This is a genomic window from Niallia sp. Sow4_A1 (genome assembly GCF_052116745.1).
GTDB classification, from domain to species: Bacteria; Bacillota; Bacilli; order Bacillales; family Cytobacillaceae; genus Niallia; species Niallia hominis.
In genome coordinates this window covers 1-42254 of sequence record NZ_JBQKKM010000044.1, presented here as the reverse complement: position 1 = coordinate 42254, position 42254 = coordinate 1, and the positions used below count along the sequence as shown (strand labels likewise).

The following is a 42254-nucleotide window of genomic DNA, read 5'->3' as shown; positions in this document are numbered from 1 at the left end:
GGATTAAAAGGTTTTTAAAAAAAGAAAAAAACGAAATTTTGATGAAAGAAAATGTTTAGAAAGCGGATACAAAATTAAAAGTTTTATTTTATAAAAAGGGAGCTAAAAAAAACTCCCACAAAAACTTGACTCAATCGGCGATTTAGCTGTCAATTTTGTATGGGCATCGATGGGAATGTTTATTGTTTTTTTCTATACAGACGTAGTGGGTATTTCAGCTGCTGTTGTAGGTACGATAATGCTTGTTTCCCGTTTTTTAGATGGGATTTCAGATGTTGCAATGGGAATAGTAGTGGATCGAACCAAATCCAAACATGGTAAAGCACGACCATGGATTCTGTGGATGTGTGTACCATTTGCCGCTTTGACTGTTTTGTTATTTACGGTGCCGGATGTTAGTGATACAGGGAAAATTATTTATGCGTTTATCACATATAATATACTGACATTAGCCTTTACGGCAGTAGTTATTCCGTATGGAACACTAAATTCATTGATAACCCAAGATCAGCATCAGCGTTCTCTCTTAAATATTTTTAGAATGTTCCTTGCTCAAATAGGGGTTATTCTTGTTAGTAGTTTGACACTTCCATTGGTTGACCTCTTTGGTGGGACACAAACTGGATGGATTATGACATATATTGTGTATGGGATAGTCGCTATTTGTTTGTTTTTATATACCTTTAAAGCAACTAAAGAACGAGTACAAATCACACAAGAAAAAACAGAGGCAAAGATACCATTAAAAGTTAGTTTGAAAGCGTTATTAAAAAATAAATATTGGGCGATGATATTCGGTTTCTTTATTATTTACAGCATGGGAACTGCGCTATGGCAAGGAAGTACCATTTATTACGCCCAATATTTACTTGATAATCAAACTTTAACAGGTATATTAACAATGGCCATTACTATTCCGGTTATTGTTGGCTTCTTCTTTATGCCACCTCTATTTAAGCGATTTGGGAAAAGAAATGTAGTATTAGCTGGTTCAGTTATTTCCATAATTGGTACATTGATTATCATGATTGATATTACCAATATCTATTTCGTAATAATTGGGCAAATCATAAGAGGATTAGGAAAATCGCCGTTTACAGGTGCTTTATGGGCGTTTTTGCCTGACACGATTGAATATGGGGAATATAAAACGGGGGTTAGAAATGAAGGCTTGGTCTATAGCGCCGGCAGTATGGGACAGAAAATAGGTGTTGGCTTCGGAGCAGCTTTAGTAGGATGGGTATTAGGATGGACGGGATATATTGGTGGAGCAGCAGTTCAGCCAGATGAAGCGTTACTTGGGATTAATGCTCTTTTCCTTTACCTGCCACTGGCAACCTATGTTTTACAATCCATCTTACTATTATTCTATAAATTAGATAAAATCTATCCACAAGTCGAAAGAGAGCTTTTAGCAAGAAGAAGTAAATAGTAATTTAAACTGTTTATATGTTAGTAAAGGAAAGGGAAATCCTAATTTAGAGATTTCCCTTTCCTTTATTTAAATATTAATTCCAAGTACTTTAAAAGTGAAGGGAGAAATACATATTGTTATTTGTTTTTTATTTTTTCATACAAATACTGAAATCCGTATAATACATACGGTTTATAGTGTATGTAGATAAAAAATTGCAAATAATTTAAGCGATAGAGTCGAATAATTTTCATTTTTTTTAGAATAGGCATACCGATAAAAGTAAATATCCCATTGGCAATAGCATTCATAAGAGCATATTTTTTTAGATTCCCGTATGAATATTTTAGTATCCACAAAGACATAGGCATATAAGGGCCAATATCAAAGGGAAGCTCATCCCTTACAAAGGATCTACGTTTGTCGTAAAATTTCCACCATTTTTTCTTATGTCCATAGAGGTGATTAATAATTTCAAACAATACAATAAAAGCACCGGCAATGGAGTAGCGATTCATACTGCGCTTTCCTATAAACAATAAAGATAACCACGGCATCAAAATGATAAAGAAATTAAAAAGCTTATGCCTATTTGTTGCCATTACGAAATTCACCTCAACTAGAATTGTTTTGTATCCTTATTAAAATATCCAAACATCATCAAAAAATACTTAATATTGTTTTTCACTTGTCAAGAATTCATAACATGTAGAAAAGAAAGCGAATAGGTGATTACTAAATGGGGAGATATCCCGAATGGATACGAGATTAATTGCTGTTAATTTCATAAATAGTAATAGAGAATAACATTTCAAGATTCTATATAAATAAATGAAATTTGGTTGAGTATTGTAGTTGGAATTTTAAAAAAATAAAAAAATAACATTTACAAGCAGTAAATAGAGGGATATTATAACCCATATAAAGTTATGGTTTGTATAAAAAAACAACCAAGAATTAAATACCTTATAAATTAACATCTTGGATAAAACAGATAACAGAATATTTTAGGTAATCGTTACATTGGTCAGAACCTAGTATCTTTCCAGTTAATATGAAAAGGAATGTAACCAATAGTGAGGCTCATCAATAGAGTAATAGTTTTTAGACTATCTGTTTAAAACCATCAAATCAATAGCTAAATTTAAAACCGTATGGAGGAACTTATCAGGTCTGTAGCTAACCGTTTAACCAATATTCCTTTTTCAAGTATTAGAGAAATTTTTGATGAAGCAAATGCGATGCAAAAAAGTGGGATAAATATTACACATATGGAAATAGGAAGACCAGATTTTGATCCCCCAATACATATTAAAGAAGCTGCCAAATGCCGCATTGCAAGAGGGATTTGTTCATTATACAGCAAATAACGGTATTCAAGAATTGAGAGAAGCAATTGCAGTCAAGCTAAAAAGGGAAAATAAGATACATGTTGATCCTAATAAAGAAATAGTTGTTTCGGTTGGGTGTAAAGAAGCCATTGTCAGCATGATTCTTGCATTTATTAATCCTGGTGATGAAGTGTTGATTCCTGATCCTGCCTGGCTTGAATATCAATATATCGTCGAGCTTGCTGGAGGGGTATCCGTGTCGATTCCTTTACGGGAAGAGGAGGACTTTATACTTAATCCAGAGGATGTAAGAGCTAGGATAACAAGTAAAACGAAAATGATTCTTTTAAATTCTCCTCATAATCCAACAGGGGCAGTATTGCCAGAGGCTTATTTAAAAGAATTGGCTGACATTGCGATTAATCATAATCTATTAGTCTTATCCGATGAAATCTATGAAAAATTAATTTATGAAGATGCAGAACATATAAGCATTGCTACATTGCCAGGTATGTTTGAGCGGACAATTACGATAAACGGCTTTTCCAAGGCATATGCGATGGATGGCTGGAGATTAGGCTATGCAGCTGGTCCTGAAAAGCTGATGAAACCAATTATGAAAGTGCATCAATATAATACTTCTAGCGCTACTTCGTTTGCACAATATGGCGCGGTTGCTGCCTATTTGGGGACTCAGGAACCTGTTTTTAAAATGGTTCAAGAGTTTGATAAACGACGTCAATTATTAGTTAATAGATTACAGGAATTAGATTATGTTAGTTGTGTTGTTCCTAAAGGAGCCTTTTATGTTTTCCCTTCTTTCAAGGGGATTGGCATGACGTCAAAGGAATTGGCGACCTTTCTTTTAAGAGAAGCACAGATTGCTTGTGTTCCTGGATCTGCGTTTGGAAACTATGGAGAGGGTTATCTCCGCATGGCCTATTCAACGGAGTATAAGCAAATCGATGAGGCAATGGATCGACTAGGAGAAGCGCTGAAAAAATTAACAGTAAAAGGCTAGTTATGTAGATCATTAGATTTCGAAATGTGAAATTCAAATCATAATACAATCGCAATAACTACTAGGAGATACTAAATGTTTATCTGGAGGTCAAAAACTTGAAGCTTTTAATCATGTTAAGAGATGCTTTCTATGAAGCAAATCCTAAATTTATAGAAGATGCAAAGCAACTAGGTGAAGTGAAACTATTATATACCGATCATGGAATTGGGAAAGAGGAATTGAAAAAGGAAGTTAAAGATGTAGATATTATTATTGTTGCAGTAGTAAAAATTGATAGCGAAGTAATAGAAGCTGCCCCGAATTTAAAATACATTATAAAATATGGAGCTGGCTATGACAATATTGATGTCGATTATGCCTATGAAAAAGGAATTTTAGTAACAAATGCTCCTGGTGTAAATGCCCAATCAGTCGCTGATCTTGCGTTCGGTTTGATGTTATCAGCTGCAAGAAATATTCCTAAAAAAGATCAAGAGATAAAATCAGGAAACTGGGAATTGTCAATGGGCAATGAAATTTATCAGAAGAAGCTAGGTATCATAGGCTTTGGGTCCATTGCGAAGGCAATCGCAAAACGTGCAATCGGGTTTGATATGGAAACAATAGTATACACGAACTATCCAAATCAAACGATAGCTGACCCATTAAATATAACATTTGTAGATAAAGAAGAATTGTTTAAAACGGCTGACTATCTTATTATTGCCACTTCTTTAAACGATAAAAATAGGCATTTGATTAATAGTGAAACATTAAGTTTAATGAAAGCAACTGCTTACATCATCAATATATCTCGGGGTCCATTAGTGAACGAAATAGATTTAGTCAAGGCGCTTGAGGAGAAAAGAATTAAAGGTGCAGCATTAGACGTATTTGAGGTAGAGCCACCTATTAATGATTTACCGGGAAGAAAGGAGATTGTTGCGACCCCGCATATTGGAGGAGCCACCTTTGAATCTATAAAAAGAGTAGGTGACTTATCTATAGCTAATATAAAGAAATTTGTTCTTAAGGAAGAGCTTGAATTTGTTGTGGTTCCGAAGCAAAAAACGTAACTTTCTTTTATATGATTTTAAATCAGCCCCTCCATCTTAAGACGGAGGGCTATTTGTTATTTTTTTATAGAGTTTTATAAGCAAAGACGTAATGCAATTATGTTTGTGGTAGCTGCAAATCTTTCTCTAATGTTGTTAGAGAACAAAGCAATAACTATTATGATATATACATATTCTTCTGTCTATCCCTAGAGGATTTGATATATTCGGCTAATCTTTCTATTGGTAAATTAGTACTTCTATTTTTAGCATAAACAATATGTATATATCTTGGTGGTGAATATTTTCCTAGATTGGTAATTTTGAAAGGAAGCATGTCATAAGAATCTGTTTTGTTGAAATTTCTTAATTGAACAAAATCTAAGATGAAGGATAAAGGGAGAAAACTATAACCTAGACCACTTGAAATCATGCTGATAAGTGCATAGGTATCATTTACTTCTTGAATATTTTCAGGAATTTCACCTAACATATTTAGTAGGATTTCATTTGCATCGTGTCTGAGTGGTAAAGATTTATTAAAAAGAATAAAAGGTTTATTTACTAATTTTTTTTTATCTAATGGATTTGAATCACTTTTGGGACCAATTAAGACAATATCATCCTTATAAATAGGAATAAATTCAAGCTCTTCTTGTGGCTTACAATAACAAACAATTCCAAAATGTAATTCGCCAAATAAGACTAGATCCAATACTAAATCTGTTAATTCTGAAGTGATATTGCATTTTAGGTTTGGGTCAAATTCATTAATACTAGATAATATATCAGGCAAAAGGGAAGTAGCAAGTGGTCTCGTTATACCTATTTTTAGATTTTTATTTAAAGTCGTAGAATGAAAAAAATCACCGTCTTGATCGAGTATATTTCCTGAATCAAACTCCCGAACCATCTTGAGAGCTTTTACTAAAAAGGAGGTTCCAGGTATGGTAAGCTCCACTCCTTTTTTACTTCTCTCAACTAGTTGGACCCCTACCTCAGTTTCTAATTTTTTTAATTTTGAAGTTAAAGCTGGCTGGGTGATATGAAGCATATGAGATGCTTTTGTAATGCTTTTTTCTCTAACAATAGTTATAAAAGAATCTAGCGAATTTAAATCCAATCCATTTCACCTCTCATTAATATTAAATTGTATTTTTGTATATTTATGCATACTTATCATATAACTTATCAGAAAATTTAGTATTTTTCAATATTGTTATCCATAGTTTTTTTCTATTACCACTATTACCATAAAATTTATTATAGTAATTACAAGAAACAGAATATTCTAAAAACGGAGGGAATGTAATGAAAGAAAATCTAATGAAAAAAACAATTCAGGAGTTAGCCCCTTTAATTAGGAATAAGGAGGTATCGCCAGTTGAGTTAGTCAATCAATGCATCGAGAGAATTGAGATAACAGAGCCTAATATTAATGCTTTTATTACCGTTTTAGAGGATAGTGCAAAAGAAAAAGCCAAAATTGCAGAAAAGGAAATATTAAAAGGAAATTATAAAGGAGTACTGCATGGTATACCATATTCAGCCAAAGATTTGTATACAACCAAAGGAGTTAAAACAACAGCTGGCTCTAAAATCCTTTCAAATTATGTACCAGATTTTGATGCGACCTCTGTATCAAAATTGAATAACGCAGGAGCTATCTTGGTAGGTAAAAATAATTTACATGAGTTTGCTTACGGAGGAACGAATGAAAATGAACATTTTGGGCCAACTGGTAACCCGTGGAATCCGGCCATGATTCCTGGTGGATCTAGTGGTGGGTCAGGAGCAACTGTAGCAGCATCAAGTTCTATTTTCTCATTAGGTACAGATACAGGTGGTTCCATTAGGATACCAGCAGCGTTATGTGGAGTAGTTGGAATCAAAGCAACTTATGGGAGAGTAAGTAGGAATGGAGTATTACCGTTAAGTTCGTCTCTCGATCATGCAGGTCCTTTGGCAAAAACAACATGGGATACTGCTGCCGTTCTTTCTGTAATGGCTGGTTATGATTCAAAGGATGCTAGTTCATCAAAAAAAGAAGTTCCAAATTACTTTGAAGCATTTACAGAAGATAACCTTTCCTTAGAAGGTGTAACAATTGGAATTTGCGAAGAATATTATTTTGAAAATTTAGATCCAGAAGTAGATAAGAATGTTCGTGAATCCATAGCATTATTTAAAAAAATGGGGGCAACCATTGTAAAAGTAGAACTTCCGTTTTTATCTGAGTCAGTTCAACTTCAAAGTATCCTTACTACAGCTGAAGCATATAGTTATCATTCTAGTTTCTTAAAGGAACGATATGAAGAATATGGTACAAATATACGTACTAGATTAGAAATGGGACAATACACTCCAGCGTGGGCTTACATACAGGCACAAAGATTAAGACAAAAAACGAAAGAGAATTGGAATGAAGTATATAAAACTATTGATTTACTACTCGCACCAACTACTGCTATTCCAGCATTTCCAATTAATTGTGAAACGATTACTTTTGGAAACAAAGAAATAAATCCAAGAGATTTAGGAGTACTTGCTAGAACTTCTCCAAGTAACTTTAATGGTTACCCATCAATCTCTGTTCCGTGTGGTTTTACAGAATCAGGATTACCAATAGGATTACAATTACAAGGTCGACCATTTGAAGAGTTATTGGTGTTCAGAGCAGCCAATTCATTTGAGAAAGCATATGAAGTTGCTAAATCTGATAGAGGAGTAGTCGTTTAAAAATTGGAAGGAGCGATTTTATAATGGAAAAGGTGTTAGAAATGGAGCAGTTAGTTACTAATTTTGCTACCAAGGAGGGTCTAGTACCTGCCGTTAGAGGAGTCAACCTCTCTGTTGAGAGAGGGAAGACTCTGGTAATACTTGGTGAATCTGGTTCCGGTAAAAGTGTAACATTGCGTTCCATCTTACGCTTAACTCCTCCTGGAGCAGTTATAGAAGGTTCCATTAAATATCAGGGGGAAGATTTGTTAAAAAAGACTAGAAAAGACATTCAATCTATAAGAGGAAATAGAATAGCAATGATCTTTCAAGATTCTCTGTCAGCGTTTGATCCGCTTTACAAAGTAGGAAAGCAAATAGAAGAAACTATTCTATCTCACCAAAAAATAAAGCGAAGTGAAGCGAAAGCACAAGTTATAGAGCTTTTCCGAAAAGTAGGAATTCCTTCTCCAGAACAACGAGTAAAAGCATATCCACATGAAATGAGTGGAGGTATGAGACAACGTGCTGTTATTTCGATGGCTCTATCTTGTCAGCCAGAAATATTACTAGCAGATGAGCCAACTACTGCTTTGGATGTAACGATTCAAGCACAAATCCTTAACCTTTTTAAACAAATACAAGCTGAATATGGGATGTCAATTGTATTAGTAACACATGATATCGGTGTAGCTGCAGAGATGGCTGATGATATAGCAGTTATGTATGCTGGCAAAATCGTAGAGTATGGAAAAGCGAAACAAGTGATTTCTAGACCCAACCATCCGTACACGAAAGGATTAATTGCAGCAACTCCTAGGCAAGGTCAGAAAGGTACACTAACAGCTATTCATGGAAAGCCACCATTAATAACAAATATGCCTAAGGGATGTGCTTTTGCTGATAGATGCCCTAATGTAATGGATTTCTGTAGAACATTAAATCCAAACTTGAAAAAATTGCCGAATGATAGTGAAGTCGCTTGTTTATTATATGAAAATACTGGGTTACCGAAAGAAATCGTACATGTTTAACTGATTCAAACAATAAAGGGGAAATCATATGAGGCCTAATAATACTAAATCATACTTTAGATGTATCTTACTGGTAATGATTGCAGTAGTAATTTTAACAGCATGTAATGGGAATAAATCAACAAGTTCTAATGAAACTCAAAGCTTAGTAATTGCAATGTCTGCTTCTAATATACCAAGCCCTGATACTACACCTACGGAAGGGTATGAAGGTTATCGTTTTGTTGGTCACCAACTATATGATGGTTTAGTAGGTTGGGATTTAACACAAGGTGAACAACCAGCAGACATAACTGCAGGATTAGCAGAGTCATGGGAAACATCTGAAGAGGATCCTACTATTTGGACTTTTCATTTACGTGAGAATGTAACATTCCATGATGGAAGCCCGTTTAATGCTGATTCTGTTGTGTTTGCCTTTGATAGAATAAGTAATCCAGATTCAGAGTTTTATAATTCAAGTGTTGCTGGTGGAGTTTTATCTTATTTAAAGTATGTAGAAAGTTACGAAAAAATTGATGATTATACTTTTCAAATTAAAACAACGGAACCCTACAGTTTTTTACCCTATGATTTAACGTTTATTTTAATTCCTAGCACGGAAGCAGTAAAAGAATATGGGGAAGATTATGTAAGTCACCCATCTGGGACTGGTCCATTTAAATTCGTAAGCATGAGTCAAGGGGAAGAGTTGGTGATGGAAAAAAATGAATCCTATTGGGGTGAGATACCGAAAGTAGATCAAGTTATCTTAAAGCCGATGCCAGATGCTTCTTCTAGATTAGCAGGATTACAATCAGGCCAAGTAAACTGGGCAGAAATACCTCCAACAGAATCTATAGACCAATTAAAGTCATCGGGATTCCAAGTTTTATTAAATGACTATCCACACATTTGGCCATATTTGTTAAATCTGAAAGAAGAACCATGGAATGATGTAAGGGTGAGACAAGCAGCAAATTATGCTATTGATCGCGATGCTTTAGCAAACTCTTTATTAAATGGTGTTGCTAAACCTGCTACCCAAGTTTTATACGAGGGGCATCCTTGGTATAACGAAGAAGCTACACAATATACTTATGATCCAGAAAAAGCAAAAGAACTGCTAAAAGAAGCAGGATATCCTAATGGTTTTGATACAACTTTTGTTGTACCAACTAGTGGTTCTGGTAATATGTGGCCATTAGAAATGAATGAATTTGTTCAAAAAAATCTTAAAGAAGTAGGAATTAATGTGGAAATTGAAGCGATTGAGTGGCAGACATTAATTACAGAGTATCGTGCTGGATTCCCAGATGATAGAGAAGTAGGGGCTTATAATATTTCCTTAGCACCAATTGCTCCTTGGGTATTTGACCGCTATTTTGCAACAAGTTCATTTATACCAAATGGATCAAATATTATGGAATATTCGAATGAAGAATTAGATGAAGTTATTCAGAAAGCTCGTGAAACCTTTGATACAGTTGAAAGGGATCAATACTTAAAAGAAGCTGGAAAGATAGTCGCTGATGATGCACCTTGGATATTTGTTGTACATGATCTAAATTTAAGAGTGTTATCAGAAAATGTAAAAGGATTTGTGCAACCACAATCATGGTTTGCAGATTTAAAAACTATTTCTATTGAATAACTGAAGATACATTTATAAAGATAATAAAAAGAAGGTGAATAGATGGCTGGTTTTATTCTGAAAAGATGCTTGCTCATGATTCCTACTTTATTAGGTGTTACTGTTATTGTATTTCTAATGCTACAAATAGTTCCAGGAGATCCTGTAAACTCGTTACTTTCACCTGATGCAACTGAAGAGGACCGTCAGAGAATTGAACAAGAACTAGGGTTAGATAAGTCTTTGGTCGTTCAGTATTTTAGTTGGATAGGTAATACCCTACAAGGAGATTTCGGGAGGTCTATTATTAAACAGTTAGCGGTTAATGATTTATTATTTGATGCATTGGGGAATACCTTTATATTAGCCTTTGGAGCAGCAGTTTTTGCTTTCAGTTTGAGTTTGATAATTGGAGTTTATAGTGCTTATCATCCTAAATCATGGATAGCTTCTCTCGGAAATATTATTGGTCTTACAGGTGTAAGTATTCCAAACTTTTGGGCAGCACTTATTTTAATAGGAATTTTTTCTGTTATGTTGGGTTGGCTCCCTTCAGCAGGAATGAAAGGTATTGGAGGGGGAGGCATAAGTGATACAATCACTCATTTAATACTACCTGCCATAGCAGTAGGAATGACTACTTTAGGAGTAATGACAAGAATGATTAGAAGTTCAGTAGTAGATCTCTTGCAAAAGGATTTTATCATTACTTTACAAGCAAAAGGAGCAGGTTCTTTTATTATCTTAATGCATGTATTGAAAAATTGTACGCCAACGATTTTAACTGTAGCAGGATTACAAGTAGGGTATTTGATAGGTGGGTCTGTATTGGTTGAAACAGTATTTTCCTGGCCAGGAGTAGGACAGTTAATCTATCAAGGGATAAGTCAAAGGGATTTTCCTATTATTCAGGCAGGAGTACTAGTAATAAGTATTTTATTTGTATTAATCAATCTTATCGTTGATATTTTACATGCTGTTGTTGATCCAAGAATACGCCAAGCATAAGGAGGGAGAAAAATGATAACAGAAAATACTGAACGTATTAATACTGCTACAACAATTTTAACGAGAAAAGAAAAAGAGGATTCTACAACAAAAAAAGTAATAAGGGTTTTTTGTAAGAATCGTATTGCTTTTGTTTCATTTATAGTTTTACTGATTATAATTTTTTCCTGCCTTTTAGCTCCATTAATAGCACAATATGATCCTCTTGAAGGAGAGATTACGGATAGATTGCTAGTGATAGGTTCAGAAGGTCATATTTTAGGAACAGATGAACAAGGAAGAGATATGTTAACGAGAATCCTATATGGAGGAAGGCTTAGTTTGCTAGCTGGTATTGTTCCTGTACTAATTGCTGGTTTCATTGGTAGTTTTCTCGGTATTGTAGCAGGATACTTTGGGGGCGTTTTAAATACCATCATTATGCGAACACTCGATATATTTTATGCTTTTCCGGCTATATTGCTAGCAATTGGTATTTCTGCCGCACTAGGACAAGGAATAAATAATATAATTATTGCTATTTCTATCGTTTTTATTCCCCCAGTAGCTAGAATAGCAGAATCAGCAGTAAAGGGGGTGAGGGAAGAAGAATTTATAGAAGCTGCAAAATCAAGTGGAGCAAGAAATTTCTCCATAATCCGTTATCACATCATTATGAATGTATTCAGTAGATTATTTGTGTATTGTACAACACAGATTAGTATAAGTCTTGTTCTTGCGTCCGGTCTAAGTTTCTTAGGTTTGGGTGTATCTCCACCAAATCCTGAATGGGGAATTATGTTAAATAATTTGAAACAACAAATATTTATAAATCCCCTACTAACTATCATCCCAGGGTTATTTATTTTTATTACGGCCTTAGCAATTAATTTAGTGTCAGATGGATTGAGGGATGCATTAGAAATCAAAGAATAATAGAGGTGAGAATATTGGGAGTAATACTTGAAGCAGTGGAACTTAAGAAAACATTTCCAATTAAGGGGTGGTTAGGTAAGACTAAGGGAGCTGTATCAGCAGTACATGATGTATCGTTTTCCTTAAAAGAACAATCAACAATTGGAATAGTAGGAGAATCGGGTTGTGGAAAATCAACATTGGCTAGATTAATAATGCGGCTTATAGAACCAGATCAAGGCAAAGTCCTTTTTAGAGGAAAAGATATCCTGACTTTATCTGGAGCGGAGTTACAAAGTGTTCGAAAAAAAATACAAATGGTGTTTCAAAATCCTTATTCCTCCATAAATCCGAAGTTAACAATAATAGATAATGTTGCATTTAGTTTATGGGAAAATGGAGTCTCTAAGCAGGAAGCGAGAAAAAAAGCAAATTATTATCTAGAGGCAGTTGGATTACCGAGATCATACGCAACGCGATATCCGAGTAGTTTAAGTGGTGGGCAAAGGCAACGTGTAGCTATTGCAAGAGCTCTGGTTTTAGAGCCAGAAATTATTATTGCAGATGAGGCGGTTTCGGCTTTAGATAAGTCTGTACAAGCACAAGTACTGAATTTGTTGCAAGAATTAAAGACTGAATTTTCTTTATCTTTAGTGTTTATTTCACATGATTTAAATGTAGTGGAATATATAAGTGATGAAGTAATGGTCATGTATTTAGGGAAAGTAGTAGAAAAAGGTATTGCTAATCAAATATATGAAACACCAAATCATCCTTATACAAGAGCATTATTAAATTCTGTTCCATCTATGGAAGTAGGAGTGTCTACATTAAATAATTCACCTATTACAGGAGAGTTACCAAGTCCGATGAATCCACCATCGGGTTGCAGATTTAGAACAAGATGTCCTCATGCGATTGAACAATGTTCAAACATGTACCCACCAGAAATAGAAATAAGAACAGGACAAAAAGTATCATGTATTTTATATGAAAGCAGCTCGAGAGAAAAAGTACTACTTTAAGTAGAAATAAAGATAATAAGGAGGATTAATTATGAAGCAATATCTAAATCCAAATGAAACGGTGCTAATTTTAGTAGATATTCAAAATGATTTTTGTCATGAAGAAGGTGCCTGTTCTAAAATGGGGCGTGATGTAACGGGAGCTCAAGAAATTATTCCACAGGTAGAATTATTAATGGAGAATGCGAGAGAAATAAATATCCCCATTGTTTTTATTCAAATGACACAAGATGAACATACGATATCAGATGCATGGACTAATCGTCCAAGACCAGCAGGATATACGGACCCATTAGATATTTGCAAAAAGGGATCCTGGGGAACAGAATTTTATAAAGTCTCTCCAAGAGAAGAGGATATCATTGTAGAAAAGCATCGGTATAGTGGATTCATAGGGACAGATTTAGATATGATTTTACGAAATTTAAATTGCAAATCTATTATCTTAACTGGGGTTGCTACTAATGTTTGTGTGGAATCTACAGCAAGAGACGGATTTATGCTCGATTACCATGTAACAGTAGTTAAGGATGCTAGTGCTGGGTATATTCCGGCATTACATGAAGCTACATTTGCTAATATTCAAAATAATTTTGGAATGGCATTGGAGACAACTGAAATAATTAATTACTGGTCTAAGTTAAAATCAATGGTTTAATAGTCTATTTAAAAATAGGGAGCGTGTTATAAATGAATCTAGAATTATTAAAGAATATCAGTGTTGAAATAAATGGTAGAACGTTTGATCCAGCCTTAGAAAAACAATTAGAAGTTTACGCAATAGGATTACAACCTGTACTTGATGGTCTTAGAGAAGTTTCAAAAGAATTTCCATTAGCCTTAGAGCCAGCACCTGTGTATTCTCCAGAGTAAGAAGAAAATGCTTTCCATTAGTATGTAATGGAAAGCATAGTTTTTTAATAGAATCCATTTAGAAAGAGGGAATTAGAAAATGGAAACCGTTCAATTAATGACTATTGCAAGTATTGGTGAGCAGTTAAAAAGTAAAGAATTATCACCTGTAGAATTATTAAAAAATATGCTTAAAAGAATTAATAAATATGAAAGTAAACTAAATACTTTTATTACCTTAATGACAGACATTGCAGAGAAACAAGCAGAAAATGCGGAAAAAGATATTATAAATGGGGACTACAAAGGTCCATTACATGGAATTCCTATTTCCCTAAAAGATATCATTGCTTATGCAAATATACCAATGACAAATGGCTCAAGAGTTAATCCTGAATATATTCCAGCTACTCATGCAACAGTAACAAAAAAATTACTAGAATCAGGTGTTGTTATCATAGGGAAAGCTCATTTACATGAATTTGCCTATAAGGGCCCACATCCGCACTATGGATGGACGAAAAACCCTTGGGATTTAAATAGAGTACCTGGCGGATCAAGTTCTGGCTCTGGATCAGGGGTTCAAGCTGGATTCGGGCTTGCCTCTATAGGGACAGATACAGGTGGGTCTATTCGCATGCCTGCCAGTTTATGTGGTGTTGTTGGTCTAAAACCAACTTATGGTAGAGTTAGCCGACATGGTGTAACTCCCCTATCTTGGACATTAGATCATATTGGTCCCTTAACTAGAACATGTGAAGATGCCGCAATTCTTCTAGAAGCTATTTCAGGATATGATGTAAAAGATGAATCATCCTATAAACATTCAAAATGGAATATCAATGGATTTAATAAAAATGAAAGCTTAAAGGGGAAAAAGCTAGGAGTTCCAGTTTCGTATATCTTTGATTCTCTCCATGAGGATACAGCAATTTTTTTCAAAAAGGCCTTAAAAACTTTTGAATATTATGGTGCTGAAATTATACCTTTAGAAATACCTAACTTGAATAGATTAAGAGAGGCACATAATACAATTTTAACCTCTGAAGCGTACTCCTTTCATATGCATAATCTTGAGGGAAAAGCAGATGGTTATGGTCCTGATTTAAGACCAGCTTTTGAAATAGGGCAATTCTATACAGCTGAATCGTATATTCAAGCACAAAGGTATAGAAAAAAGATATCGCAAGAATTTAAGGAGATATTTAATAAAGTAGATGTTATTTTGACACCAACGTTTCCTGATGTAGCTCCTGAAATAGAATTATATGAAAAAGAGGTTTCATTCTGGCGTGGAAAATTTACTTTTATTGCGAATATTTTAGGTTTACCTGCTTTGTCATTGCCATGTGGTTTTTCAAAAGAAAATCTGCCAATTGGCCTTCAAATTATAGGTTCTCCTTATTCTGAAGGTGAAGTTTTATCAATAGGTTCAGTATTTGAGCAACAAGAAGAATATTATAAAGTCCTGCCTAATGAAGTACTTTGGGAAGGGTGATTCTAGCAAGCAAATGAAAGGAAGAGCAGTTTGGATGAGGAAACGAATGTAGAAACTAGAAAGACTAAGCATGGCGTTTTGATTGCCATGCTATTAGGTTCATTCAGTGTAATATTAAATAACAGTATATTAAATATTTCTATTCCGTCTTTTATGCATATGTTTGATATTAATGCAACGGAGGCACAAAATGTAATTGTTGGTTTTATGATACCCATGATGGTAACAATGACATTATCCGGGTATATTGCTGATTTATTTACTCGAAAGCTAGTATATATACTTGGTATGTTATTGTTTTTATGTGGATCCTTATTAGGAACTATCGCTTGGGACTTTCCATCATTAGTTATGTTTCGAGTGGTTCAGGGAATTGGTGGCGGTCTTGTAATGCCCTTGAGCATTTCCATATTATTTAGTTATTTTCCGAAAGAGGAAAGAGGATTTGCTACAGGAATATGGGGTGTTGCAGCGATGATGGCACCTGCTATAGGACCAACAATCGGGGGATTAATTTTAGAGTATAGCTCTTGGAAAATGCTATTTGCAATGAATATTCCTACAAGCATTATTTGCATCTTTTCAACTAGTTACTTTATTAAAGAAAAGTGGCAGAAAAAGAAGCTTAAGTTTGATATGATGGGATTTTTATGTATTACCTTAGGTATTGTATGCTTAACGTTAGGGATTAATAGAATTCCTTATGGCTTTACAGAAAATAATTGGTTGACTATATGTCTAATTTTAGTAGGATGTATTGGATTTGTATTATTTATCTATACTGAATTACATACAAAGTTTCCCTTAATCGACTTGAGAATATTTAGAAATTCCATTTTTACTAATAGTACCATCATTGTAGCAGTTTGTACGGCTAGTCTTTTTAGTGGTGTATTATTATTACCTTTACTTTTACAAGAAGTTCTCCATTTTAGCGCTCTGGCAACAGGTTTTATCTTATTTCCACAAGGAATTGTGATGGGCATAGCAATGACGATAGGTGGGAAAATATTAGATCGAAGTGGTGTAAGATTTATTTTGCCACTAGGTATATTACTGTTATCAAGTGTAACCTTCATTTTAGGTCTAACTGCTGGTAATATTAGTGAGATGTTATTAATTACCTTATTAATAATTAGGGGATTTGGTATAGGGTTTATAAACACACCAGCTACTACAGCAGGATTAAATGCATTACCTGAATTCCAAGTATCTCGGGCAATGTCAATGAATAACGTAATAAGACAACTTATTGGAGCGATAACAATTGTGTTGTTTTCTATGTTTTTTGAAACTAGGCGGATTATATATATGGAGCATATGTCGGAACAAGAAGCTGGTATATTATCAATACAACAATCCTTTTTAATTATGAGTATAATAATATTACTGCTCATACCATTCTCTTTAAAAATGAGCTATAAGAACAAAAAAATAAATAATATGTCGCTACGTAAATTAGGATAAGATGGGACAGGGGGTCTGACCCCCTGTCCCACAAAATATTAAAAAAATAAGTGCATAAGTAGTGAAATATTTCAGGATTCGTAATACAATATGTAAAGCAACAAATGCTTCCTTCTTTGAAAGAAGCATTTTTTTGGGTTCATATTCGAAAGAATATAGAAAATTTATTGTAGGAAGGCGATAGAAAATTGAACACAATATCCAATACTAAAAGGCTACAAATTGCTTTTCTGTTGGGATCATTATCCCTATTAGGTCCATTTACAATCGATACATATTTACCTGCGTTTCCAACGATTGTTGAGGAATTTCACACGAGTGCCTCTCTTGTGCAAGTTAGTTTAACGACTTGCTTATTAGGATTAGGTTTAGGCCAGTTAATTATTGGGCCAATGAGTGATGTACAGGGCCGTCGAAAACCATTGCTTATTTTTCTCGGTTTATATTTATTATCTTCATTAGTCTGTGCGGTAGCGCCAAATATCTATATGTTGATTGTTTCACGATTCATACAAGGATTTGCAGCGGCAGGTGGTCTTGTTATTTCAAGAGCTGTTGTTCGAGATCTTTATAGTGGAAGAGAACTAACAAAGTTTTTTGCTACATTGATGTTGATTGGAAACCTTGGACCAATTGTGGCGCCAATTATCGGCGGGGCTATTCTTTCCTTTGCAAATTGGAAAGTGGTTTTTCTTGTTTTAACATGTGTTGGCGCCATTTTGACTGTAGTCGTTTCCTTTAAACTAGAAGAAACGTTACCAATTGAAAAACGTGTACCAAGCAATATGAAACAAGTAGTCATGAATTTCGGTTCCTTATTAAAAGACCGTGAATTTGCCGGTTATGCATTTACACAAGGCTTTACCACAGCAGGAATCTTTGCCTATGTATCTGGTATTTCTTTTGTTTACCAAAATATTTATGGTGTTTCCCCTCAAGTCTTTAGTTTATTGTTTGGAATAAACGGGGTTGGCTTAATTATTGGAACACAAATTGTTGGTCGATTATCTAGATTTTCGGAGAAAACCTTCTTGAAAAGTGGTTTAGTTCTTTCTATGTCAGCTTCTATTTTGTTAGTAATTGCGATTTTATTACATGCACCATTACTAGCTGTTGCAATCCCGATTTTCCTATTCGTCACTTCTATCAGTATAATTGGTACATCATCCTTCTCTTTAGCAATGGAAACAAAGGGACATATGGCAGGAAGTGCATCTGCATTATTAGGCTTATTACCATTTTTACTAGGTTCATTAACTGCACCATTAGTAGGAATTGGCGGAGAATATACAGCGCTACCGATGGGAGTTATCATCTTCGCATCAAGCTTATTAGCTTTCTTATCCTACTTTGTATTAGTGCGAAAAGCTTCTTTAAAAGTGAATACACCAAAGCATGTTACGCATAATTAATGAAATATATCTTTTCTTTAAAACAGGTACTTTCGAATGAGAAAGTGCCTGTTTTTTTTTGGAGAAAGAAGAAATTTGTCTGATTCTTTTCGATAAATGACAAAATAGTTTGATAAAATGAACGAGAAAAGAAAATAGAGTTAACACTAGCTCCAAATGCATGGAAAGCTAATTTCTTTATTATTTCACAGGAAATATAAATCAGCTAATAATGAGGAGGTATGACGGATGTCAAAACCTAAAGTGCTGCAAATATTACCCATGTATCATGAAGCAGCTGAGAAAATCTTAAACAATAAGGCAGAGGTTATAAGAACAGATGATTATAGTATGGAAAATTTATGTGAATTAGTTAAAGCGGTGGATGCAGTAGTTTTAAGAGCGCCTGCACGAATAGAAAAAGAAGTAATTGAAGCTAATCCTCATTTAAAAGTGATTTCTGGAGCAGGAGTTGGGCTTGATAATATTGATGTTGCATATGCTACAAAGGTAGGGATTCCAGTATTGCATGCACCTTCCGTAAATAAAGTTTCCACTGCAGAGCATACCGTAATGTTTATCATGGCATTAAGTAAGTCCCTTCTAAACTTTCATAAAGAAATGGAAAAAGGAAACTTTGATTCGAGGAATCGAATAAGTACCCAAGAATTAAAGGGGAAGAAAGTAGGGCTAATAGGTTTCGGGAGCATTGCACAAGAGGTAGCAAAACGATTAGTATATGGGTTAGATATGAAGGTATCAGCTTGGGTAAGAGAGGTTAGTCCTACTAAACAGAAAAAAGCGAATGATCTAGAAGTGGAAATTACCGACGATATCAAAAAAGTATTTGCTGAGTCTGACTTTATATCTATACATATTCCATTAAATGAAGAAACGAAATATTCCATTGATAATGCGTTATTTTCCTTGATGAAACCAACAGCATATATCATTAACACAGCAAGAGGGGCTGTCATTAATCAAGAGGATTTATACACGATTTTATCAGCCAATAAAATCGCAGGAGCTGCCCTTGATGTCTATGAAGCGGAGCCAATATCAAAAGACAACAAATTATTAAGCTTATCCAATGTGCTACTCACCCCACATGTAGGTGGAACAACAAGGGAAAGTAATTATATTATGGCGACTACTGTTGCACAAAATGTTATTAATTTCTTAAATGGAGAGGAGCCAGAGTTTGTTGCTAATCCGGGTGTTTTTGGGAAGGTTGCACTGCAGGAGCTAGATCGAAAGAAAAACGAAGGAAGTGCAACAAGTATTAACACTGTACATAGTTGGAGTGAGTAGAATGAATTAATATATTTGGTGAATTACATAAATAGAAGTTACTTCGCTAAATAATTCTGTAGAATTACAGGAAGAATTGTTTCAAATAGAGATTAAAACAAAGTTAAAAAAACTGTAACCTGTGGAATTTTCTACTAAAAACATGAGAATTTATATCCTTTTTGAAATTAAAGATCAAAAGAGAGGATGGAACGTTTAAAAACTTATATAATGCGTAAGTAGCGAATTTATAATAAAGAAAACTCACCTTCATGGAGAGTTTTCTTTAATTATCATCATAAGGTTATATAAAATTTTACTCTATCGTCTTCTTCATCGCATTATACATATTTTCCACATGCTTATCCGAATCATCACGTGACATTCTCAAGCGATTGACAGAACTTCCATATCCAATTTCCATCTTTCCTTCTTCTAATCCTTGGAAAATTCCATCTGCGAAGGCATCCAATGGTTCGCCACTTGTATGTAAGCCAGCACCGCCTAAATCTGTATTCACAGCAGGAGGAGCAACTTCGATTACTTCTACTGAAGTATCAGAAAGCTGGTGTCTTAAACTCATGGTGAAGGAATGCATTGCCGCTTTTGTTGCTGAATAAATTGGAGCAATTGCCATCGGTGTAAAGGCTAAGCCTGATGTTACATTAATAATGGTCGCATTTTCTTTTTCTGAAAAATAGGGTGCAAACAGCATAGACAGATGGATAGAAGCTTCCATATTAATGGTGATTTCTTTGTTAAAATAAACCCAATCATTCTTCGCATCTGCTTTTAACACATTAAAACGTTGTTGAATTCCTGCGTTGTTCACTAACACATTCACGTCTGGATAGTTCGCTGTCACCCAATCGAATAATGCAATACGGTCAGCTTCCACTGCTAAATCGCTCACAAATGTAATAAGGTCAGGGAATTTTTCTTTCGCCTGTTGAAGTACCTCTTCTCGGCGACCACAAACAATCACTTGATTTCCTGCTTTCATAAATCGGTCTGCAAAAGCTAAACCGATCCCGGCGCTTCCACCTGTAATTAGAATTGTATTGCTTGAGAGTTTCATTTGGATTCCTCTTTTCGAATTATTTTATACTATATATAGATACCAAATTTCTTCCTATATTCTTTCCTCTATCTTTTTCGTATACCGTGCTATTTTTACATCAATTCCTTTTAGGGATTCCTCCATTAACGATATTTCAGCGACTACATCTTGCCTGTGATTTTCCATCATTGCCAGTCGTAGCTGAATGGTGCTGTCTCCTTCTATAATCCAATCAATATATTGTTTAATCTTTTTTATAGGCATATGCGTATTCTTTAAACAGATAACTGTTCCGAGGAGTTCCATTTGATTTTCTGAAAATAACCGCCTTCCAGCTTCATCACGTTCTATTAATGGAAGCAGTCCTTGCTTTTCATAATATCTTATCGTTGATTCAGGAATATTAAATTTAGCTGATGCATCACTGATATGACAAAATTTCATTCGGAGACCTCCATTCATTGTCGACAGAATTAGTATACGACTTAAACTACGGTTTAAGTCAAGTAGTCTAATGAAGGGACCCTTAAATCAATAAAAAAAGAGCATATGATTGCCATTCTTAAATAAATATTAGTTCTGATTTTCTTCCTAATCATGCTAAGAAATGCACATAGGAATGTGGTCTGTGCATAAGTTGTTCGAAAGAGCCGAATTCTACTATATTCCCGTCTATCAAAAAAGAGTTGGCTATAAGGGGGGAAAGGCTTATCTATCTTTGATATGGTTACATTCGTTCCAAAAGAAGAACGTGGCAATGATATCGAGATGGATGTCAAAAGCAAAGCTGAATTAGAAGCACTATTAGCTGGTGAAGAGGGAGATAACTTTCCAAAACGTCGCGGGATTGATTTTTATCATCGCTACAAAGAAGACATCGCTCTTTTTGCAGAGATGGGCTTTAAAACTTTCCGTATGTCTATTTCTTGGCCACGTATTTTTCCAAATGGGGACGACTTAGAACCTAATGAAGAGGGCTTAGCCTTTTATGATAAAGTATTTGACGAGTTAGCTAAATATGGAATTGAGCCATTAGTGACGCTATCACATTATGAAATTCCATTGAATCTTGTGCAAAAATACAATGGATGGCTGGATCGTCGTTTAGTAGACTTCTTTGTTCGTTATGCAGAGACTGTCTTTAACCGCTATAAAGATAAGGTGAAATATTGGTTAACGTTTAATGAAATTAATATCTCAACTCTTTCTCCTTACATTGGAAGTGGTATTTTAATTGATGAGGTAGAAAATAAGGAACAAGCCATTTATCAAGCTCTGCATCATCAATTTGTGGCGAGTTCAAGAGCGGTAAAAGCCTGCCATGAGATTATTCCAAATGCATAGATTGGTTGTATGCTAGCACGAATGGAAGTCTATCCCGAAACATGTAATCCAGATGATGTATTAGCAGCCTTGGAAGAGGATCAGAAGAATTTATTTTTCACAGATGTTCAAGTGCGCGGATACTATCCAAGCTTTATGCTAAGCTACTTTGAGAAAAATGATATTCAGATTGATATGCTGCCAGGAGATGAGGAACTGCTTTTACAACATACAGTAGACTTCCTATCATTTAGCTACTACATGTCTATGGTTGCGAGTGGAGCACCAGATAAGTTAAAGGAAAAAGGGAACTTCTTCTCTGGAATTAAAAACCCGTATTTAGAATCATCTGATTGGGGATGGCAGATTGACCCGAAAGGATTACGCATCACGTTAAAGAAAATGTATGATCGCTATCAAGTGCCATTATTTATCGTGGAAAATGGATTAGGAGCATATGATGAGGTGGAAGACGATGGCTCTATTAATGATGATTATCGCATTGCCTATATGCGAGCGCATATTGAGCAGATGAAAGAGGCAATCGAAGATGGAGTTGATTTAATCGGCTACACAAGCTGGGGATGCATCGACCTAATTTCTGCTGGTACCTCTGAAATGTCTAAACGATACGGATTTATCTATGTAGACCAAGATGATTATGGTAATGGGACATTAAAAAGAACAAAGAAAAAATCGTTTGACTGGTACAAACAGGTGATTTCTACTAACGGCCAAGCGTTATAGAATTTGAAATTAAAAATAGTGCTTCTTTCTTTTATGAAGGAGTACTATTTTTTATTTTTTGGAAAAAATAATTGATTTTTTAGAATTAATAAACAAATCATAATATATTGATATAATAAAAAGAGTGTGCTAAAATGTTCCAGTCAAGCATCTTTGTGAGTGATTCTTTAGAACATTTTTCAGCGGAAGATGAATAATATTCTAAGTTTTCTATTAATACAAAACAATCTAAGAAATGATATGATTCTATCTTTTATTTAAGTATCTACATAGGTTACATAAGTAATAACATTTTTTAGAATAATAATTATATTATATGTATATAAGGAGAGGTTTTAAATGAGATATCTTTCTCTATTTATGGTAGCGTTCTTATTCTTACTTGCAGGATGTGGAAATGCAGCAGATGAGAAAAAGGAAGAAGTAGTAAAAGAAGAAAGTAATGCAAACGAAGAAACAAAAGCTAAAGAATTAACAGAAGAAGATAAGAAATATATTAGCTTATTAGAAAAAGGCGACTATCAAACCATTATTGATGAAACAATTGGCTTTGCTAGTGATGCACAAGTGAACTTTTATTTCCTAGCAAATGCTTTCAAAGCTGTTCCAGATTATTCATTAAGTCAAACCTATTTGAATAAATCAAAATATATCCCAGCTGAAATTGAAGATGAAGTAAATAAGTTAAAAGAAGAGATAGATGCTAACATCGAAAAAGAGGGAGCTTAAGCTCTTTAATCTGATGCTTGACCGAATACAAAGATTTAATGAAGAGCCTTGTTAGAAGTATTCTGGCAAGGTTTTTCGTATTTTTGAAAATGGTAAAATCGAGGTACTGAAATCAATCAATTCTTTTCAAACGGAAAAAAGGATGACGAGAAAGAAATCAACTAAAATGTAGTTGATTTGTTTCTTGTCATCCTTCATATGTTTTGTAAAAATCAATTGCCTTTTGGATATAGGGCTGTTCTTCTGGTGGCACTTCTTCTTCATGGTAAATGGCGGAAACAGGACATACTGCTTCACATGCACCACAATCAATACAAATATCTGGGTCAATATAAAATTGATCTTCTCCCTTTGCAATACAATCTACAGGACAAACATCTACACAATCGCCTGCTTTTTCATGCATACATGGTGAAGTTATAACGAATGGCATGGAATTTCCCCTCTCTCCATTTATAAATATTATTAAGATCTTATGCTGAGTAGTACTTCATTCATTCGATTTATATTTTCTCGGATCTTTACGGCACTTAAGTAATCAATCTTATCATGATAGCTTTCGGGCTGTTCCCTTTGCTCATCAATGGACATATGTTGATATTCATCAATGCCCCCCGTTGATGCTTGATAATCCTCCATTAAACTTGCTTCTAATTGTTGGACTAGATTGTTTATTCTATCCAAGCTTTGTGTCATGGAAATCGCAGTGTTGATGATTTCTTCGTCTGATTGTGTCAGATTTTCCATTCGGTTATTCTGTTCTTGTAAATCATTTTTTACTTGCTGAAGCATCGTATCTTTGTCTGCATCTACTTTCATATGATCAAGGATTTGTAACGTGTCGCCCATCAATATTTGCAACCTTTTTGAGGCGTTTTCCATAGAGATCCCACCTTTAAGCATTGTATCTATAAAATGTACATAAAATTAGCATAATATACATGTTCTTAGGAGTGCTCTCGATATTTTCTAGGCGAAAAGCGAGTGATCTTTTTCAAATTACGATGAAAAGATCGCAAATTATTGTACCCACAGTTCCATGCAATTTCGCCAATTGGCTGTTGACTATTCTCTAACTGATAACAAGCCTGTGAAGATAATGTTTGAATGTAGCCATTCGTAATGATAAAAAAGCTAGGAAGTCAGACTTGCTAGCTTTTTCTGTATTCCGTACTCAGTCAATGATTTCCAATCCTAATAGAGCGGAAAATTGAATAGCTTGATAAGTAGAAACCTTACAGCCACGTAAATCTGATGGAGATACTACGAGTGATTGGAAAGTGGATGTGCTTATGTCGACTCCATTAAGAGAGGTTCTTTCAAAATTCGCCCCGTCCATCATGCATGCTTTAAACTCAACCTTTTTAAAGATACAGTCGTAATAATCAGATGATTCTATTGATGAATCTTGAAACTGAACTTTTTCTAATTTAGAACTACCGAATGCTGCTAAATTCAGTAAAGAATCCATAAATTGAACATTTCCAAACCGAGAATCTGTAAAATCGACACCTAATAATTTGCAATTGCGGAATGTACACTTGTGTATAGAAGAAATGTTCATTTTCGCATTAGAAAAATCACAGTTTTCAAATGCAACATCTGTCATTTCAATACCAGAAAAATCAGTGTTGATAAATTTGCAATTTTTCAGCACCATTTTAGATAATCGCACTTTATTTAATACTTCATCATTAAAAATCGAATGCTGAATCTGGCACATTTCTAGCTCTAGATCTTCCTCATATAATATGTCGTGAAAATTCTTTGAAGGTAATTCAGTTGGAATTTTTGGTGTTTCTATTTTCATATAATTACCCCTCCCCATTTAGATTCCTGTGTGATAACTATATGAAAAGATGGATTTAATTTAAAGACTGTATTTTTTTGGGGATTTATGTACAAGTATAACGTCGCTAGAGGGGGTGAGGATATAATCGGAAGTAGAAATGGACTATCTTAGCTTTATTTATTCTTAAGAGAGAAAGGAAATGATCTAAAAAACGCAGATATGATCCAAACAGCCAAAAATAGGAATTAATGCAAAATATACTTTCAAAAAAGCTCTCCGTAATGGGAGAGCTTTACAAAAAATTTTCATCCCGAAATAGCCACTGAAAAGAACGCAACAATACCTAATATAGTTAAAAGTTGGAAAACAATCCCGATTACACTACATATTAAACCAGCTGTTGCAAAACCTCTCCCAATTTCATTCGTTTTGTTGATTTCATTAACTGCTTTTCTCCAATAGACGATGCTAATTATTCCTAAGATAAGACCAATGAAGGGAATGAATAACGATAAAATACCGAACGTTAACGAAATGACTGAACTAGTATTTGTTCGATTATTCATGGCATGCTCACACTCCTTTTTATCTATTACTTGTTTAATTATTCTTAACTGACATTTTCCATGCAAAGGAAAGCGTATGTTTCATGCTTATGTAAAGTAATACGAATAACTGCAAATAATGTTTCAGGAGTTCTTTCTACAATGGTTCACATAACTTGGATTATTCAAGGAAAACTAGTCAATGGAGGTGAATAAGTATGTCAAACAGAAAAGCAGATCCATCAACAATTGGTTTAGGATCCACTCAACCGGAAGGACAAGGGACAACTACAAAGGAAACGGGAAGAGCAAAGGCAGATTCTTCTCGAAAAAAACAAAAGAAGTCTTCATGATTAGTAACGAGAGCAAACAGGTGGAAGCAATTCCACCTGTTTTTTGTATTTTCGTTTAGATGTTAGTTAGAGTTTAGTATTGGCACGGTTTATGTCTATCGCTAATTGAAAATTGATGCAGGATTGAGCTGTATGATTGAAAGGCAGGTGGATATGATCCAAAACCAATAAATAATCCAAAGGCAGGTGGATATGATCCAAAAACGAAATAAATGATCCGAAGGGAGGCAGATATGATCCGAAAATTACATAAATAATCCAAAGGCAGGTGGATATGATCCAAAACCAATAAATGATCCAAAACCAATAAATAATCCAAAGGCAGGTGGATATGATCCAAAACCAATAAATAATCCAAAGGCAGGTGGATATGATCCAAAAACAAAATAAATGATCCAAAGGAAAGTGGATATGATCCAAAACCAATAAATAATCCAAAGAGAGGTGGATATGATCCAAAAACAAAATAAATGATCCAAAACCAAGCAGATATGATCCAAAAACCAAATATATAACCCAAACACACCAACCACCATCTATAAAAAACAAAGTCCTATTTTGCTCACAAATACTAATATTTTTCAAGACAAGAATTCATGTGATATCGTGATAGAATTAAAAAATCTGTGTGTAGAGATATTGGTATAGTTTAACTGGCCAAAAATATATGTCGCATGATACGTCTGCCATCTGAAATATTAATTATTTTCGGAGGGTAAAAATATGTATAAGGAAGATAGACTGCCTCAAAATCCAAAAGAAGGCATCATATTTATGTTAATTATTTCAGTTAACACTATTGCACCGGTTATTATGGGGCTTCAATTAGGTTTTAGTAAGGAAAATTACTTGGAAACCTTGAAGGTCATTCCGTTTATGTGGATTATCGTTATGCTGTTAGTAAGATTTGTTGCGGGGCCAATAGTTGGAAAAGTGATGCCAAAATTCGTTGGAAAAACAGATGGATTTAATGCAAGAGTGTTATTAAACATTGTAATGAATGTTACGGTTTTATCCATTCTTCTTACCATTATCGGTAATTGGGTTGGTACTAAACAAATAAGCCTTGAACCTTTTCAGAATTTCTTTCACAATTGGTTTAGGGACTTTGGGGTAGCATTTTGGATTGAGTTATTATTGCACAGCCAATAGCTAGATTTGCGATGAAAAATTACATGCAAAGCAGGCACAGAAAGCAGAGCTTGTTAATCCTTCTTAAATTCTTACAGCCGGTCGGTTTTAATAAAAAACCAATCGGCTTTTTATATGCAAACTAATTGCTTAAGTAGGGGATGGTTTCTAATTTCTAAGAGAAAATTAGATAGATAGGTTATCATGGTTGACACATACTATTCTGATGTTATATAATTATCTCGAATTCAAGATAATTGAAAGGGAGATTATCATGGATAATAAAGAATTATTAACATATGATGAAGATTTATCTTTAAAGGTATTTGTCGTTTTATCGAGAGCTTTGCAATCGATTAAGAAACGAGTAGAAGAAGATATAAAATGTCTTGGATTAAATCCTACAGAGTTTTCTGTTCTTGAATTAATTTACAGCAAAGGAGATCAGCCTATTCAAAAGATTGGTGAGAAGGTACTGATTGCAAGTAGTAGTATTACTTATGTTGTTGATAAATTAGAGAATAAAAAATTAATAAGAAGAAAGCCATGTCCTAAAGATCGCCGAATAACATATGCAGTTATTACCGAAGAAGGAACGGAACTGATGGACAAAGTCTTTCCAAAGCATAAGGCAGCAATGAGAGAGATATGTGGCGGACTGGAAATAAAAGAAAAAGAATTGCTGATTGAACAGCTAAAAAAATTAGGTCTCCATGCACAAAGCATGTAATTTTTTTAAATTAATATCTCGAATTAATAATACTTTAATTCATATTAATAATTACATTTTATAAAAAACGCACAAATGATTTTTCATCTATTATCTAATATTAAGAATAAAGAAGAATAAATAAAAGAATGGGAGTGAATTGAAATGACGAAAAAAACAAGTGGAATTCACCATATTACAGCAATCGTAGGCCATCCACAAGAAAATGTCGATTTTTATGCAGGAGTACTGGGCTTACGTTTAGTAAAACAAACCGTAAACTTTGATGACCCAGGAACCTATCATTTATATTTTGGAGATGAAGGAGGAAACCCTGGAACGATAATTACTTTCTTCCCATGGGTTGGTGCACACCAAGGTGTAATTGGAGATGGCCAAGTTGGAGTAACCTCTTATGTTGTTCCAAAAGGCGCACTTCCATTTTGGGAAAATCGATTAGAAAAGTTTGCTATTCCTTTTACCAAAACAGAGCGTTTCGGAGAAGAATATTTAGCGTTTACGGATCCTCATGGATTATTGCTAGAAATTGTGGGAAGAGAAGAAGGGAAAAACAATAGCTGGCAGTTTGGCGAGATAATGCCTGAGTACGCAATTAAAGGGTTTGGCGGTGCTACTCTTTTATCCAAGCAACCAGATAAGACAGCGGAAGTTTTAGAAAAGGTAATGGGATTTGAAAAGGTTGGAGAAGAAGGAGAATATATTAGATTTCGTTCTTTCAGCGATATTGGAAATGTGATTGATCTTAAAATAACAGCAGGTAGAAGTGGCTCGATGGGTGTTGGAACCGTGCACCATATTGCCTTTAGAGCAGTGGATGATGAGGATCAATTAGATTGGCAAAAACATGTTTCAGCAAATGGATATCAAGTTACACCAGTTCAAGACCGAAATTATTTTAATGCAATCTATTTTAGAGAGCATGGGGAAATTCTTTTTGAAATTGCAACAGACCCTCCAGGATTTGCAATTGATGAATCTCAAGAAACAATGGGAGAAAATTTAATGTTGCCAAGTCAATATGAGCAATATAGAGAACAGTTAGAACGAAGATTAATACCAGTTGAAGTAAGAATTCTCGATTAACTTTGTAAAGGATGATTCTTTAATGCGTGCCATAGATCCGAATACAATTTCAGAAAGAGATAATTATAAATTTTTAATCGGAAGCATCATTCCAAGGCCAATTGCCTTTGTTACTAGCTTATCTGAAGAGGGCGTTTTAAATGGAGCTCCTTTTAGCTACTTTAATATTGTGTCTTCTCAACCTCCTATGGTGTCTGTATCTATTCAACGCTCTAATGGAAAACAGAAGGATACTGCGAGAAATATAGTAAACAAAAAGGAATTTGTTATTCATATTGTGGATGACCAAAATGTCGGACAGATTAATCAAACGGCAGCATCCCTTTCACCAACTGAAAGTGAGATAGAATTGGCTAGCCTAACACCAATGGAAAGCAGAAAAATCAATGTGCCTGGCATCAAAGAAGCAAAAATCCGCTTGGAATGCGTGCTAGAGCACGCATTAGAATTGGGGGATAAAAATGCCCAGCCTGGCTGTGATTTTCTTATCGGAAGAGTGGTGCAATACCATATCGAGGAAGAAATTTACGAGGACGGTAGAATTAATCCAAGAGGATTAGGTGCTGTCAGCAGATTAGCAGGAAATGATTATGCAAAAATTGGAGAAATCTTCACAAAAGAAAGACCAAAATAATTTCTTTGAATGGAGAGGATAGGGTTGCTAATATCAGCAGGGATTCATCACATTACAGCTATGGTGAATGATGGACAAAGAAATATTGATTTTTATGCAAGTATTCTTGGATTAAGATTAGTGAAAAAAACAATTAATTTTGATCGACCAGAAGTGTACCATCTATATTTTGGGAATGAAACTGGCAATCCAGGCACTGTCATCACCTTCTTTCCATGGGAAAAACAGTTGAAGGGCAGAATTGGCACAGGGCAAGTTGGTGTTACAAGCTATGTTATACCAGTTGGTTCTAGTGGTTTTTGGGAAAGTCGACTTCAACATTTTGGAGTGAAAGTGGAGAATTACAGTAGATTCGGCGAAAAGTATTTGCAGTTTGCTGATCCAGATGGTCTTCTTATCGAATTAGTTGAACGAAAGGAAGGTCCACTAAATAATTGGAAAATCGGCGATATTCATTCCTCTGTTGCAATTAAGGGATTTGGCGGGGCAACGTTACATTCTGCTCAACCAAATAAAACTGCAGAAGTGCTTGAAAATATATTAGGTTTTACATGTGTTGGAGAAGACGCTGAGTATCTGCGTTTTTCATCTGAATCACATATAGGTAATATGATTGATATCAGATTATCACCAACCGTTCGCGGTCTCATGGGAGCAGGCACGATCCATCATATTGCTTGGCGTGCAAAAGATGAACAAGAGCTTCAGCAATGGAGGGCTCTTCTAGTAGAAAAGGGGTATTATCCAACTGAGCTTAAAGACCGAAACTATTTTAAAGCATTATATTTTCATGAAGAGGGCGGCATACTCTTTGAAATAGCTACAGATGGACCTGGATTTGCTGTAGACGAGCCATTAAGCAATCTAGGGGAGAAGCTTATGCTACCTGATTGGCTAGAGGAAAAAAGAGAAGAGCTTACAGCTTCTTTGCCTAATGTACAAGTTAAAATTCTAGAGGAGGAGAAAGAATGAAACATATTTTCAATAAAGGAAAAGATCCACAAAAGCCAACATTATTGATGTTGCATGGTACAGGGGGAACAGAATTAGATTTATTGCCTCTTGCTGGGATGATTGATGATGGTGCTTCCGTGCTAAGTGTCCGCGGAAATATTTTAGAAAACGGCATGCCACGTTTCTTTAAGCGTTTAGCAGAAGGTATCTTTGATGAAGAGGATTTGATTTTTCGCACAAAAGAATTAAATGAATTTCTGGATGAAGCTGCCGAAAAATATGAATTTGACAGAGCCAATGTTATTGCAATTGGTTATTCTAATGGTGCTAATATTGCAGCAAGCTTATTATTCCATTATCAGGATGCATTAAAAGCAGCCATTCTTCATCATCCAATGGTTCCGAGAAGAGGAATTACTCTTCCTGATTTAACAGGAAAAGGAGTATTTATTGCAGCAGGAACAAATGATCCAATTTGTTCACCAGAAGAATCAACAGAGTTACAATCATTGCTAGCCGCTGCCAACGCTAATGTAGAAATGCATTGGGAAAATAGAGGTCACCAATTAACAGCACAAGAAGTAGAAGCAGCTGCTAAATGGTATGCTACATTTATTAATAGCTAATCTAATCTAGTTAAAAGAAAAAAATAATCATAAATTTCATATAATAGGGAATAAGAAGAACAGCTAACATTGAAATATCCTTTCAATGGAGGTGGTTCTTATAAGTTTCCTTTACTAAATAAAAGCAGGTGTACTTATGGGGATATTAAATAAATTATTCGGAAAATCAAAGGAGATGGAAAGTATGTCAAATGTTAAAGTAGCAGTCGTTTTTTATAGTATGGGTGGAACAAACTATCAACTAGCACAATGGGCAGCAGAAGGAGCAAAAGAAGCAGGAGCAGAAGTGAAGGTAGTAAAAGTACAAGAATTAGCTCCACAATCTGTTATCGACAGCAATGAAGTATGGAAAGCAACAGTAGACGCAACAAAAGACGTACCTGTTGCATCATCAGAAGATATTGAATGGGCAGATGCCATTATTTTCAGCGTTCCTACACGATTTGGCACAATGCCATCTCAAATGAAGCAATTCATTGATTTACAAGGTGGATTATGGGCAACAGGAAAAACGGTTAACAAAGTAGTGAGTGCGATGACTTCTGCGCAAAATCCACATGGTGGTCAAGAAGCAACATTATTGTCTCTATATACTTCTATGATGCATTGGGGTGCGATTATTGCTACTCCAGGTTACACAGATCCAGTTCTTTTCGGAGCAGGTGGAAATCCATATGGAACAAGTGTAACAGTTGGACAAGACGGTAAAATGATTGAAGACGTTCAAGGAGCTGTAAAACACCAAGCAAAACGTACTGTTACAGTTGCAGAATGGGTTAAAAAAGGAAATCAATAATGAAAAAAGAATAATAGGAAGAAACCAGGAGTAATGACTTCTGGTTTTTTATATGGATGAAAAGGCTTTATTTTTATAAAAATAAAAAAAGGAGGATTTTTATATTGACACTACCTTAAAATAACTTTATGATAAAAAAAGTAATTCCGACTATATAAATGGGGAAAGGGTGTTTTGGGGTGGCAACTTCAGCAAACGTTCAATCGACTCAAAATGCAAAGAGTCTACCTGAACATCAAAAAGGATTAAAGGCTCCACAGATGCCTTTAATTATCGGTGGACTTATTGTTGCAGCAATTCTATTAGTCTACTTAATAATGACACAAAAGAGTATGCAGCCTATATTATTAATTTTAGGTCTTTTACTTGGTTATACATTGTTTCATGCTCGTTTTGGTTTCACATCAGCATTTCGCAGACTTGCATCAGTTGGTAATGGGCAAGCATTGCGTGCACATATGTTAATGCTAGCAGTGGCAGTATCGTTATTTGCACCAATCTTAGCATACGGCATTTCATTCTTTGGAACTGGAGCAACAGGTTATGTATCACCAGTTGGTGTGAGTCTTGTTGTCGGTGCCTTCATGTTTGGTATTGGTATGCAGCTTGGTGGCGGATGTGCATCCGGTACCTTGTATGCAGTAGGTGGGGGACGTTCTGTTGCGTTCGTAACACTATTATTCTTTATTATTGGTTCAACGATTGGGGCAGCTCATCTGTCTTTTTGGACAGAAGATCTACCATCTTTTGCACCGATTTCATTAGCAACATCAACAGGTCTTGGCTATGGTGGAGCTTGGCTTGTATCTATTATCTTATTTGGATTCATTGCATGGATTACATTGGTTGTGGAAAGAAAAAGAAAAGCACCAAAAATGGCCCCACTGCCAACAACAACAGGCTGGAAACGTATTTTCCGCGGTTCTTGGCCATTATTTGCAGCAGCAATCGTGTTAGCTGTACTTAACGCATTAACATTAATGACTCGTGGCACACCATGGGGAATTACGTCTGCATTTGCTTTATGGGGTTCAAAAGTAGCGCAATTCTTTGGAATGGATGTAGCAAGCTGGGGATTCTGGCAAGGAAATGCACAAGCTCTAGAAGCATCTATTTTTGCAGATTCAACTACAATCCTTAATTTTGGAGTAATCCTTGGTGCCTTTTTAGCATCAGCTGCAGGTGGACTATTTAAATTTTCAAAAGTGACACTTGGAAATGTGCTTGCATCGATTATTGGTGGTTTACTAATGGGATATGGCTCACGTTTAGCATTTGGCTGTAACGTTGGTGCGTATTTTGGCGGTATCGCATCATTCAGCGTACATGGTTATGTTTGGGGTATTCTAGCATTAGCTGGAACGTTCGTAGCCTTATACCTCCGCCCATTATTTGGACTCTCTGTACCAAAATCAAAGGATTCATTCTGTTAATAAAAAAAGTAGGTATCAACTTTGTTGGTGCCTATTTTTTTTAGTTATAGGTAGAATTGTCTGATCATGTCGATGTATTCGCTAGAGAGTTTTAATCCTTGAACAAAACTAAATAAATAATAGAGTGAACCTATCAACTAGTAATCTTTTTTTACGGAAAAGATTAGTATAAATAGTTTCACTCTTTTTTTGTCCTGTTGCTTTGATTTAATGATTTAAAGCAGGGCCTTTTTATTCATTTTCAGAAAAGTCTATTTAATGCATAGATAATGATTTAATAATTTTTTATACTAGTTAATGAAAACTACCATTTATATGTATTGAATTTTCACAGTTGTTGATAGAAGGATTAGGGGGTGTCATTTAAAGGGGAAATATTTTTTGTTTTTTACAAACACTTAATAGTAGATTAATAGAGAGTTTCTACAATAAGGGAGAATAGTTGACAAAAAGAGTGGTGATTCGATTAGCTCCATTTACGGTCAACAGAACTAATTAGGGGGTAACTGGTTGATGAAAGGGAAGAAGCATTTTACATTTCTTTTAAGCGCTATTACTACACTTGCACTTTTAGTATCCATTGTTTTACCAGCTAGTACATATGCTGAGGAAAATAGTGATAGCTTTAAGCTTACGATTATGCATATGAATGATACACATGCACATGCTGATCTATTACCAAAAATGATGACAGCGATTAAAGAGGTACGTACAGAAGATCCTGAAGCGCTACTTTTTAATGCAGGGGATGTTTTTTCTGGTACATTGTATTTCAATGAATATCATGGAAAAGCAGATTTAGCTCTATTAAATATGATGGATTTGGATGCAATGGTTTTTGGAAATCACGAATTTGATTTAGGATCTAGTGAGAATGGTCATAAATCCTTATCAGAGTTTGTTTCTGCAGCAAAATTCCCACTACTTGGAACAAATGTAGATCTTTCCGGTGATGCATTCATGAATAAGCTTGTTAAAAATGAGTTTACTGATTCACCAGAAGATGGGAAAGTTTTTGATGGGATGGTGAAAGAAGTAAATGGAGAAAAGATTGGGATTTTTGGTTTAACGACAGAAGATACAGCAAATATTTCTAGTCCTGTAAATGTAAAATTCTTAAACTATATTAAAGAGGCTGAACGAGCTGTACAAGCATTTGAAGAAATGGGAATTAATAAAATTGTTGCTGTAACTCATCTTGGTTATGATAGCAATCCTGATTTCGGGAACGATTTACAGCTAGCTACATATGTCGATGGAATCGATGTAGTAGTTGGAGGACATTCTCATACACAGTTAAGCGAGCCAGTTGTTGTAAATAAAGATGAGAAGGGCACAGAAAAAGAGCCGACCGTTGTTGTTCAAGCATATCAATATTCGCAATTATTAGGAAAACTACAGGTGGAATTTGATGGAAATGGTGTAGTTATCGGACAAGCTGGACAGCTAATTGATGTTGCTAGTAAAGAAGAAGATTCAGAAGCTGCAGCTATTTTAGCTCCATATAAAGAAAAAATAACCGAGCTTTCTACACAGGAATCTGGGGCAATTGCTAAGAAAACTCTAGCAAATCCACGTCTTACGGACAGTGATGTAAGTGTCCGCGCAAATGAAACAGAATTAGGAAATCTTGTGACAGATGCAATGCTTGCCAAAGCAAAAGAAAGATATCCAGAAACCGTTATTGCATTCCAAAATGGTGGCGGAATCCGTGCGGCAATTGAGGAAGGTCCCATTACAATTGGAGAAATCATTTCTGTGCTTCCTTTTGGAAATGACCCAGTAGTTGTAGAACTATCTGGTGAGGAAATAAAGCAAATTCTTGAACATAGTGTAAGTCAAGCACCAGCAGAAAGCGGTGGTTTCCTCCATGTAGCTGGCATGAAATTTACGTATGATAGTACAAAAGAGTCTGGATCTCGTGTTATATCCATGTATGTAAAAGTAAATGGAGAATATCAAGAGATCCAAGCAAATCAGAAATATCTTGTAACAACAAATAACTTTACTGCTAAAGGCGGAGATGGATTTGACGTATTCGCTAAAGCATATCAAGAGGGTAGAGTGCAAGATATTGGTGAAATTGATTGGGAACAGCTTCGTAAATATATGGTCGAGGATTTAGGTGGAGTGGTCGACCCTGTTCTAGAAGGACGAATTACTGATTTGCTTGGGACAGATCCAGAAACACCTGGGGATGAAGAGGAAGAAGTTACACCAGAGGAACCAGAAGTAGAAAATCCTGAAACTGGTGGGAATGAAGACGATAGTAGCGATACAGATAATCCAACAGATGCAACAGGTTCAGAAACGGATGATGATAATACAGATATTGGAGATAATGCTGGTATTGAAAATGATACGGAATTAGAGCAGGATGTTAATGATAATCAAGGCTCTAAAGAAACAGTGTCCAATTCTTCTGAAGGAAATGCTCTTCCAAATACAGCTACAAGTATGTACACAATGCTTTTGGTTGGTGGTATTTTATTAGTAGCAGGGATTGGGTTCCTTGTATTTAGAATGATGAAGTATTCTAAAGCATAATAATACATTTTCAAATGAAATAGTCCTTTTGTTAAGTGTTAGTTACTTTAACAAAAGGACTATTTTTATAGTTTGAATGACAAAAGAAATTCAGTAAAAGTAGAGAACACCTTCCCTGTACATAATGAAATGGAAAAGCACAGCAAGCCTTTTGGAGAAGGAATTTACGATGGGAATAATTTCTCCATAAATTTTTTTAAAATTTTTTCAGCAAAGTATAGACAAAACAAATAGATGTGTTAAAATTATCTTTAATTAGAGATAACTTATTTCAAAGTAAATTATCAATAGCAATCTCTAATCAGTTTGCCTTGAAATTTTCTAGAAAGATCAAGGGAGACTAATTTTATAATAAATATCTTGAATTCAAAGTAAAAAAACAAAAGGAAAATGGGAGGAATTTTAAAATGGCAAAATGGACAGTTGATCAATCACATTCAAGCGTAGGATTCGAAGTAAAACATATGATGGTTTCAAAAGTAAAGGGGCAATTTGATTCTTACACTGCAGACGTTGAAGCTGCTGATTTAACAGATTTAACAACAGCTAGCGTTGCATTCAAGTTTGATGTAGCAAGCATTAATACACATAGCGAAGATCGCGATAATCATTTAAAATCAGGTGATTTCTTCGATACAGAGAAATATCCAACAATTGATTTTAAATCAACATCAATTACAAAAGATGGCGATGACTATAAAGTAACAGGTGATTTAACGATCAAGGATGTTACTAAGCCGGTTACATTTGATGTAGAATTCGGCGGAAAAGGCACAAATCCATGGGGCGTAGAAGTTTACGGTTTCGAAGCAGAAACAAAAATCAACCGTGAAGAATTCGGTCTTACTTGGAATGCAGTACTTGAATCAGGTGGCGTACTAGTAGGAAAAGATATCAAAATTAAAGTAGAACTAGAAGTAAATCCGGCATAAGGAATCAAAAAAGATGGCTCTAATGTATCTGAAAGGATGCGTAAGAGCCATCTTTTTTGATTTAAAAAGAAAAGGTTTACAATTTTATCTTGAAAAGAAAGAATTTTCTTCTTATAATAAAGATTTGAAAGTACTAATTTATATTTCTGTATAATAAGTAAAAATTTTACAGAAATATGTAATCGTTATCAAAAAGTGTATACAGATGTTTCAGAAAAAATAACCATGAAATAATTAAGCAATTCTTTGATATTTTCCTCTCTTATACTAGTTTAGTATTTTTATTTCCATCTAGATATTACTAAAAATAGTTTCGTCTCATTTCCAATTAGGCAATTCTAGTTTCCTTCAATAAAATTTGTATTATTCATTAAGGTCGCAAATAAAATGAAATAGAAAGGAGCCGCGCATGGATGATTAATGTAGCCATCAATGGCTCAGCTACCATATCTTCTGCCCATATAAAGGGACTTTTTTTAACTGAATAGAATACCAACAGAAGTAACAGCTTTTGCAATTTATGATGTCCATAACAATCTTTTTGGAAAGGATGCTTAATATGTTGACTAACACGATCTATCAAGAAGTACAAAAGCGTACCCTCGAATTCTTAAATCAGGCAGGAATTATCTTAAGTGAATCAGAGCAAGAAGCAGTAGAGGTAGCGGACTTTGGATTAGATCAATTAGATACACAAGGATTACAGCTGATTACGTATATCAATAATGATCATTATTGTGCGAAGGAACTAGTGTTATTTCCAAATCAAACTTGTCCAGAGCATAAACATCCACCAATCAATAATATTGTAGGAAAAACAGAAACCTTTCGATGCAGATTCGGGAAAGTATATTTGTATGTGGAAGGAGAAGAGACAGTGAATAGAAAAGCAACTGTTCCAGAAGCAAGCAAAGAATATTACACCGTCTTTCATGAAATAGAATTGAATCCTGGAGACCAATACACAATCCCTCCTAATACCCTTCATTGGTTCCAGGCAAGTGAAGAGGGAGCTGTCATTTCTGAGTTTTCAACGACTAGTCGGGATGAATACGATATTTTTACCGATCCAACTATTAAGCGTATTCCAGAGATAAAGTAGGCAGAGGAAGGTTTCAATCCTTTCTCTTGAAGCAATAAGTGCAACTAAATCATTTTTTCAAAGGTAATAAAAATATTAGCGATTGATACAACCCCTTTCCTCGCAGGGAAATGTATAGGAAATTAACGATAAAGGAGCAACCTTACATGAATATGAAAACGCTTTTTAATGATAAATGGGAATTTGCAAAAACAAGTTTAGAAGTCGAAGATAGTAGAAACCTAGATTTTGTGCCAATTGATTTGCCACATGACTGGCTTATTTATAATACTCTTGATCTCTATGAATCTAGCATTGGCTGGTATCGCAAAAGCTTTTTCTATTCTAAGCAACAAGGTGAACAAGTACTGCTAAGCTTTGATGGCGTATATATGGATTCAACTGTGTATGTAAATAATCAGTTTGTAGGGGAATGGAAAAATGGTTACTCCTCGTTTGAGCATGATATTACAGCCGCTATGGTTGATGGGAAAAATAACATACTCGTGAAGGTTGTATATGAAAGCCCCAATAGTAGGTGGTATTCAGGAGCTGGAATTTATCGTAACGTTTGGCTTAAAACAAGAGATACTAATCATCTTGTAACAGATGGAATATACATTACGATGAATCAAGAGGATACTCGCTGGCATGTTGAAGTTGAGACAGAATTAGCACTTGATCAAGATGTGCAGCTTAGCCATTCAATTTTTTTCAAAAATCAAAGAATAGCATCTGTCTCTGAAACGATAGATTTTGGTAAGGAAAATTCTGTCTTGAATCAGCAAAAGCTCATTGTCGATAATCCATTGCTGTGGAGCATGGACGAGCCCAATCTCTATCAGCTTCAAACAGAATTACAAATTATCAATCAGGAATTAAAGACAGTAGAAGCTATTACACAAAACATTGGCTTTCGAAATATAATTCTGGATTCAAAGCAAGGTTTTCATTTAAATGGCAAAAGGATGAAGCTGAATGGAGTTTGCGAACATCATGATTTGGGAGCGTTAGGAGCTGCATTTAATAAACAAGCTTTAAAGAGAAGGTTTGAAATATTGAAAGAAATGGGTGTGAATGCCATAAGGACAGCCCATAATATGCCTGCAAAGGAATTAATGGACTTGGCTGATGAGATGGGCTTTCTCGTTATTTCAGAAGCTTTTGATATGTGGGAAAGACCAAAGACAAAGTATGATTATGCACGATTCTTTAAGGAATGGGCACCAATCGATGTGAAAAGCTGGGTGAAGCGCGATCGAAATCATCCAAGTTTATTAATGTGGAGCATTGGAAATGAGATTTATGATACCCATGCAGATGAGCGAGGGCAGGAATTAACTAGAAAGTTAATGGCGGAAGTACATAAATATGATCCGAAGCAAAATGCATGGATGACGATTGGATCCAATTATATGCCATGGGAAAATGCACAAAAATGTGCAGATATTGTAAAAGTAGCAGGCTATAATTATGGTGAAAAATATTATCAAAAACACCATGAAGAGCATCCAGACTGGATTATATATGGTAGTGAAACTGCATCTGTTGTCCAAAGTAGGGGCATTTATCATTTCCCTTATGAACAATCCATTCTTGCAGATGATGATGAACAGTGTTCGGCCCTTGGGAATAGCTCCACTAGCTGGGGGGCTAAGTCAACGGAAGCTTGTATTATAGCAGACAGAGATGCAGTATTTTCCCTAGGAACCTTTATTTGGACAGGTTTTGACTATATCGGGGAACCAACCCCTTATCATACGAAAAATGCATATTTTGGTCAAATTGATACAGCTACTTTTAAGAAGGATTCCTTTTATATTTATCAAGCAGAATGGACAGACTACCGGGAAAAACCAATGGTACATCTTTTTCCTTATTGGGATTTTAGTGAAGGGCAGATGATTGATGTTCGTGTATGCTCAAACGCACCTAAAGTGGAATTACAGCTGAATGGTAATAAGATTGGTACACATGTTATCGATCATGAAAAGGGAACAGAGCTGGTTGGCTGGTGGAAAATTCCTTATGAAAAAGGGCAGTTAACAGCCATTGCCTATGATGAAAAAGGGAATATTATCGCAACGGATACGAAAAGTTCTTTCGATGATGCGAAGAAAATTTGCTTGAATGCAGATAAGCGAATACTTACTGCAAACGGAACGGATATTGCTTTTATCGAAATTGCAACAAAGGACCAGGATGGAAACCTAGTTGAAAATGCTACAAACCGTGTAAATGTAAATGTAACAGGTGCTGGTCGTTTGATTGGTCTAGATAATGGAGATAGTACGGATTATGACCAGTACAAAGGTTTAAGCAGAAGATTATTTAGTGGGAAGCTAATGGCCATAATTGCTGCAACGACTGAACCTGGGAAAATTCAGATAGAGGTAAATTCTAAAGGACTAGAGAGTGCATGCCTAGAAATAGACGCTCAACCGGCTGAAGACAATGAATTAGTTGGGATATCTGCAACGATGAAAAACACTGATACACCAATTGTGATGGGAGAAGAAGGAGAAATTCCTCTTCGTAAAATTGAAATCATTAGTGAATCTGGGCAATTATTCGACCCAACTAAAACAGACATATTCGTTCATGCTAAACTAATCCCTGCAGACACTTCTTATAGAGAAGTAGAGTGGAGTGTTGTAAACGATGCTGGTATTGAATCGAATATTTCGAAAGTGGAAGTAGCAGGTGATAAAGTAAAGGTTAGTGCTTTAGGAGATGGTGAATTTCGTCTTCGTTGTACAAATAAGAATGGTACAGATAAAACAAAACTCATTTCCGAGCTAGAGTTTAAGGCAGCTGGTCTCGGAAAAGCCTATAAGGATCCGTACGGATTTATCTCAGCTGGTTTATATGACTACACCAAAGGCGAAGTAACTAATGGGAATGAACGAGGTGTCGCCACAAGTAGGGATGGTGAAACACAAGTAGGGTTTCGAGAAATAGACTTTGGAAATTATGGATCAGACAAAATAACGATGCCGATTTTTTCCTTATCAGATGAGGAGTATCCAATCCAAATTTGGGAAGGAATGCCAGATGAAGAGGGCAGTGAGCTATTAGCAGATGTCATTTATCAAAAGCCATCTAAGTGGAATGTTTATCAGGAAGAGACATTCCAATTGTCAAAAAGACTTCGTGGAATTAAATCACTGTGCTTTGTCTTACATCAGAAGGTCCATATTAAAGGTTTTTATTTTGAAAAGAAAAATCAAGCGTTTGAACGTAATTATGCGTCTGAGTGTAACCACATCTATGGGGATACCTTTGAAGTAAAAGAAAATTGCGTAGAAGGAATTGGCAATAATGTATCATTAACTTTTGAAGAATTTGATTTTACTGAGACAGGGGCAACAAAGCTCATTATTTCAGGAAAGTCACCAATTGAAAAAAACACCATTCATATACGTTCCGCAAACCAAGAAGGCGAAAGCAATCAGATGGTTGAATTTCTTTACTCTGTTGGCTATGAAGAACGCGTATTTGATTTAGAGAAAATAACTGGAATACAAAAAGTAACTTTTGTCTTTTTACCAGGTAGTAATTTTGATTTTGAGTGGTTCCAATTTAAAAGATAGAGCTTAAAATGAAGCTTACCGTACGAATGAAAAAGTACGGTAAGCTTTTTATTGCGTTTTTGGTGATGATGAAATTTTTGTTGGTTAGCATTTGGAAAATAAGAGGGGTTAGAGAAGGAAGTAGGTATTCATAAGTGGATGAAAACCAAAAATCTGAGAGAGCAGGGAAAAGTGGTGTTCATTAAGCAGATGAAAACCAAAGGAGCAGAAAAAGGTAACAGAGAAGTGTTCTCTGAGCCCGAAAGCAAGAGAAGAAGCAGAAAAAGGTAATAGAGAACCGTTCTCTGAGCCCAAAAGCAAGAGAAGAAGCAGAAAAAGGTAACAGAGAAGCGTTCTCTGAGCCCAAAAGCAAGAGAAGAAGCAAGAAAAGGTAACAGAGAAGCGTTCTCTGAGCCCGAAAGCAAGAGAAGAAGCAGGAAAAGGTAACAGAGAAGCGTTCTCTGAGCCAGAAAGCAAGAGAAAAAGCAGAAAAAGGTAACAGAGAAGCGTTCTCTGAGCCCAAAAGCAAGAGAAGAAGCAAGAAAAGGTAACAGAGAAGCGTTCTCTGAGCCCGAAAGCAAGAGAAGAAGCAGG

39 protein-coding genes and 1 pseudogene are annotated in these 42254 nt (G+C 35.2%); 30 read left to right on the top strand and 10 right to left on the bottom strand.

Annotated elements, in window-relative coordinates; translation table 11 throughout:
- Positions 1–133: 133 nt before the first annotated feature.
- Positions 134–1432: an MFS transporter gene (locus ACTQ5K_RS19965; RefSeq protein ID WP_269320383.1), complete on the top strand. Its 1299-nt coding sequence runs from the start codon at positions 134–136 to the stop codon at positions 1430–1432.
- Positions 1433–1551: 119 nt separating this feature from the next.
- On the opposite strand, the gene ACTQ5K_RS19960 is transcribed toward ACTQ5K_RS19965, so the two are convergent.
- On the bottom strand, positions 1552–2016 hold the full coding sequence (locus ACTQ5K_RS19960; protein ID WP_031537955.1) for a hypothetical protein: 465 nt from the start codon (positions 2014–2016) through the stop codon (positions 1552–1554).
- A gap of 691 nt (positions 2017–2707) precedes the next feature.
- Between ACTQ5K_RS19960 and ACTQ5K_RS19955 the strand changes: the two genes are divergently transcribed.
- Entirely contained in the window at positions 2708–3766 is a 1059-nt protein-coding gene (locus ACTQ5K_RS19955) for a pyridoxal phosphate-dependent aminotransferase (RefSeq protein ID WP_441994219.1), read from the top strand.
- 98 nt (positions 3767–3864) lie between these two features.
- A complete protein-coding gene (locus ACTQ5K_RS19950; RefSeq protein ID WP_251629850.1) occupies positions 3865–4824 on the top strand; it encodes a phosphoglycerate dehydrogenase in 960 nt (319 codons plus the stop codon).
- A 157-nt stretch (positions 4825–4981) separates the two neighbouring features.
- On the opposite strand, the gene ACTQ5K_RS19945 is transcribed toward ACTQ5K_RS19950, so the two are convergent.
- On the bottom strand, positions 4982–5926 hold the full coding sequence (locus ACTQ5K_RS19945) for a LysR family transcriptional regulator (RefSeq protein WP_251629852.1): 945 nt from the start codon (positions 5924–5926) through the stop codon (positions 4982–4984).
- A gap of 188 nt (positions 5927–6114) precedes the next feature.
- Between ACTQ5K_RS19945 and ACTQ5K_RS19940 the strand changes: the two genes are divergently transcribed.
- From ACTQ5K_RS19940 to ACTQ5K_RS19885, 12 genes are all read left to right on the top strand, one after another.
- Complete coding sequence (locus ACTQ5K_RS19940; protein ID WP_251629854.1) at positions 6115–7542, top strand: amidase; 1428 nt, start codon at positions 6115–6117, stop codon at positions 7540–7542.
- A gap of 23 nt (positions 7543–7565) precedes the next feature.
- A complete protein-coding gene (locus tag ACTQ5K_RS19935; RefSeq protein WP_251629857.1) occupies positions 7566–8555 on the top strand; it encodes an ABC transporter ATP-binding protein in 990 nt (329 codons plus the stop codon).
- Positions 8556–8583: 28 nt separating this feature from the next.
- Entirely contained in the window at positions 8584–10188 is a 1605-nt protein-coding gene (locus ACTQ5K_RS19930) for an ABC transporter substrate-binding protein (protein ID WP_251629859.1), read from the top strand.
- 42 nt (positions 10189–10230) lie between these two features.
- Positions 10231–11175 carry an ABC transporter permease gene (locus ACTQ5K_RS19925; RefSeq protein ID WP_031537948.1) on the top strand — a complete coding sequence of 315 codons (945 nt, stop codon included), beginning with the start codon at positions 10231–10233 and terminating at the stop codon, positions 11173–11175.
- A gap of 12 nt (positions 11176–11187) precedes the next feature.
- On the top strand, positions 11188–12090 hold the full coding sequence (locus ACTQ5K_RS19920) for an ABC transporter permease (protein WP_031537947.1): 903 nt from the start codon (positions 11188–11190) through the stop codon (positions 12088–12090).
- A gap of 5 nt (positions 12091–12095) precedes the next feature.
- Positions 12096–13094, top strand: a complete 999-nt coding sequence (locus tag ACTQ5K_RS19915; protein ID WP_251629861.1) for an ABC transporter ATP-binding protein — start codon at positions 12096–12098, stop codon at positions 13092–13094.
- 31 nt (positions 13095–13125) lie between these two features.
- Positions 13126–13752 carry a cysteine hydrolase family protein gene (locus ACTQ5K_RS19910; RefSeq protein ID WP_031537945.1) on the top strand — a complete coding sequence of 209 codons (627 nt, stop codon included), beginning with the start codon at positions 13126–13128 and terminating at the stop codon, positions 13750–13752.
- Between the two features lie 32 nt (positions 13753–13784).
- A complete protein-coding gene (locus tag ACTQ5K_RS19905) occupies positions 13785–13967 on the top strand; it encodes a hypothetical protein (protein WP_031537944.1) in 183 nt (60 codons plus the stop codon).
- A 79-nt stretch (positions 13968–14046) separates the two neighbouring features.
- Positions 14047–15444 carry an amidase gene (locus ACTQ5K_RS19900; protein WP_251629863.1) on the top strand — a complete coding sequence of 466 codons (1398 nt, stop codon included), beginning with the start codon at positions 14047–14049 and terminating at the stop codon, positions 15442–15444.
- Between the two features lie 30 nt (positions 15445–15474).
- Positions 15475–16911, top strand: a complete 1437-nt coding sequence (locus ACTQ5K_RS19895) for a DHA2 family efflux MFS transporter permease subunit (RefSeq protein ID WP_251629865.1) — start codon at positions 15475–15477, stop codon at positions 16909–16911.
- Positions 16912–17099: 188 nt separating this feature from the next.
- Positions 17100–18323 (top strand): Bcr/CflA family multidrug efflux MFS transporter, encoded by a 1224-nt coding sequence (locus ACTQ5K_RS19890; RefSeq protein WP_251629867.1) that lies wholly within the window; start codon positions 17100–17102, stop codon positions 18321–18323.
- A gap of 228 nt (positions 18324–18551) precedes the next feature.
- Positions 18552–19613, top strand: coding sequence for a hydroxyacid dehydrogenase (locus tag ACTQ5K_RS19885; RefSeq protein ID WP_251629869.1), 1062 nt, complete (start codon positions 18552–18554; stop codon positions 19611–19613).
- Between the two features lie 295 nt (positions 19614–19908).
- Here ACTQ5K_RS19885 and ACTQ5K_RS19880 read toward each other — a convergent pair whose 3' ends face one another.
- Both ACTQ5K_RS19880 and ACTQ5K_RS19875 read right to left on the bottom strand, forming a co-directional pair.
- A complete protein-coding gene (locus tag ACTQ5K_RS19880) occupies positions 19909–20670 on the bottom strand; it encodes an SDR family oxidoreductase (protein WP_251629871.1) in 762 nt (253 codons plus the stop codon).
- A 54-nt stretch (positions 20671–20724) separates the two neighbouring features.
- Positions 20725–21096: a MerR family transcriptional regulator gene (locus tag ACTQ5K_RS19875; RefSeq protein ID WP_251629873.1), complete on the bottom strand. Its 372-nt coding sequence runs from the start codon at positions 21094–21096 to the stop codon at positions 20725–20727.
- Between the two features lie 255 nt (positions 21097–21351).
- On the opposite strand from ACTQ5K_RS19875, the pseudogene ACTQ5K_RS19870 reads away from it, so the two are divergent.
- Positions 21352–22722: pseudogene (locus tag ACTQ5K_RS19870) on the top strand (glycoside hydrolase family 1 protein); the annotation flags it as partial.
- 339 nt (positions 22723–23061) lie between these two features.
- On the top strand, positions 23062–23451 hold the full coding sequence (locus ACTQ5K_RS19865) for a hypothetical protein (RefSeq protein ID WP_031537934.1): 390 nt from the start codon (positions 23062–23064) through the stop codon (positions 23449–23451).
- 187 nt (positions 23452–23638) lie between these two features.
- Here the strand turns inward: ACTQ5K_RS19865 and ACTQ5K_RS19860 are convergent, their stop codons facing one another.
- From ACTQ5K_RS19860 to ACTQ5K_RS19840, 5 genes are all read right to left on the bottom strand, one after another.
- Positions 23639–23884 carry an indolepyruvate ferredoxin oxidoreductase subunit alpha gene (locus ACTQ5K_RS19860; RefSeq protein WP_031537933.1) on the bottom strand — a complete coding sequence of 82 codons (246 nt, stop codon included), beginning with the start codon at positions 23882–23884 and terminating at the stop codon, positions 23639–23641.
- A 32-nt stretch (positions 23885–23916) separates the two neighbouring features.
- Positions 23917–24333: a hypothetical protein gene (locus ACTQ5K_RS19855; protein WP_251629874.1), complete on the bottom strand. Its 417-nt coding sequence runs from the start codon at positions 24331–24333 to the stop codon at positions 23917–23919.
- A gap of 65 nt (positions 24334–24398) precedes the next feature.
- Entirely contained in the window at positions 24399–24560 is a 162-nt protein-coding gene (locus ACTQ5K_RS19850) for a helix-turn-helix domain-containing protein (RefSeq protein WP_081836649.1), read from the bottom strand.
- Between the two features lie 65 nt (positions 24561–24625).
- A complete protein-coding gene (locus tag ACTQ5K_RS19845) occupies positions 24626–25261 on the bottom strand; it encodes a pentapeptide repeat-containing protein (RefSeq protein WP_251629875.1) in 636 nt (211 codons plus the stop codon).
- A gap of 287 nt (positions 25262–25548) precedes the next feature.
- Complete coding sequence (locus ACTQ5K_RS19840; protein ID WP_031537930.1) at positions 25549–25809, bottom strand: DUF4190 domain-containing protein; 261 nt, start codon at positions 25807–25809, stop codon at positions 25549–25551.
- A gap of 197 nt (positions 25810–26006) precedes the next feature.
- Between ACTQ5K_RS19840 and ACTQ5K_RS19835 the strand changes: the two genes are divergently transcribed.
- The 13 genes from ACTQ5K_RS19835 (at position 26007) to ACTQ5K_RS19775 (ending at position 41681) form a co-directional block, all read left to right on the top strand.
- The gene (locus tag ACTQ5K_RS19835) at positions 26007–26141 is read left to right on the top strand and encodes a YuzL family protein (RefSeq protein WP_109769024.1); all 135 of its coding nucleotides are present in this window, start codon (positions 26007–26009) and stop codon (positions 26139–26141) included.
- A 723-nt stretch (positions 26142–26864) separates the two neighbouring features.
- Complete coding sequence (locus ACTQ5K_RS19830; RefSeq protein ID WP_441994218.1) at positions 26865–27293, top strand: hypothetical protein; 429 nt, start codon at positions 26865–26867, stop codon at positions 27291–27293.
- A 253-nt stretch (positions 27294–27546) separates the two neighbouring features.
- The gene (locus ACTQ5K_RS19825) at positions 27547–28002 is read left to right on the top strand and encodes a MarR family winged helix-turn-helix transcriptional regulator (protein ID WP_031537928.1); all 456 of its coding nucleotides are present in this window, start codon (positions 27547–27549) and stop codon (positions 28000–28002) included.
- A gap of 144 nt (positions 28003–28146) precedes the next feature.
- Positions 28147–29085 carry a ring-cleaving dioxygenase gene (locus ACTQ5K_RS19820; RefSeq protein WP_031537927.1) on the top strand — a complete coding sequence of 313 codons (939 nt, stop codon included), beginning with the start codon at positions 28147–28149 and terminating at the stop codon, positions 29083–29085.
- A 22-nt stretch (positions 29086–29107) separates the two neighbouring features.
- Complete coding sequence (locus ACTQ5K_RS19815; RefSeq protein ID WP_031537926.1) at positions 29108–29719, top strand: flavin reductase family protein; 612 nt, start codon at positions 29108–29110, stop codon at positions 29717–29719.
- Positions 29720–29779: 60 nt separating this feature from the next.
- Positions 29780–30691 carry a ring-cleaving dioxygenase gene (locus tag ACTQ5K_RS19810; protein WP_414630342.1) on the top strand — a complete coding sequence of 304 codons (912 nt, stop codon included), beginning with the start codon at positions 29780–29782 and terminating at the stop codon, positions 30689–30691.
- Positions 30688–31299 (top strand): alpha/beta hydrolase, encoded by a 612-nt coding sequence (locus ACTQ5K_RS19805; protein WP_031537924.1) that lies wholly within the window; start codon positions 30688–30690, stop codon positions 31297–31299. Before ACTQ5K_RS19810 ends, ACTQ5K_RS19805 begins: the two co-directional genes overlap by 4 nt.
- A gap of 184 nt (positions 31300–31483) precedes the next feature.
- Positions 31484–32095, top strand: coding sequence for an NAD(P)H:quinone oxidoreductase (wrbA, locus tag ACTQ5K_RS19800; protein ID WP_031537923.1), 612 nt, complete (start codon positions 31484–31486; stop codon positions 32093–32095).
- A gap of 179 nt (positions 32096–32274) precedes the next feature.
- A complete protein-coding gene (locus tag ACTQ5K_RS19795; protein WP_031537922.1) occupies positions 32275–33528 on the top strand; it encodes a YeeE/YedE family protein in 1254 nt (417 codons plus the stop codon).
- A gap of 513 nt (positions 33529–34041) precedes the next feature.
- The gene (locus tag ACTQ5K_RS19790; RefSeq protein ID WP_031537921.1) at positions 34042–36075 is read left to right on the top strand and encodes a 5'-nucleotidase C-terminal domain-containing protein; all 2034 of its coding nucleotides are present in this window, start codon (positions 34042–34044) and stop codon (positions 36073–36075) included.
- A 407-nt stretch (positions 36076–36482) separates the two neighbouring features.
- Complete coding sequence (locus tag ACTQ5K_RS19785; RefSeq protein ID WP_031537920.1) at positions 36483–37007, top strand: YceI family protein; 525 nt, start codon at positions 36483–36485, stop codon at positions 37005–37007.
- 559 nt (positions 37008–37566) lie between these two features.
- Complete coding sequence (locus tag ACTQ5K_RS19780; RefSeq protein ID WP_031537919.1) at positions 37567–38109, top strand: D-lyxose/D-mannose family sugar isomerase; 543 nt, start codon at positions 37567–37569, stop codon at positions 38107–38109.
- A 146-nt stretch (positions 38110–38255) separates the two neighbouring features.
- Positions 38256–41681 carry a glycoside hydrolase family 2 TIM barrel-domain containing protein gene (locus ACTQ5K_RS19775; protein ID WP_031537918.1) on the top strand — a complete coding sequence of 1142 codons (3426 nt, stop codon included), beginning with the start codon at positions 38256–38258 and terminating at the stop codon, positions 41679–41681.
- 108 nt (positions 41682–41789) lie between these two features.
- On the opposite strand, the gene ACTQ5K_RS19770 is transcribed toward ACTQ5K_RS19775, so the two are convergent.
- The coding region (locus ACTQ5K_RS19770) for a hypothetical protein (protein WP_441994217.1) at positions 41790–42254 on the bottom strand (465 nt) is incomplete at its 5' end.

Excerpts from the sequence above, each read along its gene's own strand:
- ACTQ5K_RS19960 (WP_031537955.1), bottom strand. The coding sequence starts at position 2,016 with ATGGCAACAAATAGGCATAAGCTTTTTAATTTCTTTATCATTTTGATG.
- ACTQ5K_RS19940 (WP_251629854.1), top strand. The coding sequence starts at position 6,115 with ATGAAAGAAAATCTAATGAAAAAAACAATTCAGGAGTTAGCCCCTTTA.
- ACTQ5K_RS19935 (WP_251629857.1), top strand. The coding sequence starts at position 7,566 with ATGGAAAAGGTGTTAGAAATGGAGCAGTTAGTTACTAATTTTGCTACC.
- ACTQ5K_RS19930 (WP_251629859.1), top strand. The coding sequence starts at position 8,584 with ATGAGGCCTAATAATACTAAATCATACTTTAGATGTATCTTACTGGTA.
- ACTQ5K_RS19925 (WP_031537948.1), top strand. The coding sequence starts at position 10,231 with ATGGCTGGTTTTATTCTGAAAAGATGCTTGCTCATGATTCCTACTTTA.
- ACTQ5K_RS19920 (WP_031537947.1), top strand. The coding sequence starts at position 11,188 with ATGATAACAGAAAATACTGAACGTATTAATACTGCTACAACAATTTTA.
- ACTQ5K_RS19910 (WP_031537945.1), top strand. The coding sequence starts at position 13,126 with ATGAAGCAATATCTAAATCCAAATGAAACGGTGCTAATTTTAGTAGAT.
- ACTQ5K_RS19905 (WP_031537944.1), top strand. The coding sequence starts at position 13,785 with ATGAATCTAGAATTATTAAAGAATATCAGTGTTGAAATAAATGGTAGA.
- ACTQ5K_RS19900 (WP_251629863.1), top strand. The coding sequence starts at position 14,047 with ATGGAAACCGTTCAATTAATGACTATTGCAAGTATTGGTGAGCAGTTA.
- ACTQ5K_RS19885 (WP_251629869.1), top strand. The coding sequence starts at position 18,552 with ATGTCAAAACCTAAAGTGCTGCAAATATTACCCATGTATCATGAAGCA.
- ACTQ5K_RS19880 (WP_251629871.1), bottom strand. The coding sequence starts at position 20,670 with ATGAAACTCTCAAGCAATACAATTCTAATTACAGGTGGAAGCGCCGGG.
- ACTQ5K_RS19875 (WP_251629873.1), bottom strand. The coding sequence starts at position 21,096 with ATGAAATTTTGTCATATCAGTGATGCATCAGCTAAATTTAATATTCCT.
- ACTQ5K_RS19865 (WP_031537934.1), top strand. The coding sequence starts at position 23,062 with ATGAGATATCTTTCTCTATTTATGGTAGCGTTCTTATTCTTACTTGCA.
- ACTQ5K_RS19860 (WP_031537933.1), bottom strand. The coding sequence starts at position 23,884 with ATGCCATTCGTTATAACTTCACCATGTATGCATGAAAAAGCAGGCGAT.
- ACTQ5K_RS19855 (WP_251629874.1), bottom strand. The coding sequence starts at position 24,333 with ATGGAAAACGCCTCAAAAAGGTTGCAAATATTGATGGGCGACACGTTA.
- ACTQ5K_RS19845 (WP_251629875.1), bottom strand. The coding sequence starts at position 25,261 with ATGAAAATAGAAACACCAAAAATTCCAACTGAATTACCTTCAAAGAAT.
- ACTQ5K_RS19840 (WP_031537930.1), bottom strand. The coding sequence starts at position 25,809 with ATGAATAATCGAACAAATACTAGTTCAGTCATTTCGTTAACGTTCGGT.
- ACTQ5K_RS19835 (WP_109769024.1), top strand. The coding sequence starts at position 26,007 with ATGTCAAACAGAAAAGCAGATCCATCAACAATTGGTTTAGGATCCACT.
- ACTQ5K_RS19830 (WP_441994218.1), top strand. The coding sequence starts at position 26,865 with ATGTATAAGGAAGATAGACTGCCTCAAAATCCAAAAGAAGGCATCATA.
- ACTQ5K_RS19825 (WP_031537928.1), top strand. The coding sequence starts at position 27,547 with ATGGATAATAAAGAATTATTAACATATGATGAAGATTTATCTTTAAAG.
- ACTQ5K_RS19820 (WP_031537927.1), top strand. The coding sequence starts at position 28,147 with ATGACGAAAAAAACAAGTGGAATTCACCATATTACAGCAATCGTAGGC.
- ACTQ5K_RS19815 (WP_031537926.1), top strand. The coding sequence starts at position 29,108 with ATGCGTGCCATAGATCCGAATACAATTTCAGAAAGAGATAATTATAAA.
- ACTQ5K_RS19810 (WP_414630342.1), top strand. The coding sequence starts at position 29,780 with ATGGTGAATGATGGACAAAGAAATATTGATTTTTATGCAAGTATTCTT.
- ACTQ5K_RS19805 (WP_031537924.1), top strand. The coding sequence starts at position 30,688 with ATGAAACATATTTTCAATAAAGGAAAAGATCCACAAAAGCCAACATTA.
- wrbA (WP_031537923.1), top strand. The coding sequence starts at position 31,484 with ATGTCAAATGTTAAAGTAGCAGTCGTTTTTTATAGTATGGGTGGAACA.
- ACTQ5K_RS19790 (WP_031537921.1), top strand. The coding sequence starts at position 34,042 with ATGAAAGGGAAGAAGCATTTTACATTTCTTTTAAGCGCTATTACTACA.
- ACTQ5K_RS19785 (WP_031537920.1), top strand. The coding sequence starts at position 36,483 with ATGGCAAAATGGACAGTTGATCAATCACATTCAAGCGTAGGATTCGAA.
- ACTQ5K_RS19780 (WP_031537919.1), top strand. The coding sequence starts at position 37,567 with ATGTTGACTAACACGATCTATCAAGAAGTACAAAAGCGTACCCTCGAA.
- ACTQ5K_RS19775 (WP_031537918.1), top strand. The coding sequence starts at position 38,256 with ATGAATATGAAAACGCTTTTTAATGATAAATGGGAATTTGCAAAAACA.